Source organism: Prevotella pallens ATCC 700821 (genome assembly GCF_000220255.1).
Taxonomy (GTDB): Bacteria; Bacteroidota; Bacteroidia; order Bacteroidales; family Bacteroidaceae; genus Prevotella; species Prevotella pallens.
The window spans coordinates 1-57,671 of record NZ_GL982513.1 but is presented as its reverse complement, the minus strand read 5'-3'; the positions used below and the strand labels follow the sequence as shown (position 1 = coordinate 57,671).

Annotated in this window: 54 protein-coding genes, 1 tRNA gene and 1 pseudogene (1 of these 56 running past the window's edge); 37 read left to right on the top strand and 19 right to left on the bottom strand. The window is 40.0% G+C overall.

What is annotated here, in order from left to right; all coding sequences use genetic code 11:
- A protein-coding gene (locus HMPREF9144_RS00270; RefSeq protein WP_006043753.1) for a YqiA/YcfP family alpha/beta fold hydrolase crosses the window boundary here: on the bottom strand, nt 1–726 show its 5' portion. Its footprint begins 270 nt before the window's first position; only the first 726 of its 996 coding nucleotides appear in the window; it begins with the start codon at nt 724–726; the stop codon falls past the left edge of the window.
- A 12-nt stretch (nt 727–738) separates the two neighbouring features.
- On the bottom strand, nt 739–2,076 hold the full coding sequence (gene dgt, locus HMPREF9144_RS00265; protein ID WP_040595447.1) for a dGTP triphosphohydrolase: 1,338 nt from the start codon (nt 2,074–2,076) through the stop codon (nt 739–741).
- 125 nt (nt 2,077–2,201) lie between these two features.
- Here dgt and dut point away from each other — a divergent pair, with 125 nt between their 5' ends.
- Genes dut through HMPREF9144_RS00245 form a run of 4 tightly spaced genes read left to right on the top strand, consistent with a single transcriptional unit; the run spans nt 2,202 to nt 7,257 of the window.
- Nucleotides 2,202–2,639, top strand: coding sequence for a dUTP diphosphatase (gene dut / locus HMPREF9144_RS00260; protein ID WP_006043751.1), 438 nt, complete (start codon nt 2,202–2,204; stop codon nt 2,637–2,639).
- Nucleotides 2,640–2,695: 56 nt separating this feature from the next.
- Nucleotides 2,696–4,399, top strand: coding sequence for a tetratricopeptide repeat protein (locus HMPREF9144_RS00255; protein WP_006043750.1), 1,704 nt, complete (start codon nt 2,696–2,698; stop codon nt 4,397–4,399).
- Entirely contained in the window at nt 4,396–5,295 is a 900-nt protein-coding gene (gene lolB1, locus HMPREF9144_RS00250; RefSeq protein ID WP_006043749.1) for a lipoprotein insertase outer membrane protein LolB1, read from the top strand. Before HMPREF9144_RS00255 ends, lolB1 begins: the two co-directional genes overlap by 4 nt.
- Nucleotides 5,296–7,257, top strand: coding sequence for a peptidoglycan DD-metalloendopeptidase family protein (locus tag HMPREF9144_RS00245; RefSeq protein WP_006043748.1), 1,962 nt, complete (start codon nt 5,296–5,298; stop codon nt 7,255–7,257).
- 444 nt (nt 7,258–7,701) lie between these two features.
- Here HMPREF9144_RS00245 and HMPREF9144_RS00240 read toward each other — a convergent pair whose 3' ends face one another.
- The 5 genes from HMPREF9144_RS00240 to HMPREF9144_RS00220 form a co-directional block, all read right to left on the bottom strand.
- On the bottom strand, nt 7,702–8,763 hold the full coding sequence (locus HMPREF9144_RS00240) for a relaxase/mobilization nuclease domain-containing protein (RefSeq protein WP_006043746.1): 1,062 nt from the start codon (nt 8,761–8,763) through the stop codon (nt 7,702–7,704).
- The gene (locus HMPREF9144_RS00235) at nt 8,747–9,178 is read right to left on the bottom strand and encodes a plasmid mobilization protein (protein WP_006043745.1); all 432 of its coding nucleotides are present in this window, start codon (nt 9,176–9,178) and stop codon (nt 8,747–8,749) included. Before HMPREF9144_RS00235 ends, HMPREF9144_RS00240 begins: the two co-directional genes overlap by 17 nt.
- A gap of 381 nt (nt 9,179–9,559) precedes the next feature.
- Complete coding sequence (locus HMPREF9144_RS00230; RefSeq protein WP_006043744.1) at nt 9,560–9,994, bottom strand: DUF3408 domain-containing protein; 435 nt, start codon at nt 9,992–9,994, stop codon at nt 9,560–9,562.
- A 2-nt stretch (nt 9,995–9,996) separates the two neighbouring features.
- The gene (locus tag HMPREF9144_RS00225) at nt 9,997–10,971 is read right to left on the bottom strand and encodes a toprim domain-containing protein (protein ID WP_006043743.1); all 975 of its coding nucleotides are present in this window, start codon (nt 10,969–10,971) and stop codon (nt 9,997–9,999) included.
- 182 nt (nt 10,972–11,153) lie between these two features.
- Nucleotides 11,154–12,590, bottom strand: coding sequence for a virulence-associated E family protein (locus HMPREF9144_RS00220; RefSeq protein ID WP_006043742.1), 1,437 nt, complete (start codon nt 12,588–12,590; stop codon nt 11,154–11,156).
- A gap of 220 nt (nt 12,591–12,810) precedes the next feature.
- Here HMPREF9144_RS00220 and HMPREF9144_RS13175 point away from each other — a divergent pair, with 220 nt between their 5' ends.
- From HMPREF9144_RS13175 to HMPREF9144_RS00195, 6 genes are all read left to right on the top strand, one after another.
- Nucleotides 12,811–13,038: a hypothetical protein gene (locus HMPREF9144_RS13175; protein ID WP_146739262.1), complete on the top strand. Its 228-nt coding sequence runs from the start codon at nt 12,811–12,813 to the stop codon at nt 13,036–13,038.
- A gap of 27 nt (nt 13,039–13,065) precedes the next feature.
- On the top strand, nt 13,066–13,356 hold the full coding sequence (locus tag HMPREF9144_RS00215; RefSeq protein ID WP_007574579.1) for a helix-turn-helix domain-containing protein: 291 nt from the start codon (nt 13,066–13,068) through the stop codon (nt 13,354–13,356).
- On the top strand, nt 13,353–13,655 hold the full coding sequence (locus tag HMPREF9144_RS00210; RefSeq protein WP_006043739.1) for a helix-turn-helix domain-containing protein: 303 nt from the start codon (nt 13,353–13,355) through the stop codon (nt 13,653–13,655). Before HMPREF9144_RS00215 ends, HMPREF9144_RS00210 begins: the two co-directional genes overlap by 4 nt.
- 184 nt (nt 13,656–13,839) lie before the next feature.
- Complete coding sequence (locus tag HMPREF9144_RS00205) at nt 13,840–14,475, top strand: TetR/AcrR family transcriptional regulator (protein WP_006043738.1); 636 nt, start codon at nt 13,840–13,842, stop codon at nt 14,473–14,475.
- A gap of 4 nt (nt 14,476–14,479) precedes the next feature.
- Nucleotides 14,480–16,894: a TonB-dependent receptor gene (locus HMPREF9144_RS00200; protein WP_006043737.1), complete on the top strand. Its 2,415-nt coding sequence runs from the start codon at nt 14,480–14,482 to the stop codon at nt 16,892–16,894.
- 35 nt (nt 16,895–16,929) lie between these two features.
- Entirely contained in the window at nt 16,930–18,123 is a 1,194-nt protein-coding gene (locus tag HMPREF9144_RS00195) for a YncE family protein (protein WP_006043736.1), read from the top strand.
- A gap of 665 nt (nt 18,124–18,788) precedes the next feature.
- On the opposite strand, the gene HMPREF9144_RS12730 is transcribed toward HMPREF9144_RS00195, so the two are convergent.
- The 6 genes and pseudogenes from HMPREF9144_RS12730 to HMPREF9144_RS00165 all read right to left on the bottom strand — a co-directional run bounded on the left by HMPREF9144_RS12730 (nt 18,789) and on the right by HMPREF9144_RS00165 (nt 24,421).
- On the bottom strand, nt 18,789–19,664 hold the full coding sequence (locus HMPREF9144_RS12730) for an IS3 family transposase (protein ID WP_006043734.1): 876 nt from the start codon (nt 19,662–19,664) through the stop codon (nt 18,789–18,791).
- Between the two features lie 8 nt (nt 19,665–19,672).
- Nucleotides 19,673–19,876, bottom strand: a complete 204-nt coding sequence (locus tag HMPREF9144_RS13725; RefSeq protein WP_006255059.1) for a hypothetical protein — start codon at nt 19,874–19,876, stop codon at nt 19,673–19,675.
- A gap of 217 nt (nt 19,877–20,093) precedes the next feature.
- Nucleotides 20,094–20,426, bottom strand: a pseudogene (locus tag HMPREF9144_RS00180) (hypothetical protein); the annotation flags it as partial.
- Nucleotides 20,423–21,667 (bottom strand): site-specific integrase, encoded by a 1,245-nt coding sequence (locus HMPREF9144_RS00175; protein ID WP_006043731.1) that lies wholly within the window; start codon nt 21,665–21,667, stop codon nt 20,423–20,425. The pseudogene HMPREF9144_RS00180 and the gene HMPREF9144_RS00175, both read right to left, overlap by 4 nt.
- A 12-nt stretch (nt 21,668–21,679) precedes the next feature.
- Complete coding sequence (locus HMPREF9144_RS00170) at nt 21,680–22,909, bottom strand: site-specific integrase (RefSeq protein ID WP_006043730.1); 1,230 nt, start codon at nt 22,907–22,909, stop codon at nt 21,680–21,682.
- A 462-nt stretch (nt 22,910–23,371) separates the two neighbouring features.
- Nucleotides 23,372–24,421 (bottom strand): CDP-glycerol glycerophosphotransferase family protein, encoded by a 1,050-nt coding sequence (locus tag HMPREF9144_RS00165; protein ID WP_006043728.1) that lies wholly within the window; start codon nt 24,419–24,421, stop codon nt 23,372–23,374.
- A gap of 94 nt (nt 24,422–24,515) precedes the next feature.
- Between HMPREF9144_RS00165 and HMPREF9144_RS00160 the strand changes: the two genes are divergently transcribed.
- On the top strand, nt 24,516–25,595 hold the full coding sequence (locus HMPREF9144_RS00160; protein ID WP_174262600.1) for a pyridoxal-phosphate-dependent aminotransferase family protein: 1,080 nt from the start codon (nt 24,516–24,518) through the stop codon (nt 25,593–25,595).
- Nucleotides 25,596–25,601: 6 nt separating this feature from the next.
- Nucleotides 25,602–26,945, top strand: coding sequence for a Gfo/Idh/MocA family oxidoreductase (locus HMPREF9144_RS00155; protein WP_006043726.1), 1,344 nt, complete (start codon nt 25,602–25,604; stop codon nt 26,943–26,945).
- Nucleotides 26,946–27,410: 465 nt separating this feature from the next.
- On the opposite strand, the gene ribD is transcribed toward HMPREF9144_RS00155, so the two are convergent.
- Nucleotides 27,411–28,418: a bifunctional diaminohydroxyphosphoribosylaminopyrimidine deaminase/5-amino-6-(5-phosphoribosylamino)uracil reductase RibD gene (gene ribD, locus HMPREF9144_RS00150; RefSeq protein ID WP_006043724.1), complete on the bottom strand. Its 1,008-nt coding sequence runs from the start codon at nt 28,416–28,418 to the stop codon at nt 27,411–27,413.
- 21 nt (nt 28,419–28,439) lie between these two features.
- On the opposite strand from ribD, the gene prmC reads away from it, so the two are divergent.
- The 10 genes from prmC (at nt 28,440) to HMPREF9144_RS00105 (ending at nt 36,899) form a co-directional block, all read left to right on the top strand.
- On the top strand, nt 28,440–29,303 hold the full coding sequence (gene prmC / locus HMPREF9144_RS00145; protein ID WP_006043723.1) for a peptide chain release factor N(5)-glutamine methyltransferase: 864 nt from the start codon (nt 28,440–28,442) through the stop codon (nt 29,301–29,303).
- A complete protein-coding gene (locus tag HMPREF9144_RS00140; protein ID WP_006043722.1) occupies nt 29,300–29,803 on the top strand; it encodes a regulatory protein RecX in 504 nt (167 codons plus the stop codon). Before prmC ends, HMPREF9144_RS00140 begins: the two co-directional genes overlap by 4 nt.
- Nucleotides 29,790–30,494 (top strand): ComF family protein, encoded by a 705-nt coding sequence (locus tag HMPREF9144_RS00135; RefSeq protein WP_006043721.1) that lies wholly within the window; start codon nt 29,790–29,792, stop codon nt 30,492–30,494. Before HMPREF9144_RS00140 ends, HMPREF9144_RS00135 begins: the two co-directional genes overlap by 14 nt.
- A 316-nt stretch (nt 30,495–30,810) precedes the next feature.
- A complete protein-coding gene (gene metK / locus HMPREF9144_RS00130) occupies nt 30,811–32,103 on the top strand; it encodes a methionine adenosyltransferase (protein ID WP_006043720.1) in 1,293 nt (430 codons plus the stop codon).
- A 6-nt stretch (nt 32,104–32,109) separates the two neighbouring features.
- Complete coding sequence (locus HMPREF9144_RS00125) at nt 32,110–33,066, top strand: DUF4271 domain-containing protein (protein WP_006043719.1); 957 nt, start codon at nt 32,110–32,112, stop codon at nt 33,064–33,066.
- A 6-nt stretch (nt 33,067–33,072) separates the two neighbouring features.
- Complete coding sequence (locus HMPREF9144_RS00120) at nt 33,073–33,822, top strand: uroporphyrinogen-III synthase (RefSeq protein ID WP_006043718.1); 750 nt, start codon at nt 33,073–33,075, stop codon at nt 33,820–33,822.
- 61 nt (nt 33,823–33,883) lie between these two features.
- Nucleotides 33,884–34,348, top strand: a complete 465-nt coding sequence (locus HMPREF9144_RS00115) for a ribonuclease P protein component (protein WP_006043717.1) — start codon at nt 33,884–33,886, stop codon at nt 34,346–34,348.
- Complete coding sequence (yidD, locus tag HMPREF9144_RS12720) at nt 34,348–34,593, top strand: membrane protein insertion efficiency factor YidD (protein WP_006043716.1); 246 nt, start codon at nt 34,348–34,350, stop codon at nt 34,591–34,593. Before HMPREF9144_RS00115 ends, yidD begins: the two co-directional genes overlap by 1 nt.
- A 72-nt stretch (nt 34,594–34,665) precedes the next feature.
- A complete protein-coding gene (gene tyrS / locus HMPREF9144_RS00110) occupies nt 34,666–35,964 on the top strand; it encodes a tyrosine--tRNA ligase (RefSeq protein WP_006043715.1) in 1,299 nt (432 codons plus the stop codon).
- A 224-nt stretch (nt 35,965–36,188) separates the two neighbouring features.
- Nucleotides 36,189–36,899, top strand: coding sequence for a DUF4919 domain-containing protein (locus tag HMPREF9144_RS00105; RefSeq protein ID WP_006043714.1), 711 nt, complete (start codon nt 36,189–36,191; stop codon nt 36,897–36,899).
- Between the two features lie 1,339 nt (nt 36,900–38,238).
- Here HMPREF9144_RS00105 and HMPREF9144_RS00100 read toward each other — a convergent pair.
- Nucleotides 38,239–38,853 (bottom strand): glutathione peroxidase, encoded by a 615-nt coding sequence (locus HMPREF9144_RS00100; RefSeq protein WP_040595445.1) that lies wholly within the window; start codon nt 38,851–38,853, stop codon nt 38,239–38,241.
- A gap of 26 nt (nt 38,854–38,879) precedes the next feature.
- Entirely contained in the window at nt 38,880–39,572 is a 693-nt protein-coding gene (locus tag HMPREF9144_RS00095; RefSeq protein WP_040595329.1) for an SIR2 family NAD-dependent protein deacylase, read from the bottom strand.
- Between the two features lie 121 nt (nt 39,573–39,693).
- On the opposite strand from HMPREF9144_RS00095, the gene bamJ (HMPREF9144_RS00090) reads away from it, so the two are divergent.
- The 7 genes from bamJ (HMPREF9144_RS00090) (at nt 39,694) to HMPREF9144_RS00060 (ending at nt 46,989) form a co-directional block, all read left to right on the top strand.
- A complete protein-coding gene (bamJ, locus tag HMPREF9144_RS00090) occupies nt 39,694–40,299 on the top strand; it encodes a BamJ family beta-barrel-assembly machinery protein (protein WP_006043711.1) in 606 nt (201 codons plus the stop codon).
- A gap of 44 nt (nt 40,300–40,343) precedes the next feature.
- On the top strand, nt 40,344–41,240 hold the full coding sequence (locus HMPREF9144_RS00085) for an FKBP-type peptidyl-prolyl cis-trans isomerase (RefSeq protein WP_006043710.1): 897 nt from the start codon (nt 40,344–40,346) through the stop codon (nt 41,238–41,240).
- A gap of 145 nt (nt 41,241–41,385) precedes the next feature.
- Nucleotides 41,386–42,339, top strand: coding sequence for a BamJ family beta-barrel-assembly machinery protein (gene bamJ / locus HMPREF9144_RS00080; protein ID WP_040595443.1), 954 nt, complete (start codon nt 41,386–41,388; stop codon nt 42,337–42,339).
- A 144-nt stretch (nt 42,340–42,483) separates the two neighbouring features.
- On the top strand, nt 42,484–42,948 hold the full coding sequence (locus tag HMPREF9144_RS00075) for an Lrp/AsnC family transcriptional regulator (RefSeq protein ID WP_006043708.1): 465 nt from the start codon (nt 42,484–42,486) through the stop codon (nt 42,946–42,948).
- Between the two features lie 49 nt (nt 42,949–42,997).
- Entirely contained in the window at nt 42,998–44,863 is a 1,866-nt protein-coding gene (locus HMPREF9144_RS00070; protein ID WP_006043707.1) for a fused gamma-glutamyl-gamma-aminobutyrate hydrolase/peptidase, read from the top strand.
- An 11-nt stretch (nt 44,864–44,874) separates the two neighbouring features.
- On the top strand, nt 44,875–45,897 hold the full coding sequence (locus HMPREF9144_RS00065; protein WP_006043706.1) for a M28 family peptidase: 1,023 nt from the start codon (nt 44,875–44,877) through the stop codon (nt 45,895–45,897).
- A 45-nt stretch (nt 45,898–45,942) separates the two neighbouring features.
- Nucleotides 45,943–46,989, top strand: a complete 1,047-nt coding sequence (locus tag HMPREF9144_RS00060) for a C1 family peptidase (RefSeq protein ID WP_006043705.1) — start codon at nt 45,943–45,945, stop codon at nt 46,987–46,989.
- 4 nt (nt 46,990–46,993) lie between these two features.
- On the opposite strand, the gene HMPREF9144_RS00055 is transcribed toward HMPREF9144_RS00060, so the two are convergent.
- Entirely contained in the window at nt 46,994–47,698 is a 705-nt protein-coding gene (locus HMPREF9144_RS00055; protein WP_006043704.1) for a LytR/AlgR family response regulator transcription factor, read from the bottom strand.
- Nucleotides 47,699–47,707: 9 nt separating this feature from the next.
- Nucleotides 47,708–48,760, bottom strand: coding sequence for a sensor histidine kinase (locus tag HMPREF9144_RS00050; protein WP_006043703.1), 1,053 nt, complete (start codon nt 48,758–48,760; stop codon nt 47,708–47,710).
- Nucleotides 48,761–49,271: 511 nt separating this feature from the next.
- Here HMPREF9144_RS00050 and pyrE point away from each other — a divergent pair.
- Complete coding sequence (gene pyrE / locus HMPREF9144_RS00045) at nt 49,272–49,904, top strand: orotate phosphoribosyltransferase (protein ID WP_006043702.1); 633 nt, start codon at nt 49,272–49,274, stop codon at nt 49,902–49,904.
- A 2-nt stretch (nt 49,905–49,906) separates the two neighbouring features.
- Nucleotides 49,907–50,320: a polyketide cyclase gene (locus tag HMPREF9144_RS00040; RefSeq protein WP_006043701.1), complete on the top strand. Its 414-nt coding sequence runs from the start codon at nt 49,907–49,909 to the stop codon at nt 50,318–50,320.
- A gap of 780 nt (nt 50,321–51,100) precedes the next feature.
- On the opposite strand, the gene HMPREF9144_RS00035 is transcribed toward HMPREF9144_RS00040, so the two are convergent.
- Nucleotides 51,101–51,736, bottom strand: a complete 636-nt coding sequence (locus HMPREF9144_RS00035) for a DUF4294 domain-containing protein (protein ID WP_006043700.1) — start codon at nt 51,734–51,736, stop codon at nt 51,101–51,103.
- 123 nt (nt 51,737–51,859) lie between these two features.
- On the opposite strand from HMPREF9144_RS00035, the gene HMPREF9144_RS00030 reads away from it, so the two are divergent.
- The 6 genes from HMPREF9144_RS00030 to HMPREF9144_RS00005 form a co-directional block, all read left to right on the top strand.
- Complete coding sequence (locus HMPREF9144_RS00030) at nt 51,860–52,450, top strand: hypothetical protein (RefSeq protein ID WP_006043699.1); 591 nt, start codon at nt 51,860–51,862, stop codon at nt 52,448–52,450.
- A gap of 106 nt (nt 52,451–52,556) precedes the next feature.
- Nucleotides 52,557–52,642: transfer RNA gene (locus tag HMPREF9144_RS00025), tRNA-Leu, on the top strand.
- A gap of 102 nt (nt 52,643–52,744) precedes the next feature.
- Entirely contained in the window at nt 52,745–53,731 is a 987-nt protein-coding gene (locus tag HMPREF9144_RS00020; RefSeq protein ID WP_006043698.1) for a redoxin domain-containing protein, read from the top strand.
- 7 nt (nt 53,732–53,738) lie between these two features.
- Nucleotides 53,739–55,280, top strand: coding sequence for a YifB family Mg chelatase-like AAA ATPase (locus tag HMPREF9144_RS00015; RefSeq protein WP_006043697.1), 1,542 nt, complete (start codon nt 53,739–53,741; stop codon nt 55,278–55,280).
- Between the two features lie 64 nt (nt 55,281–55,344).
- Nucleotides 55,345–56,163: a pyridoxamine kinase gene (locus HMPREF9144_RS00010; protein ID WP_006043696.1), complete on the top strand. Its 819-nt coding sequence runs from the start codon at nt 55,345–55,347 to the stop codon at nt 56,161–56,163.
- A gap of 44 nt (nt 56,164–56,207) precedes the next feature.
- Nucleotides 56,208–57,671, top strand: a 1,464-nt coding sequence (locus HMPREF9144_RS00005; RefSeq protein WP_006043695.1) for a putative transporter, incomplete at its 3' end; no start/stop codon positions are given.

The following is a 57,671-nucleotide window of genomic DNA, read 5'->3' as shown; positions in this document are numbered from 1 at the left end:
GAGAAGAAACTCGTAAGCCTTGTGTAGCGATGATTTTGGTTTGCCATAATCATCGCTTAACGTATTCCAGTCTATGAATACTGTTTTACGTTCGCGCCTTTCTTGTTTATCGTCAATCCATCTAATGATAGGCATAACGTAGTGGAAAATGGCTTTCTCTATAAGACGATGCTCGCCGTGGAAATAGATAGCTTGCGGATAATGTTGATGAAATAAATCGAAAGTATGTACAATAGGGTCGGCGTCACCAAACAATCCATATACTCGTTCTTGCTCTTCTGGCGTTACAGAAGCAAAGCATTGTTCTGTTATTTCTTTATATTCCTTCTGCAAAGACTTAGTAACAATAACCTCTTGAATGCCATCTTTACGCGGATTTTGGTAAATTTGCTTGCCGAGCATATTGCTTTCGCTAATGGTAGAGCCCATTTGAAAAGCTGGATTTACGCAAATGCGGTCTGTGCCATAAAGCATTTCAGTGTACATTCCTCCCATTGACGTGCCAATAATAATATCAGGACGTTCGTCGGCTTGTATTTTTCGCAGCAATTCCATTGCCTCTTCTGGGTGAATTGGTAGATCGGGAGCAATAACAGTACATTGTGGCATATACTCTTGCAATATTTTAGCAGTGTGTGTAGCCCCTGACGACATAAAGCCATGTACGTAAACAAGTTTCTTGTTTACCATTAAGTCTGCGAATGTTTTCTTGTATTGATTTTCCATACCTTTCAAACGTTAGATGATAGGCAAGCTAATGCCATTTATTTTTTGGTAAATGTCGAGCGCATATATATCAGTCATACCGCTAATATAGTCGATTACAGCCATAATACGTTCTTCGAGATGTGGGTTTCGTATATCGTATTGACTTGAGAAACGCCGAATAAGCTGTCTACTATGAAATTTCTCTGGTTCAACAGCGGCACTGATAAGCGATTCCATTAGTGTTTCCATTATCTTATATCCCGACAATTCCACATCGAGAACAGTTCTGCTGCTATATATCTTCTCAATTGAAACCTTTGAACAATGTTTATAATTGTTGCGTGGAAGCATAGGAATATGGTCTATTAACGAACCTTCAAATGTACCATTAAGTATAGACTCTTCGTTTTCAACAAACACATCAACGCATAATGCCTCCAATAATCCAACGGCACAAGCACGAAAATATACCACTTGTTCGTTCTTATCGGTAACACCTTCTTCTATAATACGATTTCGAATACTTCTTTTTGTATCTTCATCAAAGAATCCTAACAACAATTCAGAGGTTTCTTCAAACGATAGAAGTTTGAGCTTGTGGGAGTCTTCAATATCCATTATCTCATAACAAATGTCGTCTGCAGCCTCAACTAAATATACTAATGGATAGCGTGCGTAGGCAACACCTTCACCCGAAGTCTGCCTTTTAATAATACCAAGTTCTTTTGCTATCTTCTTGAAAGTGTTTTCTTCTGATATAAAAAAGCCAAATTTCCCATGTTTTCCAGCTAGAGAAGAAGAGAACGGATACTTTACAACACTGGCTAATGTAGCATAAGTCATAACAAAACCACCTTCGCGTCTACCTAAAAACCTATGAGTGAGTAGACGAAAAGCATTCGCATTACCTTCAAAGTGTGTAATATCGTTCCAAAATCGAGAGCTAACTTTTTCTTTTAAATAAGTTCCTGCCCCTTCTGTGAAGAATGTTTGAATGGCCTTTTCACCACTGTGTCCAAATGGAGGGTTACCCATATCGTGTGCATAGCAGGCTGTTTGCACAATTGTGCCAATTTCTTCAAAAAGCGTTCCGTGTAATTCGGGGTGCTTCTTTATGAGTTTTCGTGCCACATCGTCGCCCAACGACTTACCCAATGATGCTACTTCTAGTGAATGAGTAAGTCGATTATGCACGAAAACGCTGCCAGGAAGTGGAAACACTTGTGTCTTGTTCTGTAGTCGTCTGAAAGGTGCCGAGTAGATAAGCCTATCGCTATCGCGTTTAAACTCCGACCTGTCATCGTGCCGTAAAGCGTGCCGGTTTTCCTGCCCGAGCCGTTTATTGGAGATAAGATTTTGCCAATTCATCATAAATACTAAAAAGATTAGCCTACGCAAAAGTACTTAAATTTGGCTAATTTCTACCTTTTTAGGTCTGAAAATTCATATATGTGCGTATAATTCATTATTTTTGCACATTATAATATAATGTTATGGTCCAAATAAAAGTTATTAATAAAGGTACACAACCTTTACCAACATACGCAACAACACAGAGCGCAGGTATGGATTTGCGTGCTAATATAGATAGTCCAATTACTTTAAAGCCAATGGAAAGGCGTTTAATTCCTACAGGATTGTATATTTCGCTCCCTCAAGGATATGAGGCACAGGTGCGTCCACGTAGTGGCTTGGCTTTAAAACATGGTATAACGGTGTTGAATACCCCTGGAACTATAGATGCCGACTATCGTGGCGAGATTATGGTGCTGCTGATAAACTTCTCTACTGAAGACTTTATTATAAACAATGGTGAGCGTATAGCACAAATGGTAATAGCTCGCCACGAACAAGCAACGTTTATAGAAGTAGATATTCTTGACGAAACTGAACGTGGCGCAGGTGGTTATGGACATACTGGGGTAAAGTAATAACAAGCCGATTTATACAGGAGGGATAATAATTGGTATATTTTTTTAAACAGTTTATGGTACGAGCAATGCTTATTGCTGTGCTTATCACAATAGGTTTGCAAGGAAACGCACAAACCGAAAGTAGGATAACACGTTACAATTACTTCTTTTTAGAGGCTATTCGACAGCAAGAAATGGGCAACTTAGCTGCTGCTTTCGATTTGCTAAATCATGCTCGTGATATTAATCCGAAGGCTCCTGAGGTATATTATGAGATAGCAGGATACTACGTTGCTATGCAAAATAGCAAAGCAGCACGCTACAATTTCGAGCAAGCAGCCAAACTTGCACCTGATAATTCTACTTATTTGGAAAAGTTAGGTCAGTTCTATATTTCGCAAAATAATTACGAAGACGCTTTAACCACATACGAACAGCTTTACACAAGCAATAAAACTCGAGAAGATGTTCTACAAATTCTTTATCAACTTTATGGGGCACAAAATAACTATAAGAAGATGATTGAGATGATAGAACGTATGGAATTGCTTTCAGGAGCTAGTGAACAGCTATCTCTAACAAAGATGCAAATCTATGAGCAAATGGGCGATAAACGAAAAGCGCAGGCAGAACTGCTTCGCTTAGTACAGAAAAACCCATTAGAATTGAACTATCGTGTAATGCTGGGCAACTGGCTTTTACAGAACAATAAGAAGAAAGAGGCTTATAACGAATATCAAACTGTGCTGAAAGAAGATCCAAATAATGCTGCAGCACAGCTCTCTTTGTTAGACTATTATAGGGACACAAAGAACGAAAAAATGGTAGATGAGCTTACCAGAAAGCTATTGGAATCGAAGAAAACAGAGAAAGAAACCAAAATGGCACTACTCCGTCAGGCTATTATGGACAATCAAGACGACAGTACAAAAGATAGTCTTGAGGTGATAAAACTGTTCAATCGTGTTCTTTCATACCCACAAGAAGATGCTGATATTGTGCTTATGAAAGCGGCTTATCTTAACTTAAAGCATGCACCAGAGGATAGTATAAATAGTGTTTACGAACAAGCTCTTGCCATTGAACCCGATAATTCACGCGCAAGAATAGCTTTAATTCAGAACATTTGGAATGATAAACAATACGATAAGGTTATTTCTATTTCTCGTTCGGCACAAGAATATAACCCAGAAGAAATGGTTTTCTATTACTTCGAAGGCTTTGCGCAATATATGAAGAAAGAAAACGAGGCTGCATTACAAACATTTAAGAAAGGAGTAGCACAGATAAAGCCAGACAGCGACCCTAATATTGTTTCCGATTTCTATGCTATTATGGGCGATATTCTGCACGAAAAGGGATTAGAAAAGCAGGCTTTCGAAGCTTATGACAGCTGTTTACATTGGCGTCCAGATAACCTTTCAGCACTGAATAACTATGCTTATTATCTCAGTTTAACGAAAAGTGATCTTAAAAAGGCAGAGTTAATGAGTTATAAGACAATAAAGAAGGAGCCAACAAATTCTACTTTCCTCGATACTTACGCTTGGATTCTCTTTTTACAAGGTAGATACGAAGAGGCTAATACCTATATAGAACAAGCTATAAAGAACGATTCTACTCCTAGTGGAACTCTGTTCGAGCATGCCGGAGATATATATTATCAGGCAGGAAAGCCAGAAGCTGCATTAGAAGCGTGGCAAAAAGCATTGCAATTGGGTAATAATAGTGCTACTCTTAGAAAGAAAATAAACTTAAAGAAATACATACCAGAATGAAAATAAAGAATATAGTTATAGCTGTGTCTGCCATTTTGCTTTTAGCAAACTGTGGCACACAGAAGTCTGTTATAAAGCCATCGGGTGCGATTGGCACCACCTCGTCTGGATCATCAACATCGCTTAAACAACAGCAAATACAGTTTATGCAACGTGTTTCTGATGGTGCACTCTATCAAAAAAATCTTGTTTCCGACCTCTCTTTTACAGTGAATACAGGTAATAAAGAAATTTCTGTGCCGGGTATCCTACACATGCGCAAAGACGAGGTTATCCGTTTGCAACTTCTCATTCCTATTATTCGTAGCGAAGTTGGACGCATAGAGTTTACGAAAGACTACGTATTGTTTATTGATAGAATACATAAACAATATGTGAAAGCTAAATATAATGATGTAGCTTTCTTGAAAAACAATGGTATAAATTTCTATTCTCTCCAAGCTTTATTTTGGAATCAGCTCTTCATTCCAGGACAACAACGTGTTGGAGAACACAACCTAACACAATTCAAAGTAGCTTTTAATGCATCGCAAAATGCCTCTCAGAAGGGTACCTCTATTATTCTGAACGATGGAAAAATGAATTATCAATGGATAGTAGAGCCTGTTACAAACTTTATTCGCGAAGCTGAAGCGAAGTATAGTAGTGCTGTTCACGGTGTTTCTACACTGAATTGGGATTATGGAAACTTTAAAAAAATCGGCTCAAAAATGTTTCCTTACTATCATAAGATAACAATAACAACACCCTTACCAAAGGGACAAAAGGTTGTTACAGCCACATTCGAACTTGATAAACTTGGCGATAATGCCGATTGGGAGAGTTTTACAACACCATCTACGAAGTACGAACAGGTGAGTGTAGAAGATATTTTGGGTAAATTAATGCAACTTTAAATGAAGCGGATTTTATTTATATTATTAATACTGAACACTTGCTTTCTAAGTTTATATGCGCAGAAGCATAAAAAGAAAACAGTTAAAAATGAACATACAGAACAGCAAATAAACCAGAATAAGGCTACAAAAAAAGAGGCTATTAAACTTGGTTCTTCAAAAAAACAGGCTGAAAAACACTTGTCTGATAGGAGTGAAGTTGCAGCTAAACATAGTAAGAAACAACCTGTAGATAAACAACACACAGCACCACTCCCTACCAAGCAGCAACAAACAACTAAGTCGGGTGCATTGCATAAAAAGGGTGTTGTACTTGCACAAAAGCGACAGCCAAAAGGAAAAAAACAGCAAATAAAATATGTTACAACCGAAGAAATAAAGGGTTTACAGCAGCAAAATAAACAGATACAGAAGGAAATAACAGAAAACGAACACGAACTTAAGGCAAAACAAAAGGATGTAGACAACCGTCTTCAGAAGATTTTAACGCTCGATACAGAGATAGGACATCAGCAAAAAACTATTAATAACATTTCAACAGATATAAAACATCTTGATGGAAATATCGGTATCTTAAAGGGACAGCTACGCTCTCTCGAAACACAATTGAGCGAGCGACGTTCTCGTTTCATTCGTTCTATGCGCTATATGGCACGCAACCGTAGCATTCAAGATAAGATTATGTTTATCTTTTCTGCCAAAACACTAACGCAAATGTATCGTCGTCTTCGTTTCGTTAGAGAGTATGCGGCTTACCAAAGAGCACAAGGCGAACTCTTAAAGCAGAAACAAGCCCAAGTAGATAATAAACATAATCAATTGGAACAAGTGCGTGGGCATAAGAGTAATTTACTTGTGAAAGGACGTAATGTCCATATTCAGATGGAGAATAAGAAGGTTGAGCAGCAAAAAGTGGTAGCTTCTTTGCAGAACGACCAAAAGGTTCTGCAGTCAGTTATATCTGATAGGCAGAAAAAACAACAAGCAATTAATGCACAGATTGACCGACTGATTGCTATAGAAATACGAAAAGCGCGTGAGCGTGCAATGGAAGAGGCACGTGCACAAGCCGCAGCTCGTGCTGCAGCAGCCAAGCAACGTGCTGAAGAATTGGCACGAAAACGAGAAGCTGCACGCCGTGCTGCCGAAGAAAATGCACGTCGAATAGCTGAAGCCAAGGCACGCGAAGCCAAGGCAAAAGCCGAAGCTGCTGCTAAAGCGGCACAGTTAGAGCGTGAGCGTAGAGCGGCACAAGAAAGGGCAGAACAGGCTCGTCGTGAAGCGGAACAGGCTCGTCGTGCAGCTGAGGCTGAGGCTTCTGCAAAGAGAGCTCGTGAGTTGAAACGTGCCGAAGAGCGAGCTGCTGCTGCTAAACGTGCTGAAGATCAAGCACGAGCAAAGGAGAATATGGAACGCGAACGTGCCAATCAGCAAGCTCGCGAGGCTGAAGCTAACCGTGTAGCAGCCGAACGTAAGGCTGTAGCAGATAGAGAACGGGCAGACAGAGAACAGGCTGCTGCTAACCGTGCAAACGAGAATAACTCGCTTCTATCATCGGCAGACCGTGCTATTACTGGTAGTTTTGCCAATAATAAGGGAAGATTGCCAATGCCAGTCTCAGGACCTATTGTGAAGCGTTTCGGTACTTACAACGTGGCAGGACTGTCGCATGTTAAGCTAAGTAGCAATGGAATAGCCATCAAAGCGTCGCCAGGTGCCCCTGTTCGCAGCGTTTTTAAAGGCGAAGTAACCAGTGTTTCGCACGTTGGCGGGTCTACTCTTGTAATGGTTCGCCACGGTGCTTACATCTCTGTTTACCTGAACTTGGGCAGCGTTAGTGTCAGCAGAGGTCAGCAAGTTGGTACAGGGCAGACACTCGGAACAGTAGACTCGGGCGGAATATTCCAGTTCCAACTTCACAAAGAGACTCAAAAGCTGGATCCGGAACAGTGGCTCCGATAAGCTGCACCTTAATTTATTATGTATATAAATCATAAAGCCAGACAACAATCTCAGTTGTTTGGCTTTATGGTTTACTGTTTTTTGCAACCTTTACTACCTATTCTAAAATCTCTATAATTTATACTTCTCTATAGAATAATCTCTCTTAATTTGTAAAAAAATATCCCCTTATAAGAGCAATGGTACTATTCTGCATTGTAAAAAGGTAGTTTTTACGAGCGGAGATAATTTCTAAAATGTATCTAATTGAAAATAAAAAAGTTACCTTGCTATACAAACTAAACAGGTAACGATTTGGAAACGAGCGAAGTGCCATTAACCGCAGGTTTCTGCATCAACAAAGAACGCTTGTTATTCCGTTTGCAAAGATAATACTTTGTTACCGAATAACAAGCGTTTTTGATGAGATATTCTTTATTCTGCACTTTTTGTATGCTGCTATGTTTATATTCCCCTTCCACGTTTCTTCTTTCTGTTGGCTTGGTTTCTGAGTTTGCGCTGCCATGCAGTTTCGGCATAGTCATCGCCTTGTGCGGATGGTGTAATCAAATCGCCCAAGCCTTCCATTAGTTCATCGGCTGCACTAACAATGGTGTCTGCCACTGCACCAATGGAGTTCTGCGCTCGTGGAGAGTCATTGTCTCGTGAGATAGAGGAACGGCTTGGAGGTACAAGTTGGTAACCAGTATCAGGTTGTTCTTTCCTTTCTGTCAGCTCTTGTATTGTTTGGTGTGGCATCTTTGATTCTTCCTTGTTGGTTGTTTCAAAGTTCTTCTGCAAGGAACGGTAGCCAAACTCCCTGCCGATCTCGGAAGCCTTGAACGTATGTTCCCCGTATGAGAACTTCAAACCATAGACGTTACCTTGCTTATTCTTCATACGCTCAATAATAATACCGTTTTTGTTCAACTCGTAAAGGAACATGGAGTGTCCCGTGATACCTGTTCCTTTGTACTTGTCAAGCAGGGCATAACAAACATTCTGTACTTGATGCTTTGTTTGTTCTCTTGTCGTGTTAGATTTTTCCTTTTGGTATTTCCTTTCCGCCTTGACCTCCTTTGCGATGGTCAAGCCTTTCTCTCTGCTTATTTCTTCCGCCACCTTTGCAGCCCTGTTGCTCACAAAAGTGGTGTCATAGACCTCTCCGTACAGGCTGATACGATTGGCGATGATGTGGATGTGTCTGTTGTCGGTGTCCTTGTGCGTTACCGCCACCCATTGGTGGTTGTCAAGTCCCATTCGTTTGGCAAACAAATGGGTTATTCCCATAAGCTCGGATACAGGCAGTCTTTTCTCATCCTGCGGTGCTATACCGATTTCGATACGGAGAAACTTGTTCCTACAACGGCTGTTATAGTCGCTGACCATTTTCATTTCCTCGTAGATAGTCTTTGGCTCCCTGCTGCAAAGATTGTGGAAGGCAAGCCGATAGCCGAGCTTGCCCTCTCTGAAAATATAGTCCAGAGCCGTACTGCCGTGCGCTATCGCCTTACATTTTCCTATCATCTCTTCTCATATTTAAGACCTTATATATCTCATCATCCACACGAAAATGAGGGTCGTAAAACCGCTTAAATGCCTCTTTGGCACATAGGGAAAGGTTCTTAGTGATATGTACCCACCTCTCATCCTTAACCTTGATGAGGTTAGAAATCTGCCCATAGAACCTTCCAGTATGCTGGAGAATGGCAATGGCTTCCCTTTCATTGTCGGTCATCTTAAGAACGGCTGCCACCTCTCCATTTAGGAGTATCTCACGGCAGTAATCGGAGAACTTACGCCCCGCACTTTCCGCCTTTGACTTGATACGCTGCTTTTCCTCTAAGGTGCATCTTACCTTGATGAATTCTGTCTTATTCATCTTCTGCTCTTCCTTATTCTGTTGCTGCCATCGGGCAGTCTTTTTATTATATCTGTTCATATAAGCTTCTTTGAAAGTTAATCATTATAGATGATTCATTGTCTCTTAATTCTTGAATACTGACCGATGAGAACGGAGTGATTACGGTCTAATCTCCCCGATAGTCTGACGAGGGGAGCAAGAGCAGTTTGTGGGTACAAACTGACGTCTTGCAATGCTACCGAACAAACCATTTACGCTTAAAACGTTTTATAGTCTAAAAACGAATGCCGTGCATTCTATGACTAACTGCATTCGTGGTATTCTCACAGAGAACAAAGCCGAAGAAGAAAGGGTAGACCCTTTTAGCAAAAAAGGTAGACCTATTTGCTCGAAAAGGTAGACCTATTTTGAAGAAAGAGTAGACCTTTTTCCTGAAAACCGTCTACCTTTTCTTACGGCTTACAGTCTTCTCCATTTCTCTATGTCTTCACCATATTCCTCCAGATGCTGACGAATGATGTTCTCCACAAAGCTTGAAAGGTTGCTGCCCCTGTCGCCTAACCTACGCACAATGAAGTCGGCACGCTCCTGTGTCTCCCTACTCAGATAGACTGCCTTACGGTTGTTTAACTTGGTCGGCACAAGATAGGCTTGCTTGTAGGCTTTGAGTGTTTTCTTTCTCATCTTGGCACTGATACGTCTTTGAACAGTTGCACTCTCAGTGTTCCGTGCAGGCTCGGAGTGCATGGTATTCTCTGTGTCCTGCTTGTTTGTTGGACTTTCTCTTTCAGGAACCGCAGTCGCTTCTTGTGAAGTAGATTCGTTCTCTGTTTCATCTTCCACACCCAAGAACCATGAAAGGTCTTTGTCGCTCATCATAGTTTCCTTTTCCATTTCTATTTCATTTTAAGTTTGACCTGTTTTGATTTCTTGTTTTGTCCTGTAATTGATATGTGTGTCTGTTCCTGCGCTTTCCGTTTCTGCTGTTCACGGGCACAGCTGACATGATATTCGTTGAGATCCTTGAAGTCTTGGAAATGTATGTTCATGTCCTCAACATGGAAGCCTGCCTTTATGAAATCTTGAACAGCCCTCCGTCCTGCTTCATCATTGTCAAGGAAGGTACGGATATGGGTGAGGTGTCGGTCATTCAAATAACGGATAGTCCTTGCCACGTTGCTCACGGAGTTCATCACAAGGTAGTGGTTGGTAACCTCTTCTTTCATCGAAAGGAAGGAGAGGAAGTCCATGAAGCCTTCAAAGATGCATACAGGCTCCGCTCTATCCGTGAATATCGGAGTAATGTCCTTCGGGGCTATCGTTCCCTTGAACGTCTTGTCGTCCCGAAGCTCATAGCCGCCAGAGAGATTGGCAAAGCCGATGGCTTGATAGTGCCTGCCTCTTACCTCATAGCTGATACATTTGAGGAAAGGCATAGCCTTTTCCAAATCAATACAGCGTTCCTTCGTAAGATAATCCTGTAAATGTGGCGGCAGGGTGTCTGATATTTCTATCAGTCTCCTTGCTCCATTTACAACCATCGCAGGCTGGGGGTTATTTGGCACGAAGTCATTAAGAAAATTATATGTGCCATTATCGGGAGCGTTCTGCCCCAAACGACGGATGGCTTCAGATAGCGTGCATCCCTCCATACGCATACAGAGGTCGATTATGCTTCCGCCCCTACCTTCGCCATAATCTATCCAAAGGTTCTTTTCCGTGTCCACTTTGAAACTCGGATGCGTTTCCTCCCTGAGCGGTGAACGGTACATGACATAGGTAGGTGTTTTGCGGACAGGTTTGATACCTTTCCTTTCGAGATACTCCACAATGGGGTATCGCTTGATACGTGATAAATCTTCTTCTTTCATTGTTTTGATACTTTAATGGGTTGAATGATAATTATTTATGTTTGTCTGTTTTTATGGTTTTACATTTTCCAAAGTTTTTCCCCTCCAAACTTTTTCATCTTTCTTCTTACTACATACTATTCTGTGATAAGTGATTGATAATCAGTATTACTTTGTAGTATAAGACGATACTACACATACTACTACATTTGGCTACTACAAGTTTGAAGGAGCGGGCAGGGTAGGATTTTCCTAATCTTGTAGACATAGATGGGGCTACCACCATTTCTTCGTTTGCTCACCTTTATGTATCCTGCTTTCTTCAAGGCTTCGCCCATCCGCTTGGCAACAAGTGGCTGGTGAGTATAAATACCCAAATAGGTGAGTATCTCCGTAGTGGTCATTAACGAATAACTTTCATCCCCCGTTGGCTTTTCAAAACAACGCAACAAAAGCTCCATCTCTGCAGTTTGTACTTGAAAGTCCTCACTCTCTCTGTATAGTTCGGCAATCTCATCATCATCAAACCAATAGCGAAAACCTGACTTTAACAGGGCTTTGGCTTCCGCATAGACATTGTCCATCGAGATAGCTTTTGCTCTCTCAATATCTATGGAAAGCACTTCAAAGGGCAGGAAGCGTCTGCTGCCCGTAGGGTCTGTAAGAAAATCATTGCCGTTCACCGATGCCACGAAACTTGCCAAGTGGGGATGTTCCTCCACATACTTGTCGTAGGGCATACGGTATTTGACCATCGGGCAGGTAATGAGGTTCTTCAGCTCATTCTCATCACGTTTATTTAGAGCTTTGAGTTGATCGTCGATGTTTACTATGAGGTTCTGTCCTATATAGGTGAGCGTGTCCTTCTCCTGTGGATATATCTTACCCGTATAGCTGTAACTGTGCAGGGCTGGCGGACAGAACAAATCCAAGAATGTAGTTTTGAACTTGCCCTGCTCGCCCGTCAGCACGAGGCAGGTGTGGTTACGGCACTCACGGTCGTCCATTGCGTTGGCAACCACTGCCACGAGCCATTTGGTGAGGTACGGCAGCCATTTGTCGGAGTTACGAACAACCACGCAACTTGCCAAGTCGGGAATGGCTTTCAGTGAAAGATAAGGTACATTACTATCCCTGAAACTTTCACCATCACAGCTACTGCTATCACCTATATCAATCAGTGGCAATGCTTTGAAATATTCCTGCACGGGATTGATACGGGGAGAGAAGCTGCTTTCAATGATGGAATAGAGGTTGTCAGGAGATGTAATAATCCCCACATCGTTATCAAGTTCCCTGCGGAGCGTATTGATTTCATAACGACCGACTTTTGTATATATGCCGCTGTTCCTACTTCGGTATTCGGTTCTTCCCAATACTGTATTGTATCTGAACTCGTAGTGTGTGGAGAGGTAGTTTTCTATCTCTGCGTTCTTGGATGAGCTACCCCTGCGATGAGGATTTCTTCTGTTATCTATATTGCCTGCATCTGCGTTCTTTTTCATTATTTCCTTGAATTGGTTTCCAAGAGTGAAGTTAGGGTGAGAATGCGTAACTTCCAAGCATTCAAAGCCTTCTTGCATAATGTTGCATCTGTCTGCTGCAAAATTCTTAGGGAAACAGGCTGTTAAAAAGAGCATTTATCGCCTCATTAAGCAAAAAACGGATGACAGGAAAGATAGGTTAGTAGAAATACGGATGTCGTTGTTTGCTTTCAGATGCACTCTTTTGCTTTGATTACCTTATTAACCTCATTTGTGCAGTGGCAAGAACATCAATCTGTCTCTTTTGTCCTTGTCATAGCGCCACAACTGCCACTTGAATGAAAAGTGATGGAATAAGAAATATCCAATATTAATTTTGCATAAGACAAGCTACGCTCGACAAAGGATAAGTGAACTTTCCTCTGCAATCGCTTGGATTGTCTTTACAATGAAAGAAGAAGATGGGGCAGGAAAGCGTAAATGCGAACAGATGATGCGGATTGCCCTTTTCCCTATTCTTCCCGATACTTCCCTGCTGTTCCCCACGGCTTTGAGAGGCGTACGTACGCCATTACCTTTGCCAGCAGAAACAGGAAAGACCTGAGACAACAAACAATAACAAAATATGATTATGAACTATTACGTCATTACGGAAACCAATTGGGCAAAGCTTCGAGATGAAATCTTGAGCCTTGCGGAATGCTGCCACAAGGCATTCGGAGAGAAAAGCAAGCACACGGACTGGCTGCACAACGGTGATGTGTGCCGGCTGCTGAACATCAGCAAGCGCACCTTGCAGCATTATCGTGATACGGGCGTGCTGCCGTTTACGCAAATCGGACACAAGTGCTATTACAAGCGCGAGGATGTGGAAGCATTGCTTCTTACGAAATTGAACAAACCTAAAAACAGACAGATATGATGGAAACAGCAAGAGACTTGAACATGGAGACGGACGAGATGCAGCTGGTTGTCTCAGCGTTGAGAGGTGTAGGAAAACGGATTGTGGAAGTGGCACAGACACACAAGCCACTCTTTGCAGGCGAACTTTTCCTCACAGGAAAGGAAGTGTGCGAGCGGCTGTATATCAGTCCCCGCACCTTGCAGGACTACCGAGACAGGAAGATTATACCCTACACGCAGTTTGCAGGGAAGATACTCTACAAGGCTTCGGACTTGGAAAGGATGTTGGAGGAGAATTACTATTTTAAGTCCATTTGAATTTAGTATTATAATTCGATTAAAAATACCTATTAATAAGTATTGCCAGTATAGAATTCTTCCCATACCTTTGTATCCAAAATTGAATTAATGATGAAAATATCACACAGCCGCATAAAGGCAACAATAAAAGGAGCGTACTGTTTTTTAACAGTACGCTTTTTTTTATGAACAAAACTGAACGATGTCCGTTAATAAAATAGTAATGAAAATATTAAAAGAAGATATAAGAAACAAGATTGTCGCAGCAGCTCGCAATGAATTTATTAAAAATGGCTTTAGAAAAACTTCGATGCGAACAATTTCGGCAAAATCGGGAGTTACCTTAGGTAATATATACAATTATTTTAAGACAAAGGATGATATTTTTTATACTGTCCTTAGACCTTTACTTATAGTCTTGGATGAAAGGATGTCCTCCTATCGCATAGAACATAACAAAACAGATAAACTTCACTTCTCTATACAAAATCAAAAAGATTTGCTAAGAGAAACGCTTAAAATAATTTTCTTATATAAAGAAGAATTAAAGTTATTACTCTTTGAATCAAAAGGTACTTCTGTAGAGTTTTTCCGTGAAAATTTTATCGAAGAACAAGTTGCAATAAGTAAAGAATATATTGATCAAATGCAAAAAGTCTATCCACAAATACAAACAAAAGTTTCGTCACTATTCTTTCGGATTTCCTCTTCCACATGGGTAACGATCATCGGAGAGATTGTCTCAAGCACAGAAATCTGCAAGGAAGAGGTAAAACAGGTCTTATCTGAATACATACGCTATAATACGGCAGGATGGCGAGAACTCATTAATCCATAAAATTATGAACAGATTATTCATCGTAACGATACTGTGTTTGTGTACAACAGTTTTGTCTGCCCAAAATATATTACGTGGGAAAATCATAGATAAAGAAACAGGACTTCCCATATCTGGGGCATACATATCAATCAAAAACACAAAACAGAAAACAGTTTCTGACAAAACAGGCAATTATCAAATTGACATTCTCTCAAATGGAACATGTATCGTTGAGGTTTCATTTGTTGGATATAAACGAGTAAGGCAAGTCATTGTGTTAAACGGCAATATCACAAAAGACTTTTTCTTAGAATCATCAGCGAACGTCCTTAACGAAGTTGTAGTGAGGGGATCTTCCCAGCAGGCGGAAATAAACCGCATTCGGCAGAGTCCTATGGCTGTAACCGTAGTGGACGGATCCAAGTTGAGGGGACGTTCAAGCGGTATAGAAGAAATTCTCACAAGAACGTCTGGCATCAAGGTGAGAAAGTCAGGCGGATTAGGAAGTGCCTCTCGCATATCTGTACATGGGCTGGAGGGTAAGCGAGTCGCTGTCTACATCAATGGATTTCCTTTAAATAGCCCTGACGGTTCCTTTGATATTAACGATATTCCGATTGATGTAATTAAGTACATAGAGGTGTACAAAGGAATCGTTCCTGCAGAATATGGCGGTGATGGACTTGGTGGTGCTATCAACATAGTGACACGAGAGGATGAATGTGACCTAGTAGGTTTTACGCAGGAATTGGCATCATTCGGGACATTCAAGACACTTGCAAGTGCCCAGAAACTTTTTGCAAAATCTGGAATATTATTCAATATTGCTTTCTTCAGGAACAAATCCAAGAACAATTATATGATGTCATGGCCAGTGTTTGAGACGAATCTACCTGCTTCTGAATACAGAAAGGTGAGACGAAACAATGACTATTATGACGCAGAATTCTATCATGTGGGCATAGGTTTTAGAAAGCAATACTTCGACAAACTGGATTTGGAATGTGCTTTTTACAGGAATAAGAAAGGCATACAGTCTCTCAACTTTGACTCTCGATATGCCTATACAAAAAGTCTTAATATTATGCCTACTTTGAATATGGAGAAGAAAAATTTCATTTTCAAAGATTTGGAGCTGAAAAACACACTTGTTGTTCCCATCATACGTTCTAACATGACGGATACGGCAACTACAAGAACGCAATGGAATGGGACGGTCACGCCAGCTAATGGGGAGACAGAGGATAATCTTTTCAACGAGTCCCATGACCGGCAATTTGAGTTGCGAAATAAATTTAACTTGAAATATACACTTGGACGACATACTTTCAATCTGAATGATCAATTCGTATTCTCGGACTATAGACCTAAGGACGATCGTATGAATGAATACCTTGGCTTCGCCCCCAGTTCATTTCCCAGCAAAATGACTTCAAACAACATCGGACTAAGTTATTTGTTTGCTTCTTCTAATAATCGCTTTCAGAATTCCTTGACAATAAGCATCTATTATCTGAAGTCAAAAATCTATAGAACAAGCGATGCTTTGTCAAAAGACAAGACAGAAAGCGTATTCGCTCCCCAACAGACCAACGTGAACAAAACGTATTATGGCTTTAGCGAAGGGCTTAGCTATGAATTGTGGAAAGGTGTGAGGGGAAAAATCTCGTTTTCACACAATGTAAGAATTCCTGATACGGGAGAATTGTTCGGAAACGGAATGAGTATCAAACCTTCTGTAAATCTTCAGCCAGAAGTTGGAGATAATTTGAACATTGGGGTCATCATGGACAAGAGAAATCTATTGGGGCTTACTCGTGTGCAATGGGAAACAAATTTTTATTATATGTATATGAAGAATATGATAAGACTTTTCCCCGCTGACATCCGTTCCATATACATAAACTTAGGAAAGACAAGTACGCTTGGTTTCGATACTGACTTAAAGGTAGATATAACCCCAAACGTCTATGCATACTTTAATCTTACATTGCAGGACATTCGAGACCGTCAAAAATGGTTAAACGATGAGAAAGGTTCGGATAATCCTACGTATGACAAGCATGTTCCCAACATACCTTCATTCTATTACAACTATGGCATGGAATATCACGTTGAAGGTTTGTTGGGAAAGAAAGAGTTGTCCAGAGTTTATGTTGATGTTTCTCATGTCGGAGAATTCGATTGGGGCTGGCAAATGAGCACACTGCCCGACCAACGAAAGAAATGGATCATTCCTTCCAACGATGTGTTTACCATAGGGCTTCAACAGTCATTTTGGCATAACAATGTTTCTCTGAGTTTCGAGGTCGAAAATATTTTTGACAAAGAGAACTACATGGAATTCAAAATGCCACTGCAAGGCAGAACCTTTAAGGCTAAATTGCGTTTTAATCTGTTCCGAGACAAAGTCTCAGGAGGAGCTATGAGTATGTAAATTCTTATTATTCATTTCAAAAATTTATAGTCAAAATGAAACATTATTTCTTAGTCGCAGCCACGGCGCTGCTTGTGTTATCAGGTCTTTCCTCATGTAGTAAAGACACTCCAGATGTTCCTCCAACACCACCAGCAAAGTCCGAGGCAGGATTTGTGCATAGCGTGAATATTGGAGAGAACACATATGTCAGTCTGTTCAAAGACTTGACAGCTGGTTCGCTCAATACGGACAATGCTTTGGTGTTTGCCAAGGGTGCATTTTCATTTGTGCATGGTGGCAAGGTATATGTGACTGACACGGAACACCTCTACAAATATGCACCAAAAGATGGCAAGCTCGTCCAAGAGGGCACGACTATGGTATTTCCAAGTGGTGCTAAGGCAACGTACATCACGTTCGCATCCAATAAGAAGGCATATGTTTCTTGCCTTGGTATTGGAAAGGTGTGGATTATTGACCCATCCTCAATGACGAAGACAGGAGAAATAGACTTATCCGACTATTCCTTGGGAAAGTCCTCTGGTGACAATAATCCTGAACCGTGTGCCTCTGTTATCAGAGATGGAATTTTATATGTGTCTCTGAATCAAATGAAGTCTGCTTATTCTTGCGAAACTGGAGCCTATGTTGCATTAATTGACACGAAAACAGACAAGCCAATAAAACTTATTAGTGACAGTCGCGTCACGATGTCGTCCAGTGGAACACCTGCTGGTGATCCGTTTGTGGACGAGAAGGGTGATATTTATTTCTATTGCGTAGGAATGTTCGGTTATCAGAAGGGGGCAAAGGAAGGCTTCTTGCGCATTAAGAAGGGAGAACAGGAGTTTGACAAGTCTTATTGCTTTACCCTTGCAGATGTAAATCTGGATGGTGTAAAAGGAGGTAAAACTTCATATGCCTATAATAAGGTATATGGTGGAAACGGAAAGGTTTATGGATACCTAAATATTCCTGGGGCAGCAAGCAACCCACCTGATTACGTTCATGATAAATCGTTCCAGCCTTTTGAGATTAATCTCTATGATAAGACTTGCAAGAAGATGAACTTCTCAGGAACTACAGGCTGGGCGGCATCCATTTGCAAGTCGGGCAATGACATCATCTTCGGCATGTCAACAGACCAAGGTACGGGTTATTTTGTCTATCACATGAAAGATGGAAGCTATGAAAAATTGAAGGTAAAGGTTTCCGGAGCACCCTATATGTTGCATGAGCTTAAATAGTTGTAATAGAATATTACTTATGATATTTATTGGGACATAACCCCAACATCTAAAAGAATGTGAACTTCTTGATTAGAAACTTTAACCTCCTCAAAACAAGGAAAAGAGCTGTATCGTTACTCATTATAGGGTTTGATACGGCTCTTTTAGTTTATGTGTTATAAACTATAAATTCTCATGGTTGTGCTTTTAGTTTTTATACACTGTCAATTCAGTTTTAATAAAAATCTTTTTTTGTAGTAGCGTAGTAAATAATCGAAAGAATATTCGTATATCAATAAAAATTTTTAATCCTTTTTCTTTCAACGTATTATACCTTATTGTAGTTATGTAGTAAGATATAATCAATGAAAGAAAAAGAAAATATAATCATCAGGTATCCGTCTTTCCTATTAAGAATATCGGTGTTATTATGGATGTAGGTTTCTGCAATCTCTGACATACATTGTAATGTCCTAGAATTAGTTGACAACTTTGGTTTCTTAATTTCATTTTTCTTTGACAAGTTTATTTGCTAAGTTCAGCAAGGCTTGTCGTGTTCTTTTCTTAACTACATAGTTAGTTGACAGTTGTCTTCCAATTGCAAAATTAATCTTTATTTTCTAGTTGTGGTTGTTTCTACCTCCTTCTTTTATTGTTTGACTTAATAATGTGTGCCGATGAAGTTATGCCGTCAACCTTGCGACTTCTTCCAAGGGCGTTCTCATCTGCAGACTCTGATGCGGTCTGAACGTGTTGTACAGGTCGATGGCTTTCTTTGTAAGGCGCCTGACCTGCTGCAGACTTTTGTCTTCTGTACTGAAGAGCCATCCGTTCTTGAGCGTATTGTTCATCCTCTCGGCCAGGGCGTTGTGCAATGGGTCTCCGGTTTGCGTCATACTTATTTGTATTCCAAGAGATTTGAGTTTGTCGACGTACTCATTGCAGCAGTATTGCACGCCGCGGTCGGAGTGGTGTATGAGTTGTGAGAGTTCGACATTATACTTTCTGTAGAAATCGATGGCCATAGAGAGGGCTTTCATCGGACCTTGTCTCTCAAGGGTCGGATGCAGGCACCAGCCCACTATCAGACGTGAAGCGGCATCGGTTACCAAAGAGAGATAGGCCCAACCTGAAGAGGTTGCCACGTAGGTGATATCCGTAACGCACAGCTCACCGAAGCGGGCGGGATGTAGCTTGGGCGTTGTATTGAGAAGGTCTTCATAGATGTGGTAGTGGTGATTGGAGTTGGTCGTCCTTGGGCGTTTGCGACGGCGAAGGCACAGACCATTAGAGCGGAAGAGCTCATAGCATTGGTCGCGCCCGATGGTAAACTTATCTGCATACTTGCGACGGCATAGCTCGTAAAGGATGCGTATGCCGGCCTTGGGTAAAGAGGTGCGGAGCTCCTGCGCATAGAATACGATGCTGCTGCGCAGGACGTCTAACTCCAAAGAACGATCCACATGGCGGTAATATCCTTGTCTGCTTATGCCAAGATAACCGCAGAGTAAACTGACAGGATGAGTTACCAGCTCCTGTCTTTCTTTTCCCTGCGACAAGGTCTTGATTACTTGGCAGCGGAGTTTTTTCGTATACGGATGTTGTATTTCTTCTCGGCAAGATCGATCATCGTCTTGTTGGCCAAACCATAAAGTTTTTCAACGGCCAATTCTTTTTCAAGACGTTTAATCTCTTTTTCATGAGCCTTGCGCTCGCGTAATAGCTGCGCTTGGAGCTCTTCGAGCTGAACGGGGATATCTTCTTTTTTCATAAGATATGCTACTGACGAGACGTCGGGTGAGCCATATTCGGTATAAATACGATGGAAAGTACTTAAAGGGATACCATGACGAGAAGAGAACTCATGCAAGGTTAAGCCACTTGTTACATACTGATGTAATAACAGTATTTTCTCTGATTCATTGTACTGAGACATAAATTTTTACTCCTTTTTTGATTGGGAAGGTGTCAACTTATTCAGTACACTACACATGTTTCCTGAAGAAGTGTGCTTCCGTACTGTCCAATTGATAAGACAAGGCGATGATGATTGTGAGTGGATAAAGCGGAGCATAACCTCGCAGTCGTCCGTTCACGTAGACTTCCTGCTCCCCTGTATCCCTTTCGTCGGGTTGCAGGGGAGAGACTTTTAGTAGAAGTTGCAGACGATGGTTGAGCTTCCTCCATGTTACACCGAAGAAATCTACCAGTTCGCTCTCTGTCATGGCGATTTTACCTTTGCCTTTGCGAATGATTTGCATATTGTCGCCCCACTCGAAATAGCTACGGTCTTTTTTAGTTTGATAGTGATAGGTATTCATACGGCTTCCTCCTTCGTTTCCTTTGTCTGATGTTTCCTTATCAACCTATCCATATCCTCAGAAATCTTATTGTCCGTCACCTGTGCATAGATTTGGGTGCTTGATATGGAGGCGTGCCCCATCATCTTGGCAATGCTCTCGATGGGTATCCCTGCACTTAAACTCATTGTACCGAAAGTGTGCCTTGCCATATGATAGGACAACCGTTCTCTGATACCGCAAGCCTTTCCCACGATGCTCAGCTTTGCACTCATCACGCTACGGCTACAAGCACAGTGAAAGATAAAGTCGTCACCTTTTTCTTTCACTGTCTGCATTTCTTTCATGCTGGGTAGTTCTTCCTTACATTGATCGATGATGGCCTCCGCTATCGGGTGCAGGGGCACAACAAACTCCACCTTTGTCTTCTGCCGTTCTTTTCGGATATATTTCTGTCCGTCGGCTGCCGTTTGAATGTGTCCAAATTGCAAATGTTCCATATCAGCAATAGCCAAGCCCGTAAAGCATGAGAAGATAAATATCCGCCTTGCTTGTTCTGCTTCCTTATCAATTACTCTCAATGCCATGAGTTTGGCAACATCGCTCTTTTGCAGAAAGCGTATCTTCTGTTCCGCTTTCTCATACTTGGCATTCTCAAAAGGATTGCAACGAATGAGCCTATGGCTGACCGCACGATACATCAGCCTACTCAGCCAACAAAGATAACGATTCATGGTTGCTGATGCCAAGCCTCGTCTTTTCAGATAGAAACGGTATTCTTCAAACAAGTCTTCCGTTATAGTGGCTATGACTATATCCGTCATTCCCTTATCCTTTACAAATTCCGTAAGTAACTTATCTGAATAGAGAAGATTCTGATAGGTTCCCTCAACTCTCGATTTGCCCACGCACTCTTTAACGGATTGCAGTTCTGCTTTGCTCATGGCAAGAAGTGTTGTCGGCATGGTGGCTATCCTCTGCAAACGGTTTTTAAGCAGTTCCACACTTACCACTCCGTCCTTTATCAATATCTCCTGATAGGTCTTTTCTACAAGTTCTTTGAACTCGCCGATTCTTTGATTGGTTTTCTTGTCGGTTGTCAGTCCCTGTCGGCTATTCCACTCGGAGGATTTGCACTGCTCGCCTGTGGTAATGGCGATGCTTTTTCCGTCTATGGTGATACGGCAGAGAATGGCGGTCTTGCCGTCTGCCTTTATTTTCTGTCTGTTGATATAGAACAGTATCTTAAATGTACTTCTCATAAAAAATCTTGGTTAAATGGTTAAACGCAAATCTTCGGTGAAAGAAAGGAAACGGTTAAACTCCTCAAAGAGTTTCTGCGGTGTTACTTTTGCATAACGTTCGGTCATACTTACGTTCGTATGTCCGAGCATCTTGCTCACCGTTTCAATAGGTACGCCCTGCTCCAATGTGATAAGTGTGGCAAAGGTATGCCTTGCAGTGTGCGTAGTAAAGGGAAAAGAAATGTCTGACCGTAATCGCAAGGCTTTGAGACAGGACTGATAAGTGGAATATTTGAAGTAAGGGATCAGTGTTTCCCTTTCATCGCTGTGCATTTTCTGTATTAATTGAACTGCTTCGGGCAATAGCTTGATACGACAAAGCACACCTGTCTTCTGTCGGTTGAACTTTAACCAAAGACAATCCTCATCGTCACGGATAAGATGCTTCTTGCTTAGTTCTATCAAATCACAATAGGCTGCACCGGTATAACAGGCGAAGAGAAACACATCACGAGCGGTTTCCATTTCTTCTTCCAATTCATCAAAACGGAGTGCCTTCAACTTGTCCAATGCTTCTTGGTCGAGAGTCTTGGGCGCTTTCTTGTCTCCCCGTTCTATATGGACTTTGTCAAACAGAAGCGTATCAGCCAACCCCTCACGATAAGCTAGCCTGCAGACGGTCTTCAAATCTGCTGCAACTCTGAAAAATGTGCTTTGCTGATGACCGAGATCACCGAGACAGAACGCCTGCAACTCATAGATAAAGCTTTCTGTAAGCTGCGAGAAAGCCAAATCCGAAACATGATACCTCCTCTGAATGAACTCCTGTAATCGTTTCCGAGTGGAATGATAGGCGTACATAGACCCTTCCTTGATGTCTATACCGATATGGCTTTCCTTCTCCTTGATGAGCATATCCAGCCTCTCGATAAGCATACATCTTGCCTGTACACTGCCTTGAAACAGTTCCTTTACATCAGTTGCATCAAATGGCTGTCCTTTGGCAATTAGCGACTGATAGGCAGATTGAATGGAAAGCAACAGATTCTCCAATCTCCCATTAATTTCTACCGCCTCACGGCTCTTGCCATCCATTCTGCTCTCACGTGAATTCCATAAGTCAGGATTGCAGGAGAGTTTACAACTGAACTGGGCAATGGAACGCCCAATGGTAATACGTCCCATAATCGGAGCTTTCCCCGATTTGTCAAGCCCGCTCTTTTTAAGGTAGAGCAACACCTTCATTTTCTCTGTTTTCATACGCTTTAATATTTGTGGGCAAAATTACCCGAATTAAAGCGTTCCTCACATACGCAGAAAACTGCTGACCAAAGCAACAGCCACACTAGCGAAAATAATTCAGTTACCGAATGCTATACCATCGTTACCTACATCAAAACAAGGTAACGCTCTGGTAACTGAACTTCTGCCTAAATCTGCATATTCCTGCCCTTTACAAACAGAGCAGTATTATGCAAATCATTTCGTTTCTCTCTCATTATCAGTTAGTTTACATCAGCTTCGATATCTCTTCTTTTTCATTAATTAGTTACAACACAAAAACCTATATTTTGCATTGCAAAAAGGTGGTTTTTACAATGCAAAACAATGGTTTTTACTTTGCGTTGATAATGAGATAGTTACAAGATAATTATTGCTTGAAGAATATTTACGCTTTTTTACGTCTCGTTTACGCTATATTTTTGTGTACTATTGCAACGTTTATCGCTTTATTTTTCCAAAGGTTTTAATGCTGGTATACTTACGCCAGAGATTCAGTTTACGTTGTTTTGGCACTCCATATTGGGCTATATAGTTGCGTGCAGCGTCTAGCATGCGCTGTGCACACCGCCCATCTAAGTAAGGATCGTAGTTGTTTATCACCCATTTGCGTAGGTTGGCAATTTCTTTATTCGTAAATATATCGTCGTAAGCATCGCACAGTTGCGAAGCATCGGTAATGTTTTTCCAATACAAATCTTTCGATATGGCATTTAGAGTTATAACTGGTTTATCCATCAAGAGAGCCTCGTAGATAGCAGACGAGGTATCGCTCACCACTACATCAGCCATCAAAAGATATTTTGTAAGGGCAAATTCGCCTACCATTATAATGTTTTTATGACTATCGGCAAGTGCCCGACAGGCTTCCACCCATTCTGTTTTGGTCAGTGGATGTAGTTTCATGATAATCAGAACACGGCGTGTGTCGGCAAGCTTACGCAGGTCGTTGAGGATAAACGGAATGGAAGTTAGTTTTGGAGAGAATGTTGGTGCATAAACCACAATGCGTTCGCAGGCGTGCTCTTGTAGTAGTTCTGTTCGCTCGTTATCGAAGTTATGGCGATGTGCAAATATGTAGTCTTGGCGTGTCCAGCCTGTTTCTACCACAGAGAAGTCGCCATATTTTTTTGCCAAAGCCTTGAAATGACTTGTAAAGTAGGGTCCTTGCGTGCAATAAATGTCGAAATAACGGCGTATCACCCAGTGGTCTTTCTTCTCTGCAGCATAGCCGTGGAATATTTGAATCTTTACCCCAGGCAGATAATAAGGTACAATGTTGCCTGGTACATATATGGCTTCTGGACTGAAATCGAAACTTTCCTGTATGCTGTTAGTCCATTTCACGCAGTCTTTTAATGGAAAATCTGGTATCTTTTCTTGGTGTACATACCACAGCACATCGTTGTTTCCTTCTTTGTTAGCCTCTGTTTGGATAGGCTGTAGAATATCCACAGCATATTTGTTTTCACAGAACAATAAAATGCGCATTATACTTGTATTTTTCTGCAAAGATAGTTTAATTAGCCGACAAAGCGAAAAAAAAGCAGTAACTTTGCACACATTATATAATAATAATATAGTTATGAGTATGCTAAACTTCACAATAGGGCCCGTAATGTCGGCTGACAAAGTAAGAGAAATAGGTGCAGAACAAGTGCCTTACTTTCGTACTTCAGAATTCTCTGCCACTATGAAAGAGAACGAAAAACTAATGAAAGAGTTTGCAAAAGCAGACGATGATGCTCGTGTGGTATTCATAACAGGTTCAGGAACAGCCTCTATGGAAGCATCAGTAATGAATATTCTAACTCCAGCCGATAAGGTTTTGGTGGTAAACGGAGGTAGTTTCGGACAACGTTTTGTTGATTTGTGCGAATTGTATGCCATTCCCCACACTGTTATAAAGATGAAAATAGGCGAGCAAATCACTGCCGAGATGCTCGAGCAGTACGATGGTCAGGGCTACACAGCCTTTCTTGTGAATGTTGGCGAGACCTCTACGGGCGTGCATTACGACATTGATTTAATCAGCAAATTCTGCCGTCGCAACCATCTTTTCCTGCTTGTCGATGCCATAAGTTCGTTTCTTGCCGACGAGTTTGATATGAAACAATTGGGTGCCGACGTTATGATTACAGGTTCGCAGAAGGCTTTAGCTTGTCCTCCAGGTATTTCAATTATAGTGCTTTCGCCACGAGCTATCGAACGTATCGAACGCAATAATGTTCGCTGTATGTATTTAAATTTAAAAGATGCACTACGTAATGGCGAACGAGGACAAACACCTTTCACTCCAGCTGTGGGTATATTGCGACAAATTAACTACCGATTGAAAGAGATAGAACGTACTGGCGGAGTTGCAGCAGAGATAGAACGAACACGCAATTTGGCTATGGATTTCCGACAGAAAATAGCCCATTTGCCTTTGGAACTTATCACAAAATCGCCTTCGAACGCAGTAACGGCACTGCACCCACTAAACAATTCGGCTTTCAGTATATTCGAAACACTTAAAGACGAGTATAGTATCTGGATTTGTCCGAACGGTGGTGATATGCGCGATACTATCTTTCGAGTAGGCCATATTGGTGCACTGACACCCGAAAATAACTCTACACTTGTAGCAGCATTCAACGAATTACACAACATTGGCAAACTTTAAACAACGATGAAAAAAGTCATTACCTACGGAACTTACGACTTATTGCACAAAGGGCACGTGCGTTTGTTAGAACGGGCAAAGGCATTAGGCGACTACTTAATAGTGGGTGTAACAGCCGATACCTTCGATCGCGAACGAGGAAAGATAAACGTTCAGCAATCACTTGTGGAGCGAATAGAGAACGTAAGGTCCACTGGTTTGGCTGACGAAATAGTGATTGAAGAGTACGAAGGGCAGAAAATAGACGACATAAAGCGTATGAATGTCGATATTTTTACCGTAGGTTCAGACTGGCGGGGTAAGTTTGACTACCTATCAGAGTATTGTAAGGTAGTCTATCTCGAGCGAACGAAAGGTATTTCCAGTACAGAATTGCGCTCAGACCTATGCGAAATACGTATCGGACTGGTGGGCGAGTCGTCTATTATAACCAAGTTTGCACGCGAAAGTAAGTTTGTTAATGGTATAAATATTAGTGGTGTGTATGCAGAAAGCAACCAGAATCTGGGTAATTTACACGAAACAGTGCCTTTCTTTGCCGACAATTACGCTGCATTACTCGAGGTTTCAGATGCCGTTTACATTATTTCGCACCCCGAAAAACATTATACACACATCAAAGAAGCCTTGTTACAGGGGAAGCACGTGCTATGCGAATCGCCCATTTCACTAAATAACGAGGAGTGGAAAGAACTTAACAGCATTGCAGACGAGCAAGGAGTAATCTTGATGGACTCTATAAAAACGGCTTATTCTATGGCATACGATCGCCTTTGCCTGCTTGCAAAGAGTGGGAAAATAGGTAAGATATATTCCATTGATGCCACTTGCACGAGTCTTTCGCACTACAATACAGAGAATAAAGAAGTACTACAATTCACTTGGAACAGTTTTTGCGCATGGGCACCTACGGCTCTTCTCCCAATTTTACAGCTGTTAGGAACCGACTATACCCGTAAAACCATCTGCACACACCTTATTGACGATGCGCCAAACTTCGATACATTCACTAAAATATCGTTCATTTATCCCCACGCAGTGGCATCGTTGAAGGTCGGACAAGGCATAAAATCGGAAGGCGAACTTGTTATTTCTGGTACCGAAGGCTACATTTACGTGCCTGCTCCGTGGTGGAAAACCGATTATTTTGAGGTGCGTAGAGAGAATCCAAGCGACAATAAGCGCTACTTCTATCAACTCGATGGCGAAGGTATTCGCTACGAACTGCTTACTTTTATCAAGTCTATTCAAGGTCAACGCAACCTTTCTTATGTTAGCAAAGAAGTGTCAGAAGCCATCGCTAACATCACTTCCGACTTCTATAAACGCAAAGATACGGTGCTGATATAACGCTCGTTTATTGTAAAACGATAGGTAAAGTATGCACAACACAAGTGTAAAGGTTTCTCATAAGTATATCTATTGTGTTACAGTTTTATTATCAGTGTATTGTAAAACCTATTGTTTTACACTGTAAAAGTGTAGATTTTGCGCCACAAAAGAGTTGCCTTCGCATCGTTAAAGTGCAGTTATTATTTTTTAGGGGGATTATCTTTATAAAACCACGACTACTCTTTGTAAAACAACCATATATATACAACGAAGGGGCGGACGAGTTGTAAAGGCGTGATTTATCACGTTCTTCTTATCTGCGATTGTTCTTTTTCGGTGTCAGAAATGCGGTAACTCACACCATTACACGTACAATCCGCTCTTCTTCTGTGTATCTTAGCACCTGCCATAAGCGACAAAACAAAGTTCGTTTCCCTAAGAATGAAACTCTGCTGACCCTCTTTGCTTCTTAAAAAAACTTGTTTACAAACGCTTATAAGTAACGATAGTGTTACCATAAAACTCTTTTTTCACAATGTCAATATTATTTGGAAGATGTGGAGCGGCAATACCATTGCTTATAGTAAAGGGGGCTGTCTCTATACGAATTTCGTCCCACAAGCCTGCATCTATAAACGATTGAAGTGTGTGTGCGCCACCTTCTACGATGAGTGAACATATTTTTTGTTCTGTATTATTGCGTTGGTTGATTGTATCAATAAGCTGCTGCAGACTATTAACATATAGAACATCATCTACAAAACCATTATTTTTATAAGTAGACGACAGTACTATTTTCTGTGGATTCTTGCCATTCCACTCTCTTACCGTAAGACGTGGGTGTTCCAATTCCTCTGTATTGCGCCCTACAAGAATAGCATCGTACTCGGCACGGAGCTTATGAACGAGCATCTTTGTAACGGCATTAGATATCTGCAGAGTGGCTTTTCTATCGCTCGTAACCTGCGAATACCCTATGAAACCATTAGCAGTTTGTGCCCATTTTAGCAATATGTAGGGTCTATTTTCTGTGTTTCGCACTATAAATTCACGGTTCAGCATTAGGCATTCGTGCTCCAACACGCCCACAGTAACATCTATTCCTGCCTTACGAATGTGCTCAATACCTCTTCCTTGCACTGCTGAAAAGGGGTCTACACAGCCACAAACCATTCTGCGAATACCCTTTCGAACAATTAAATCGGCACAAGGTGGAGTCTTTCCATAATGCGAACAGGGTTCAAGACTTACGTATATAGTGGCTTCGCATAGTAGATTTTCATCTTTTGGGCGTACCGATCGAAAGGCATTAACCTCTGCATGACCTTCTCCGTATCGCACATGGTAGCCTTCTCCTATAATATTTCCCTCGCTACTTACTATTACCGCACCCACCATAGGGTTGGGTTTTGCTAATAATCTGCCGTTCTTTGCCAACTGCAAACAGCGGCGCATATACATTTCATCTATATCTTTTTGTTTCATTTCCATTTATTTTCTACCTTTGCAAATATGTATACAAACTATCAAAATCTGTATAAACAGCTTATGAATGTCTATCCGTTAGACGAAGCGAAAGCCATTGTCAGAATGGTTTTAGAGGAACGTTACGGACTGACACTTCCCGAAATATATACCGACAAAGTTACGCAATTATCAGCAGACGATGCTAACGATCTCGAAAAAATAATGTCTCGCTTGGCAAAAGGCGAACCAGTGCAGTATGTTCTTGGCTCTACTACATTTTGTGGACGACAATTCTGTGTGGCTCCAGGTGTACTAATACCTCGTCCAGAGACAGAAATGTTGTGCGAATGGGTTATAAATGTTCATAATAACTCATTCTGTGCACTACAGCCACCTACTCCTTTGCGTATATTAGACGTTGGGACGGGGAGCGGTTGCATAGCTATCACTCTCTCGTTGGATATGTCTAATACAGTAGTGTCTGCCTACGATATTTCGTCAGAGGCGCTTTTAATAGCCCGCGACAATGCTATCAGGTTGGGAGCTACAGTTAATTTTCAAATGAAAGATGCATTACAACTCGTGCCAACCTCAGAGATGTTCGATGTTATCGTAAGTAATCCACCTTATATTTGTGAGAATGAACGTGTAGATATGCTTCCAAACGTGCTGAATTACGAACCTTCTATAGCTCTTTTCGTACCTAATAACGATCCGTTGCGCTTCTATCGTGCCATAGCAGAATATGGAATGATAGCCCTTTCGCACAATGGTGAACTCTATTTTGAAATCAACTACCGCTTTGTAGATGAAGTTTCGGCAATGCTAAACGCTTTGGGCTATGTTGGAATAGAGGTGCGAAACGACCAATTTGCTAAGCAGCGATTTGTAAAAGCTATACGTTTATGATGCAAAAAAAACAAATAACCGAAGAAGAAGCTTTACGAAAGCTTGGCGACCTTTGTGCCCGTGGCGAGCATTGCTCGGGCGAGATGGTAGAGAAATTACGTAAATGGGGCATTGCAGCCGATGCACAGGAACGCATTATTGACAAGCTCATAGACTATAAATATATTGATGACGAAAGATTTACACGATCGTTTGTATGCGATAAAATAGTATTCAACAAATGGGGGCGGCGAAAGATAGAACAAGCACTGTGGCAAAAACATATTCCACAAAGCATTTCTCAACCTATTCTTGACGAAATAGAACCGCAAGAGTATCTGAATGTGTTGCGCCCACTACTGAAAAGTAAGTATCTAACCATAAAAGCGGAAACCGATTATGAACGTTCTATGAAACTTATAAAATACGCAATGGGAAGAGGTTTTACACTCGATATAATTCGGTTGTGTATAGACGATGTAACAATAGTAGACGATATTGATGACAATGACGAAGATTAGCTTCTTCTCTAGGGTGCTTGATCTTATTGCACCTCGTGCTTGTGCAGTTTGTGGACGTAGACTTAGTATAACAGAGGAACCACTTTGTGCGACTTGTAACATAGCTTTACCACGCACAAACTGTCATTTTCAGCCTTTGGATAACGAAGTTGCACAACTTTTTTGGGGTAGAATTCCTATAGAAAAATGTGCAGCTTATTTCTTTTATAAGCCCAACTCTGCTTCCAGTTACCTTATATATAAGTTGAAATACTTTGATCGTCCAGATATAGGTGAGCAATTTGGACGCCTTATTGCTGCCGAATATGCAACCCAAAACTTCTTTGATGGTATAACAGCTTTACTACCAGTGCCACTCACTAAACGACGTACCATTCAGCGAGGTTATAATCAAAGTCTTGAAATAGCCCACGGAGTAAGTGCTGTAACGGGGATAACCATTTTGAAAGATACAATTAAACGTACATCGTTTGTAGATAGTCAGACACAAAAAGATATGTGGGAACGTACCAAAAATGTGGAAAACGCCTTTAAACTATGTGTACCCGAAAAGATAAATAATCAGCATATACTTTTAATTGATGATATTATAACCACTGGGGCGACACTTACAGCGGTAGGAAAAGAACTAATGAAAGCCTCAAATGTTAAGATTAGTATTTTAGCCTTAGGGGTTGCGAGTGATAAATAGATTGTAATATTAGGTTTTAATAAAATCTAAATCTTTTCAGTTTTATTTTGTTTTCTGAATATGTTACTGTAACTTTGCAATCTTATAGGTGGTTCCTAAAAGATACTTATGTAGTTTTTTTGCCTTTTATATGAGCTGTTTTTGTATTCTTTTTAGAAGGTATAGGCGGACTATACAATGGGAATAAAGATGAAATATACCACATAAAAGCAAGAGACCACAACGAAAAAATGTAGTTATGACAATAAACTTCTTCTACATATAATCCATAGGACGTATCTATAATAATAGGTAAACATAAATAAAAATATAACAGATGGCATATTTATTCTCTTCTGAATCAGTATCAGAAGGACACCCAGACAAGGTCGCAGACCAAATTAGCGATGCTCTTCTTGACCAATTTCTTGCTTATGATAATAGTTCTCGTTGTGCAATAGAAACTTTTAATACAACAGGACAGGTTATTATTATGGGCGAAGTACGCTCAAAAGAATATATAGACATTCCTGCAATCACTCGCAAAACAATCAATAACATTGGCTATACGAAGGCAGAATATCAATTTGATGGTAATAGTTGTGGTATTCTTTCAGCCATTCACGAGCAAAGTTCCGATATAAATCGGGGTGTAGATAGGGCTGATGAGGATAATCAAGGAGCAGGAGATCAAGGTATGATGTTCGGTTATGCCTGCAACGAAACTGCAAACTATATGCCTGTAACGCTCGACTTGGCTCACTTATTAATGACTACTTTGGCAGATATACGTAAAGAAGGAAAGGTAATGACCTATCTTCGACCAGATTCAAAGAGCCAGGTTACGGTAGAATACAGTGATGACAATATTCCACAACGCATTGATACAATTGTAGTTTCTACCCAACATGATGACTTTATTAAACCTGCTAACGATTCGGTAGAGGCACAACTGAAAGCTGATGAAGCTATGCTGGCAAAGATTAGAGAGGACGTTTTGAATATACTAATACCTCGAGTGAAAGCACAGATAGACTCTGATAAAGTATTAGCACTATTCAATGATGGTATAAAATATTTCGTAAATCCAACGGGAAAGTTTGTTATTGGTGGTCCTCATGGCGATACCGGTCTGACAGGTCGTAAGATTATTGTTGATACCTACGGTGGAAAAGGTGCACATGGGGGAGGGGCTTTTTCAGGAAAAGACTCATCTAAGGTAGACCGCTCTGCCGCATACGCAACCCGCTACATAGCAAAAAATATGGTGGCAGCAGGTGTAAGCGACGAAATTCTAGTGCAATTGGCTTATGCTATCGGTATTGCCGAACCTGTTAGTGTTTATGTTAATACCTACGGACGCGCTCATGTGAACTTAACAGACGGTGAAATAGCAGAACGAATAAAGAAAATGTTCGACCTTCGCCCTAAAGCAATAGAACGAATGTTAAAGTTGCGTCAGCCAATGTATCTAGAAACAGCAGCTTATGGACACATGGGACGTAAGAACGAAATGGTAAAGAAGACCTTTACAAGTTTGTATCATGATAAGAAAGAGCTTGAAGTGGAACTCTTTACTTGGGAGAAACTCGATAAAGTGGCAGAGATTAAAAAGGTATTTGGATTGTAAACCAATATGCTGACAGCCGATTCTACAACCCAGTCGAAACTATTAAAACAATTGCGCACCTCACCTCAACCTTCTAAACATACAACTATGGTTGAGCGTGAGGCTAACAGCGATTGGCAAGTAGATACCGTAAAGGTAGCAAAAACAAAGAATATTTTATACTGGAAGGCTCCTAAACCTCTCAATTTACGAACTATTAAGTTTGCTGAAGAAGGCTATTTTAAAGGAAATAAGTACTTCCGTCCAGAATTAGTAAAGGCACATGATGGGGTGTTGGGCGACCCCGCTCCATACAATGTAGGCAACGATAATGTTGTTGCAGGTACACTTATTGTATGTTTTGCATTGGCAATGATAGCCTCGTCTATGTCGCGCAACTTTATTGCAAGGCAGATAAAAAACCTTTTTCATCGTCCTAGTCGTAGTACAAATATCGTTGAAACCGGACACGAAGTACGCTTTCAAGCATTCTTAGTAGTGCAAACAGCATTACTTTTAAGTATTACTTATTATCTCTTTACACGGACAACGAATAGTGGAAACGATATTTGCGATTCTCCAATATTAGCCGTAGGTATCTTCTTTGGTATCTTTTTAAGTTATTTCCTACTTAAAAATCTTCTATATACAATTGTAAATTGGGTGTATTTTGACCGAAGAAGTAACCAGCAATGGTCGCAACTAACTTTGTTCCTCGTATCTGCTGAAGGTGTTATCATTTATCCTGCAGTCTTGTTAATGATATATTTTGGACTTTCAGCGCAGTATACGCTTATTTATGCTGCAACTATTGTAAGTTTAATTAAATTGCTTCTATTTTATCAAGGATACATTATCTTTTTCAAAAGAACGGCTGTCAGTATGCAAATAATTTTGTACTTTTGCACCCTAGAACTGATGCCGTTGATGGCATTAGTAGGAATTTTGGTATATACCAATAACTATTTGACTATAATATTTTAGGACACGATGATTAAAAAGATACTTGTATCACAGCCTAAGCCAGGGAGCGATAAGTCGCCTTATTATGAAATAGCCAAGGATTTGGGTGTTGAGATGGTCTTTCGCCCATTCTTTAAGGTGGAAGGTCTTTCGTCTAAAGAGTTCAGACAGCAGAAAATAAACTTACTCGATTATACTGCTGTGGTATTTACATCTCGCCATGCGATTGACAATTACTTCAAGCTGGCTCAAGAAATGCGTATTACAATACCTGAAACAATGAAGTATTTTTGCGTAATAGAAACTATCGCACTTTATATTCAGAAGTATACGCAATATAGAAAACGTAAGATATTTTTTGGCAATTCTGGTAAAATAGATAACTTAATTCCTACTATGGTTAAGCATAAGGACGAGAAATACCTTGTGCCATTAAGTTCTGTGCATACCGATTCTATATCAACAATGCTTACCGACAATAAGTTGAGACACAAAGAATGTGTGATGTATCGTACTGTTAGTAATGATTTGACCGAAGAAGAAAAAGCATCATTCGACTACGATATGCTTGTATTCTTTAGTCCTACTGGCGTTCGTGCATTGAAAGAAAATCTTCCCGACTTTGTACAAGGCGACATCAAGATTGCTGCTTTCGGCCCAGCAACAGCCAAAGAGGTGAAAGACCAAGGCTTACGACTCGACTTAGAAGCACCATCAGCACAGCATCCTTCTATGACAGGGGCATTACGTGCCTACTTAGAAGAGCAAAAGAAATAAAGAAACAAGAGAAAGATTTGCTTAAATATGCTTCTTTGAACACAAAAAAGGTATACAGTTAATGCCTATATCCCATAAATTTACATTACGTAAAGAAGAACGGTTATGTAGCAAACTGCTCATAAACGAACTATTTAATGGTGGGAATAGTAGCTCAATGGTTGCTTTCCCTTTACGTGCAGTGTTTCTTATACGCAACCGTAACAATGGTTCGGCTAACTGTAAAAGTGCTGTAGCCAATGCTTCATCACAAGTAAAGATACTAGTTAGTATACCCAAAAAGTGCTTTAAACATGCTGTAAAACGTAACAGGGCTAAGCGGCAAGTGAGAGAAGCATATAGAAAGAACAAGTATATCTTGCTCGATGAATTGCAAGCAAGGTCTAACCAAGAAATATTACTTGCCTTTATATGGCTCGATAATATACTCCACACAACTGTAGATGTAGAAAACAAAGTCTGTAACCTGCTCCAACGAATTAAAGAGAGATTAGAGACAAACAAAACAGACGACATTCTAGAATAATGATAAAGAAGGTTTTGCACATAGTTTCGCAACTACTATCGTGGTTTCTCATAATTCCTATACTGTTTTATCAACGGTTTATTACTCCATTTACTCCTCCCTCATGCAGATTTACTCCCACTTGTTCCGAATACGCAAAGCAAGCTTTAAAGAAGCACGGACCTATAAAAGGGCTCGCATTGGCTATTTGGCGAATATTGAGATGTAACCCTTGGGGAGGAAGTGGATATGACCCCGTACCATAAATGGTGTTTACGAATATTCTATAGTACATTATATTATAATACAGCTCATACGAGCTTAAAATACAATAAGTGATGAAAAACTTTGTTGAAGAACTAAGATGGCGCGGTATGTTGGCGCAAATTATGCCAGGAACAGAAGAGTTTCTGCAAAAGGGTATGGTGTCGGCGTATCTTGGAACCGACCCTACTGCCGACTCTCTACATATTGGACACCTATGCGGTATAATGATGTTGCGCCATTTACAGCTATGTGGACACAAGCCTTATTTGCTCATTGGCGGGGCAACAGGTATGATTGGCGACCCATCAGGCAAAAGTCAAGAGCGTAATTTGCTCGACTCTGAAACTCTTTATCATAACCAAGAAGCTATTAAACGACAAGTTAGCAAGTTCCTCGATTTCGATGGCGATGCGCAAAATAAGGCGGAAATGGTTAATAACTACGATTGGATGAAGCAATTCAGCTTCCTCGACTTTGCAAGAACTGTAGGTAAGCACATCACCGTGAATTATATGATGGCAAAAGACAGTGTGAAACGTCGCTTAAATGGTGAAGCTAGCGATGGACTTTCGTTCACAGAGTTCACATATCAACTGTTGCAAGGATACGATTTCTTATATCAATACGAACATTATGGTGTGAAGCTACAGCTTGGAGGCAACGACCAGTGGGGCAATATGACCACTGGAACAGAACTTATTCGCCGTACGCTCGGGCAAGAGGCTGAGGCTTATTGCTTAACTTGCCCACTTATAACTAAGGCTGACGGTAAGAAGTTTGGTAAAACAGAAAGTGGTAACATCTGGCTCGACCGTAATCGTACCACTCCATACGTATTCTATCAGTTCTGGCTAAATGTTAGCGACGACGACGCAGAAAAGTATATAAAGATTTTTACATCGTTAGACAAACCAACAATTGATGCTCTTATAGACGAACACAGGCAAGACCCTGGACGTAGAACGCTACAACGCCGATTAGCAGAAGAGGTTACACGTATGGTTCACTCACAGGCTGACCTCGATATGGCTATAGCTGCATCGAATATTCTCTTTGGTAAGGCTACAAAAGAGAATCTTCTGCAACTCGACGAACAGACTTTCAACGATGTATTCAAAGACGTTCCACATTACGAGGTTTCTAAAGAACTTCTAGGACAACCAGCAGTAGACATTTTTAATCAGGAGGGTATGCAGATATTCCCAAGCAAAAGCGAAATGCGCAAACTTGTAAAAGGTGGTGGCGTGTCGCTTAACAAAGAGAAGCTGCAAGCTTTCGACCAAATAATTACGGCTGATGACCTTATTGACGGTAAGTATTTATTACTGCAAAGAGGTAAGAAAAACTACTTCCTTGTAATTGTGAAGTAACTTTATAAGGTAAAAACTATATGCAAAAAGGCAATGATGGAAGGGTTTAATTAAGCCACACCACCATTGCCTTTTTTGTTTGTCGTGCTATTTTGGCTTTCTTTCCTCGCCCAGCATTAACCTATTGTTCTGCTAAAACAATAGAAAAACTATGCAATACATTTATAATATTACTCAAAAAAGACGTATATTTGTCGCAAAGTTCAATTAAAACTCTCAACAATATGAAAAAAAACATAGTATTAATCTTACTTCTTGTGCTTTCTCTTCATGTTTTGGCACAGAATAAAAACCACATTATTCGTGTAGACTGGAAAGCGATAGAAAAAACTGTAAAAACTCGTCCAGACAGTGTAAAGGCTCTTGTTGCTCGTTTTGTTCAACCACAAATAGATACAACTCTTACGTTGCCAGAACGCATTCTTGCCTATTACGGTCAGTCGTATATAAGTGACGGAAGCGAAACGCTAGACGTAATGCAGATGGAAGATTCGCTGAAAGCTAAATCGGCTGCAGCACTTAGATTAGCCGAAAAGGCACTTACAAAGAATCCGCTGAATGCCGATGCGCTCATTGGAAAGGCTTCTATTCTGTTGAAACGTCTTGAAACCAATCCTGACGATTCTGCTAAAGTCGCATCAGAAGCACGCTATTGTTTGCGCATTATGATGCAAATATACGATGTTATTGGCTCTACAGGCGATGGAACTGCCGAAAACCCATTTAGTGTAACCAGCGTAAGCGACGAATACAACTTCTTGCATTATTATCTCGAAATATGGAAAGTAACAGGACAGGCACTCATTATGTCGGGTAAAAACAAAGTGGCGTGCGATGTATTACACTTAGGCGAAAAGAGCAACTATTGGGATAAGCCCGACATTTATTTCGATGTAACACGTGTGCTCCTATTGGAAGAGGGAACTTTTAAATAAAAGTAATAACTTATTCGTAAACTTCGCAAACGCTAATTTAGAAGAAAATACAGTTGAAACACACTTCGTTATTATGCAATGTGGTTTTCATTCTGCTATAAATAAGCGTTTAACGAAATTCATAACCCATTAAATTCTATCCTAAAAGAGTCTGTTTCCTAATGCGAAACAGGCTCTTTTGCTATGTACTGAAATGCGGAGAAATATATCTCTATTCAGTAGCTTATAATAACATTCTGTCAAAATATGTCGTTATATTTTGTGCATATTTTTGTTTAATGGTTGCGCTTATAGCCTGTTTAGTTATTGAAAATGTAGCAAACTACGTCAAGAGAATAAGGCAAACAAAATGCCCACAAGCAACCGAAAAATGAATGGAAAACCAGCACTATAACATTGCCCCATAAAGGTTATTGTTTTTTGTGATATCTAAAACGAAACTGACAGATATCTAAAACAATCGTTACAGATGTCTAAAACGATCGTTACAGACGTCTATAATAAAAGTAGCTAATATTTGTCTGGCTTTTCCAGGAAATTAGAGGTGTTCCATCGCACTTGTGTGTACCAATAGCCACAGCTTGTAGTTTCTTCTGCTATTTTCTACTGAGCCAAATTTATATTGTTAGCGTATTATAAATAAGTCATATTCTTTTGCATATATCCTAACGCTTTTGCTTACTTTTGGCAACATTATTTTGTTAATGGATAGAACTAAGCACTATGAATATTGCAACCATCATTACACAGTTTTTTTCTTCTAAGCAAAATAATAGAGAACGAATAAATATCCACAGCGTGTATTCCGTGATATGCGGGCACGATAAATCGGATCCCTACAGTTGGTGCATGTGGGTGTAAACGTTGGTGTACGTGAATAATCCGCAGCATACATTCCGTAGGCGTAGGAGCCGATTCATCGCTCCCGTCCGCATCGAAATGTATAAATGCACCCACGTATCGCAATGGGTGTACGTGGGTAAATAAATAACTATATTGTGGAATTGCAATTTTAGATTCTGACGCAAGTAGGACTTGTAAGCCACGGTAGTAGAACCCGTGGGGCACGGCAGTAGGACTCGTGGGGCACGGCAGTACATTTCGTTAATATTAACAATTGTGTCTGTCCGGCTTCTTTTTCAGACTAATGAACTCTGCTGTGCTTTCATCAGAAGGTTAATTAATCTGTTCGCAATAAAATAGAATCAGTCAAGATGCTAATACCTATTACGATAAAAGCGATTGTTACGCACAACATAACAATCGCTTTATTTTATCTTTGCTTTAGAAGAGTAGTTATAACTACTTTACAAGTATATTCTGTTGTTCTCTCTCCCTTTTACTTTATTTTCAGCACTGCACGAATACCCGCTTCAACATCTTTCATATCGGCTGTAGGCTCAAAACGGTCTACAACGTGTCCTTCACGGTCTATTAAGAATTTTGTGAAGTTCCACTTAATACTGGGGTCTTTCGCATAATTAGGATTCTGCTTACTGAACTTTTCGTCGAGATACTTACCAATTTGGTTATTAGTATCGAATCCTTTAAACCCCTGTTGTGCTTTTAAATAGGTGTAGAGAGGTAGCTCTTTATTGCCGTTCACATCTATTTTTTCGAATTGTGGGAAGGTAATGCCATAGTTTCCCGTGCAAAATGCTCTGATTTCGCTCATAGTACCAGGTGCTTGTGCGCCGAATTGGTTACATGGAAAGTCGAGAATAACCAATCCTTGTGCCTTATAAGTATCGTATAGTTTTTGTAAAGCCTCGTATTGCGGTGTAAAACCACACTTTGTAGCAGTGTTTACAATAAGCAAAACCTTTCCTTTATACTCTTTTAGTTTAACTACACGTCCATTGGCATCTTTCGCCTTAAATCCATACACATTTTTTTGTGCAACTGCAGAAATCATAAACAATACACCTATAAGTGCTAATATAAATCTTTTCATCATCTAATTATTTTGTTGTTGTTTATCTATAATTCTTTTATTAACTCACGCATACCTTCACTCGCACCTTTTCGAATAACCGTAATATTCGTGTCATATTTTGAGTCTACATCATTTGGATCTATTAAATAGACAGGTACCTCTGTACGAACATAATGAATTAAACTTGCAGCAGGATAAACATTGAGCGATGTCCCGATAATAACAAAGATATCAGCTTCGGATACCTCTTTAATTGCAGGTTCTATCATAGGAACACTCTCTCCGAAGAAAACAATGAATGGGCGGAGCAAACTTCCATCGCCAGTTTTTTCGCCAGGCATCACGTTAGGAGCATCTTCTGTAAGTTCTTTTCTATATTTCGGATTGTATGCATCGGCACTCGAACAAACCTTCTTCAACTCTCCATGCAAATGGATAACGTTAGTAGAACCAGCCATTTCGTGCAAATCGTCTACATTTTGTGTAATTACAGTAACCTTATATTTATCTTCCAGTTGTTTTATGAGTAGGTGTCCATCGTTAGGTTTTGCAGTAAAAAGTTTCTTTCTCAAACCATTATAGAAGTTGTTTATAAACTCTGGGTTATCTTCCCAAGCCTCGTGTGTAGCCACTTTCTCTACCGGATAATTCTCCCATAGTCCATCGTTGCCTCGAAAAGTCTTGAAACCACTTTCCACCGACATACCTGCTCCTGTTAAAAATACTATTTTCTTCATATCGACATTTTTGCTTATTGATTTCACAAATTTAGTAATTTTAATTAGATATATGCTATACTATCCTTTAAAAAATAGTATCTTTGCACATTAATAATATTTAAATAAGAAAAGAAAATCAATGGACAAATTAAGCTACGCCTTAGGTATCGGCATAGGTACACAGCTCAGCGGAATGGGAGCAAGCAATTTAAACATCGACGATTTTGCTCAAGCAATCAAAGATGTAATAGCTGGCAACGAATTGAAAGTAGACAATAAAGAGGCACAAACCCTCGTAAACAATTTTTTTGCAGAGCAACAAGCAAAGCAAGAGGCTGCAGCTGAAGAAGCTGGTAAGGTTGCTAAGGCTGTAGGAGAAGACTTTTTGGCAGAGAATGCAAAGAAAGAAAATATAGTAGTATTACCTTCTGGACTTCAATATGAGGTTATTAAAGAAGGAAATGGCAAGAAGCCAAGTGCAACAAGCCAAGTAAAATGCCATTACGAAGGCACTCTCATTGATGGAACTAAGTTTGATAGCTCGTACGACCGTGGTGAGCCTGCAACATTCGGACTGAACCAAGTGATTGCAGGTTGGACTGAAGGTGTGCAACTTATGAGTGAAGGAGCTAAATATCGCTTCTTTATACCTTATAACTTAGGCTATGGCGCACGTGGTGCAGGTGCATCTATCCCTCCATATTCAGCATTGGTATTTGTAGTAGAGCTTATAGAGGTGCTCTAAATAAGTGAGATATAAAGTAGAAAACAATAATATAATAAAGAGAAATGAAGAAACTTACAATTGTAGCCGCATTGGCTATCGCCGCAGCAAGCTTTACAGCATGTGGCAATCAGGCTCCAAAAGAGGATCTAAAGTCTGATGTTGATTCTTTAAGCTATGCCTTTGGTGTAGATCAGGGTCAGGGTGTTAAACAGTATTTGAAGCAGATGAATATCGATACAGCTTACATCAACGAGTTCATTAAAGGTTTGAACGATGGTGCAACAAGTATGGACGATAAGAAGAAAGCTGCTTACAATGCTGGTGTTGGTGTTGGTATGAATATGAATATGGTTATTAAAAACCAAATCAACAAGAGCATCTTTGGTGAAGATTCTACTCAATCAATATCGCTAAGCAACTTCCTTGCAGGTTTCGCAGCAAGCGCAAAGGGCGACAATAAGAGTATGAGTTTGGAGAAGGCACGCCAGATAGAGCAAAGAGTTCCACAAGCCATACAAGCTAAAACAGCCGAGAAAAAGTATGGAGAGAACAAGAAAAAGAACGATGCTTTTATGGCTAAAATAGCAAAAGAACCAGGTATGAAGGCTCTGAAGCAAGGTGTTTACTATAAAGAATTAAAGGCAGGAACAGGTGCAAAGCCAACAGCATCGCAAGTAGTAAAAATTAACTACGAAGGTAAAACTATCGATGGCAAGGTGTTCGATAAGAACGAAAATATGCCAATGCAGATAGGACAAGCTGTTCCAGGCTTCAATGAAGCATTACTAAATATGCCTATTGGTTCTAAATGGGTGGTTTATATTCCTTACGCAGCAGGTTATGGAGCACAACAACCTAGCCCCGATATCAAACCATTCTCAACATTGATATTTACTATAGAGTTATTATCTGTTGAAAAGCCAGCAGCTGAAGCTACAGCAGCAAAACCAGTTAAATAACCTGAAATAGTTATTTGTACAATATTATATAATAAGGTGGGTTGGGAAATGATTAGCCCAATCCACTTTTTCATTACGATATTATTTCATGGGAAACAACACAGGAATGCTCGCTGTCAGTATTCCTATTTAAATGAAAAAGACAATGAAGAAAATAGCAATTATGGCATTGCTCGTTGTGGCAAGTGCAGGCTTTAGTACGGCAAACGCACAGAGCAAGAAAGAGAAGAAACAGAAAAAGCAAGAGCAAATAGAATCAATAGCAATCACAACACCTGTCAGCGATGAGCCCGCAATAGATATAACGAAGTTCGATTCGTTAAGTTACGCAGCGGGAATGAATGCAACACGCGGGTTGGAAGAGTATATTTCAAGTCAGTTAGGAGTATCAAAAGAACAGCTTCCCGACTTTATACGTGGACTGAAAGAAGGTATTTCAAAACGTAAAGACACCTCTTTCTCTGCTTACACAGCAGGTCTGCAAATTGCAGCACAGGTAGAACGGAGCATGCTTCCCAATATACAAAAGCAGTTTAAAGGTACATCTGCCGACATAGATGAAGACCTGTTCTTTAAAGGTTTTGTAGATGCGCTAAAGCAAGATACAAGATTTATGAAGCCCGAAGCTGCCCAAACATACTTTGCGAAGAAACAACAGCAGTTGGTAGAACAACGTAACGAGGCTGTGAAAGTTGCAGGTGAGAAGTTCCTCGCAGCCAATAAAAAGAAGCCGGGAGTAGTTACTTTGCCAAGCGGATTGCAGTATAAGATACTCGTTAAGGGCAATGGTGCAAAGCCAGGTAAGGACGATCAGGTTAAAGTTGTATACGAAGGACGTACCATAGATGGCAAAGTGTTTGATTCGACAGCTCGTCATGGGACAGAGAGCGATACCTTTGGAGTTGGAAGACTAATAAAAGGGTGGACGGAAGCTCTTCTGTTAATGCCTGTAGGTTCTAAGTGGGAAATCTATATTCCACAAGAATTGGCATACGGTGCACGAGGTGCAGGTAACGATATCGCACCTTATTCTCCGCTCATATTCACTCTTGAATTACAAGGAATAGTACCAACTGCAGTGGGAGCTCAAAGCAAATAACTTTAGAAAAAATAACAAAGTGTGCACAGTGGCACACTTTTTTTATGCTTTTCTATTGCCTGTTTCATTTAAAATGTCTACTTTTGCTTTCAAATTGTAAACTAACTTACTTGTTGTAATAAGCAAGTCAGAAACAGTATTGATATGGATAAGATAGACAAATTAGACAGAAAAATTCTCGGTATCCTTTCGCTGAATGCTCGAATACCGTTTAAAGACGTAGCAGCAGAATGTGGAGTATCACGTGCTGCAATCCATCAAAGAGTGCAACACCTTATTGAAAATGGTGTAATTGTGGGCAGTGGCTTCCACGTAAATCCCAAAAGTCTTGGTTACACGACCTGTACTTATGTTGGTTTAAATCTTGAGCGCGGATCTATGTATCGCGAAGTAGTAGAACGTATTAGTTCTATTCCTGAAGTAATAGAGTGTCATTTCACCACAGGTTCATACACTATGCTCGTTAAACTCTTTGCAAAAGACAACGAACAACTTATGGATTTGCTTAACAATAAAATACAAAGCATACCTGGAGTAGTTTCTACTGAGACGCTGATCTCGCTTGAACAGAGCATAAAACGTGAAATACCAATTAGCGAAAATCTCTAAACTGTACAACTTGTGCGTTGCTTCTATCGTCTATTAAAATAAAATTACAATGCAAAATTATGATTTAGATGCCCATTTAGCAGAACTTTATGACCATTATCCCGAAGGAACTAGCAGACCAGTCATTGGTATTGTTACCAATTTTGCAGACCAAGACGTTACCATTCGTGAAGTTTTCCATAAACAAGTGATAGACGCAGGAGGTACGCCACTACTTATTCCCCCCACAACAGATACACAAGTAATTGTTAATATACTTAATCGTATAGATGGACTTCTACTTACTGGTGGGGCAGATGTGAACCCTTTGTGGGAAGGAGAGGAACCTATTCGCAATATGGGTAGTATAAACAATAAACGTGATCTTTCCGAATTGCTCACAACACGCTTAGCTTACAATAGGCAGATACCTATTTTTGCAGTTTGTCGAGGCTTGCAAGTATTAGCTATAGCGTTGGGTGGGAAGGTACAACAGCATATTTACGACCCCTATATTGTTGAAGAGACCGAAGAAAAGAAGCTCGCACGTATGAAAAGTGTTACCACTTTGCGTCCTGCAAAGCTCAAACACGACCAGAGCGCATCTTTCAACGAACCTACACATAGCATAAAGATAGCTCCCGATTCTGTGCTTTATTCCATATATAAGCAAGAGAAAATATTTGTAAATTCATTCCATCATCAAGCAGTTTCTATGCCTGGTAAACGATTTAAAGTTACAGCATACGCTCCAGATGGTGTAATAGAATGTATGGAAAGTGCAGAATTTAAACCTATAATGGGTGTCCAGTGGCACCCAGAGTGGTTAGAAGAAGATGGTCAGAAACTATTTAAATGGTTCGTAAATGAGGCTGATAGCTTCCGAACAGCTAAGCAATTGCATACAAGGATACTTACTCTCGACACTCATTGCGACACTCCAATGTTCTTTCCACAGGGTGTAGACTTTGCTAAACGCGATCCACGTATACTCTATGATCTACATAAGATGACGGAAGGACACCAAGATGCTGTTACAATGGCAGCTTATTTACCACAGCCACGTATAGGAGAAACGTTCTCATCAAAGATAGACGTAGAAGGATTAAAGCGATTTAATCCTGAATTGACTGATGTCTTGAATAACCTTACACCTACATCTTATGCTGATTTAATCTTCAATAAAATAGAGAAAATAGTAAAAGATAACAACCGTTACCTTAGTATTGCTCGTACACCGTCCGACCTTTATGAGGACAAACGTAAAGGACGAAAGAGCATTATGTTTGCTATTGAAAATGGTCTGGCATTAGAGGGCGACCTTGCTAATGTGAAATATTTTGCACAACGAGGGGTTACATATATCACTTTGTGTCATAATGGAGATAACGATATCTGCGATTCGGCACGAGGAAGTAATCTTCATGGTGGGGTTAGTAAGTTTGGTGCTGCTGTGATACGCGAAATGAATCGCAATGGTATTATGGTCGATCTCAGTCATGGTGCAGAAAAAAGCTTTTACGATGCTCTTGAGATTAGTAACCAACCCATTGTGTGTAGCCATTCTAACAGCAAAGCTCTCTGTAATGTACCCCGAAATCTTACCGATGACCAACTACGAGCGTTAGCTAAGAAAGGCGGTGTTGCACACATTACACTCTATCATGGTTTCTTACGTAAAGAGGGGACAGCCTCTGTTCTCGATGCTATTGCCCATTTAGAGCATGCTATCAGCATAATGGGGATAGACTATGTAGGCATTGGAACTGATTTTGATGGTGATGGAACTGTGTGTGGAATGGCAGATGCAAGTGAAATGATTAACTTTACTCGCCATCTGCTTGCACGTAAATATAGTGAGCGCGATATAGAAAAAATATGGGGAGGTAACTGGTTGCGAGTTATGGCACAAGTACAAGCAGCTAAACAGAAATAAAAGAAACGAAAATGAACGGGAATATAAAGTTTTTTTGTAGTGGTATAGCAGTGTTTTTATTTGCAGTTTTTACATTTAGCTGTAAGGGTAAAGCCACTAATAACAATGCAGGAGATAGCGATACGGTAGCTGTTGCAAAACCTATTGGACCTAAGTTTAATCCTGATTCAGCTTTTGCTTATACGGAAGCACAGTGCAATTTTGGTCCCCGTACTATGAATTCGTCGGCTCATGACAAGTGCGAACAGTGGATTATAGCTAAATTTAAGCAATATGGCTGTGAAGTTCAGACACAAAAAGCAGACCTGAAAGCTTATGATGGAACGGTATTAAAGTCTACAAACATTATCGCTCGTACCAACCCAAAGGCACAACAACGTGTTTTAGTGTGTGCACATTGGGATAGTAGACCATGGGCAGATAACGATCCAGACTCAACAAATCATAAAAAAACTGTTATGGCAGCTAATGATGGCGCCTCTGGTGTTGCCGTTATGATAGAGCTGGCACGCCAGATACAAGCAGATAGTGTGCCTAATGTGGGAATCGATTTTGTTTGTTTCGATGCCGAAGATTGGGGAGTACCACAGTGGGAGACTCGATATCAAGATCAGTCTGGAGACAGTTGGGCTTTGGGCTCTAATTATTTTGCAAAGAACTTACCTCTTGCTATCCGTCCTAAGTTTGGTATTCTGCTTGATATGGTTGGAGGCGAAGGTGCTCAGTTCTATAAGGAAGGAATGTCTCTACAATATGCTCCTGATGTGGTAGACCGTGTATGGAGAGCTGCAAAAAATGCTGGCTTTGAGTCGTATTTTCCAGAAACAACAGGTGGAATGGTTACTGATGACCACGAACCTCTCAATAAAATAGCTGGCATTCCTACCATTGATGTTATTCCATATTATCCTGATTGTACCCAAAGTTCGTTCGGACCAACATGGCATACTGTAAGCGATACAATGGAGCACATAGACCGTACAACATTGCAGGCAGTAGGACAAACGCTCATTCAGCTAATTTATAGTATATAAAAAAGGTATTCAATAAGAGTATTATCTTATTGAATATAAACAAAAATGAAGAGAATAGTTCCTATAATAGGTGTTTTGCTACTTTTCGTAGGGTGCACAAAACAGTCAGAACAACAGATTTCTACTCACCATTTTACCAATGAGGTGAGGCTACAAACTACCCCTGTAAAGAATCAGGGACAGAGCTCGTTGTGCTGGGTATATGCTATGCTAGCAACAATAGAAACTGAACACTTAATGCAAGGCGACTCTGTAAATCTTAGTCCCGACTATGTTGCACGTATGTATCTTGCAGAACAAGCTCGAAGACTACTGCTAACACGTACCAGAAATGCTTGTTTACCCAATCAAAGCACCACTATTACTACTCGTGGAATGAGTAGTATGTTGATAGACCTTATTGCAACATACGGTTTATACCATTTTGATGCTTATCATAAGCACGAAGGCGCACCTTATAAAGTACTAGAACGTAAACTTAGTCAAGCAGTTTTAGCACCTAAAACTGGAGATATTACCGAACAGATGAACTATATTAATGGAATTTTAGACGATGAGATAGGTGCTATTCCACGACAAGTATTTCTTTACCGTGCCTCTTACACCCCACAAGAGTTCGCCCATAGTGTATGTAGAAACAACGAATATCTAGCATTAACAAGTTTTACACATCACCCCTTTGGTACTTACTTTCCTTTGGAAGTGCCCGATAACTATTTTCACGATACTTTTTTTAATGTGCCTATCGATACTTTGATGTATCGTATAGAACAGTCTGTGCGTGCAGGACACCCTGTTTGTTGGGAAGGTGATATTTCGGAAGATGGTTTTTCGTTTGCTAACGGTGTTGCAGAATTAGACAATGACGCCCAGCAACCTACACAGGTACAACGTCAGGAAGCTTTTGAGACCTATCAAACTACCGACGACCATTGTATGGAAATTATAGGGATTGCTCACAATGAGAAGGGTTACAAATACTTTATTTGTAAGAATAGTTGGGGCAAAAACAATCCATTTGGTGGCTTTATGTATCTAAGCTATAATTATGTTCGACTGAAAACCATTGCTGCTTATATGGTGAGAGTTTGAAAAACTATGGTTTTCGTTCTTCCAAATATTGCTTGAAAGTTACAAGAAAAGCATCGGTTACATGTATAATCTCGTTACCTATGTAAATACAATCATTTCTATCAACTTTTCTTATTTTATCTAATGCAACGATGTACGAACGGTTTACACGCATAAAATTGTTGGTTGGCAACAACTCTTCTGCCGTTTTCATAGTCATGTGTGTAACCAATCGGCGATTGGAAAGGTGGAAAATAACGTAATCCTTCATTCCTTCCACATACACAACATCGTCCAACTGCACTTGCTGTAGTTCTCCGTCTACCTTCAGAAATACCGTTGTGTGCTGGTTGTTTTGCGGTTGCAATGCCATCTCAAACCATTTTTTAGCCTTTTCGGCTGCTGCAAGAAACTTGTTATAGCGTATTGGCTTCAGCAGAAAGTCGAGCGCATTCACTTCGTAACTGTCGAAAGCATATTCCTTAAAGGCGGTTGTAAATATAATGCGGGTATGCGATGGTACCATGTGCGAAAGCTCCATACCATTCATGTCAGGCATTTGAATATCGAGAAACAGCACATCTGCACTATCGTTTGTTATGGATTGCATAGCAGCAACCGAGTCGGTAAACGAAGCTTTGAGTGTCAGAAATGGTGTGCGTTCTATGAAATTCTCCAATAAGCGGATAGCCAGCGGTTCGTCATCGACGATGATACACGATAAATTCATAGGCAGGTATTAACTCTTTACATTTATTTTTATACTCAACTTGTAAACTCCTTGTTCCACCGTTTGGTGCATTTCGTAGCATTTAGCATACATCAGCTCCAAACGTTTACGCATATTTTCTGTACCGATGCCGCTACCGCTACGGTTGCAATTGCCTTTTGGGTGGTTACTGTTCTGGCACGAAAACAACAGAAAACCATTATTTTTGGTTAGCGAAATATCTATAAACGATGGTATTCCGCTACTTACACCGTGCTTAAAAGCGTTCTCAATAGGCGATAAGAATAACAGGGGAGCAATGGTTTGTGTTGTATCGGGAACATCAAAATGCGTTGTTATCTTCACGTTTTTGTCGCAACGCAGTGCCATAAGAGAGATGTAGTTCTTCATAAAATCAATTTCTCCACTCAATGGAACCTCTTTTTGTTGCGTTTCGTAGAGTGCATAACGCAGCAAATCGGATAGTTCGCCAATGGAGTTTTGCGCCTCATCGGCATCAATCTGTGTTAAAGAAGAGATGTTATTTAGTGTGTTAAACAGGAAGTGCGGGTTCAGTTGATTCTTTAGCCAAGCCAATTCGGCTTCTGTATTGCGCTGTTTTTCTTCTAAAAGTTGTTTCTGAAGATTGTTCTGTCGTATGAAGTAGCGTACAGATATAGCGGCAATCGCCACGACATAGTTAAGAACCAGCCAGATGATAGCGAACTGATAGTGGTACAAATGTACCACCACACCATGGTCTGTATTGCTGCGTGGGAAGAACAAGTCGTAGTTCAGTAAAAATACCAAGGCAAATTCTACCAACCAAAACAACCATCGGCGCAGCTTACTTTTATCTTCGTAGAGATACGGAACAAGCACATAGAAGTTTGCCATAAAGACCATGAGGAGCAGAAAGAACATAACAGCGTTGGTGCGCACCGAAGCCGTTGCCACCCATGGGTTGCGTTCGGTGATATATACCACCACGCACCACGTTGCTGTAAGCATAAAGTAAATGCCTATCTGTGCAAGAAATATAAGTACATTGCGCTTCTTTAACCACGCTTTTATTGTCTGCATAATATTTTTATTGTTGCAAATGTTGTTTCAAACCACCACAAAGGTAACCTTATTATGCTGTATCTACAAATTAATTTCGACGAACTACCACAGTTCTTCGACGATTTTGCATCTCTAATTTCCTTGAATACGCACACTATGGAAGTGTAAACACTTTTACAAACTTAAAAGCTCGTATAATAGAATTACAATCAACACTGCATAAAAGCATTTGTTTTGCCCTATAAAACAAATGCTTTTGGAACTTTAAGTTGTATAATTGACAATATAAAACTAAAACTATTGCTCCCAACTAAAATAATATTCATAAAATAAGTATCTGAGAATTGCAGTATCTCTATATTCTTAGTGTTCTTATAAATATAAGAAATAATGATAGTTTAGAGCAATATTGCTGGTTGATAGATTTGCATTTTTATTGTGTTACAACTAAAATACATTACTGTTAGTTTTGCACATCATTGTTAAATAGTTATCTTTGCAGCATAAACAGAAGCATATTACACAATTTATGGAAGATTTAAAGAAAACATTTGCAGGCAAACTGCTCAACATTAAAGCAATTAAGCTCCAACCCAACGATCCATTTACATGGGCAAGTGGGTGGAAATCTCCTTTTTATTGCGACAATCGTAAAACTCTATCTTACCACGATGTGCGCTCGTTTGTAAAGTTAGAGCTGGTGCACGCTATACTGTCGCACTTTCCCACTGCTACTGCTGTTGCTGGAGTTGCCACTGGTGCCATTGCACAAGGTGCATTAGTAGCCGAGGAACTAGCCCTACCGTATGCATACGTGCGTCCGAAGCCAAAAGATCATGGTATGAAGAACCAGATAGAAGGACAATTGCCAGAAGGTGCAAAGGTTGTTGTGGTAGAAGATTTGATATCTACTGGTGGCTCCTCTCTTAAGGCAGTGGCTGCATTGCGCGAAGCGGGCTTTGAGGTTGTAGGTATGGTGGCTTCTTACACCTATGGATTTCCAGTAGCCGAAGCGGCTTTTAAGGAAGCAAATGTGCAGTTGGTAACACTCACCAACTATCAAAGCGTAGTGGAAAAGGCTTTGGAAACGGGATATATTAAGAAAGAAGACGTACCAATGTTAGACGAATGGCGTCGCGACCCAGCTAATTGGAGGAAGTAAGTATGAGCAAATTTGAAAGTAGTATAAAGCAAATTGCCTATCCTCAGCAAAGTGTTTACAATATGCTGAGCGACCTCACGAACATTGAACGTGTGAAAGATAAAGTGCCCGAAGATAAGTTAAAGGACCTAACCTTCGATAAAGATACCATCTCTATTAGTGTTTCTCCAGTGGGACAAATTTCTATGCGCATAGTAGAACGCGACGAGCCAAAGACCATTAAGTTTGCAAGCGAAAACTCGCCTATGTCATTCAACTTCTGGATTCAAATACTTCCAGTAAGCGATACTGCATCTAAAATGAAACTCACTATAGATGCTGATATTCCATTTTTCGCAAAAGGAATGGTATCTGGTCCGCTGAAAGAGGGCATAGAGAAGATTGCCGAGGCATTGGCAACGATTCCTTACGAATAGGAGAAAGGCTTAATAGAAAAGCGGTAGAGAATATTTAAGGAAAACGGTTGATAGTAGCGAACTCTACTCTAATATATTTAAGGCTATAACAACATATTGTTGATCAGGCGTATATACTGAAGTTTAAATTGAAATATTGCAGAATAGAACGGAGTACATTCCCCATAGGAATAAATATCTTTCGGCTATTATAACATAGCATTACAAAGGGGGCTAATTTGCTATGATATCTAAAACGCAACAGACAGATATCTAAAACGAACGTGACAGATATCTGAGACGAATGTGACAGATATCTGAGACGAACGTGACAGATATCTGCGATAAAAGTAGCCAACAGCAGGCAGAATTGTCTAAGCATTTACGATATTCTGTTTTACAGTCGAAAGCCAGTAGATACGGCTAATAATAGCCCTATTTATTTTCTACCCGATATAAAAAGACACAAAACTATAGTTAAGCTCAAATAGGTCATTAGACCACAATATGTATAGTGCTAATTACTATGGTATTGTTTTCTAACATCTTTTATATTCTTATCGGCATCTTGTCTGTCTTTGTAATCTGACGTAGCTCGCTACGCCTACGTTGCAACGACAGACAATTTGCTCGATAATAAAACAAAATATATTTAAGCTCTAACTACCAGTTTGGCTTAAAAGGGTGTGATAAATTGCACACCTTTTATAAAGTATCGTGTTTAAAATGAGTATTATTCGCCTTATAAGAAATTAAAAATATGTTGGGGAATGCAGTATAAAAGTATGTAGAAACATACCTTTACAACTGTCCAGCCTCTATTTGCAATACAATTCGTTCTGTAAGTCGGTCAACACCTTTAGGGTCGTATCGCTTCTTAAGGCTAGCACCAAACATCCAGGCAAAGGCCTGATAGAATCCAGCACGTATTGGACCGAGAAAGGCTTGTATGAGTTCATAGCCCGTAGAGTGAGTTTCGCGATCGATAAGTTTTATAAGAAGCTTGCCTTGCGAATAGGTTAGTTTCTTAATGCGTGGTGTATATACTTGTTTCAGTTCCTTTTCTACAGCTTTTGTATGTGCATCGCGTTCTTTCTTTGTAGGAATAGTTTGCAAATACGCTCCTGTTTCTAATATAATTTGGTTACATTCTTTAGCCAATGGCAATACCTTCTTTATATTATACACCAACCGATTGTACGCCTGACGCTGTTTATCGTTTTTAAACTCCATAGGAGGGTAAATATAAATAGTGTTGGTACGAACATATTGAACACTATCTTGTCCTACCTTTGCCTTTCCAATGTGCACCATAGGAACGAAAGTAGGCGAATTTAAATCAACCACACGATCTTCTGGATTGATATGCTCTTGAGCAGAAACAGCCAGAACTACAAACAAGAGCACAAGTGTAAGTATAATATGATAACCTTTCATAACAGAGGCAAAAGTAACTATAATTTTGTAATTGAGTGCTCTTTTATACTATTTTATGGTATTGACATCTAATAAATACAACTTTTCAACGTTATAGTAAGCAAAATAAAATAAAAGAGATAAATGAATTTAAAGAAGAAAATAGGTGAGAGGATAATAATACTTTCGGCATTGTTTATGCTAATTGCTTGTAAAGACGTAATAGATTACGAGTATAGTAACTATCATTGCAACCTTACCATAGACAACAGTGTGCACCTCGATGCAACGCTTGCTAGCTCGATGAATGCTCTCTCTCCAGGTGTTTTTACCACCATAAAGCCACTTTACAGAGACGGTGTGTATTATTTTCACTTTAGAAACAATCAAGGATTAGAGTCGAAAAAACAATTTAATGCTATTGACGAACGTCTACAAAGCAATTTGCGAGTGGGTATGAGCAATGGATTAATTGTAGGCTTTGGTAACCTCGATACACCAGCACACTTCTATGCCTACGACCTACAATGCCCTAATTGTTTTGATATAGATGCTCTGCCACAACGTAACTACGAACTTACGGTTACAGGAACAGGCATAGCTACTTGTAAAACATGTCATAGAAGCTACAATCTTAATACAGGAGGAAATATTGTAAGTGGAGAGAGAGGTAAAACAATGACACGCTACAGAGCAAGTACAACAGGTCCCAACGGGGTGTTACACGTATATTAATATGGTGTGTTAGTATATGAAATAGCAAAGAATAAAACTAAATGAATAAAAAAACAACAATTATCTTGTGAGTTCCAATAATTAGTATTATCTTTGCACTCGGTTTGCCGCAATGGTGGAATTGGTAGACACGAGGGACTTAAAATCCCTTGGCCAGTAATGGCTGTGCGGGTTCAAGTCCCGCTCGCGGCACTTTTAAAATACAATTCCGTATATCTTAAGATAAAAAGCATAATGAGAGTTTACTCTATTTAGCTTTTTATTTTTATTAAACCTATAAAAACATCATCTTACATGAAGCGAATAGTTTATTTTTTGTTATTATCTTTACTATTGGTTTCTTGTGGAAAACATAGCGGATACTTTAAAATAGATGGTAGATTGCTGCATATCAATCAGGGAGAGCTATTTGTTTATAGCCCAGAAGGCGTTATTGCAGGACTTGACACGATACAAATAAAAGGTGGAAGATTTACTTACGAAATACCATGTGAATTTAATGGTACACTTATTTTAGTATTCCCGAACTACTCTACGCACGCAATATTTGCCGAGCCAGGCGAAGCTGTGGAAATAAAAGCAGATGCCTCGCATTTAAAAGAAATGGAAGTAAAGGGTACTGACGATAATGAACTGATGGGAAAGTTTAGAGAGGAAACCGCCGTAGCCTCTCCACCAGAAATTGTGAAAGATGCCATTAAGTTTGTAAAGGAACATCTCGACTCTCCAGTTAGTGTCTATCTGACAGAACGTTATCTTATTAATGATAAGAAAGCAAACTATAAACAGATAGCCGAACTTATAGAGGAAATGGAAAACGAACAGCCAAAGAATGGAGCTTTAGCGCGTTTAAAACAATATCTACAAAGCTTGCAGAAAGGAAGTATAGGACAGTCGTTACCTAAATTCACTGCAAAAGACCTTAATGGAAATATTATTACCAATTCTAATTTAATAGGTAAGAATACTATTATATGCACATGGGCTTCATGGAACGACGAAAGCAAAGAAGTTTTACTAACACTTAACGATGCTGCTAAAAGAAATGAAGCCAAAGTAATAGGTATTTGTTTAGACCCATCACCTAAAAGTGTACGACAATATATTAAGGAGAATGATATAGTATTCCCCAATATCTGCGATGGAGAGATGATGGAGAGTAAACTAATAAAGACACTTGGGCTGACATATATTCCCGACAATATCATCTTAAACAATGGGAAGATAACAGAACGTAGGGTAGATGTGAATACGCTCAGAAATAGAATGATAAAGTTATAGACCTTAAATGCTTGTAAAAACTTATTGTGCTGCTGTAAACGGAATGGAGGTTACGACGGTTACAGTGGAGGTTAGCATAACAAGAGGGGTGATGTATCATCTCACTGGATTGGCTGACGTTGCTGTAAAAGAGAGTCACGACCGTATTGCAGCGGCATTATTGAATAATGGCTATCAATTTCCTGTTGCCGATATTACAGCTAATCTTGCTCCTGCCGACTTGCGTAAAGAAGGCTCAAGTTTCGATTTACCACTCGCTATTGCTATTCTTGGTGCAACCGAAAAAATTAGTTCTAACCATCTTAAAGAATATATGCTGGTGGGGGAATTAAGTCTTGATGGTACATTACAACCTATTAAAGGAGCTTTGCCGATAGCTATTAAGGCGCGAGCTGAAAAGTTTAAAGGACTAATTGTGCCGAAAGCAAACGAGCATGAAGCAGCTGTAGTAGATACGCTCGAAGTATATGGAATGGAAAACATAGGCGAAGTAATTAGCTTTCTAAACGATGCTTGTACAAAAACACCATATAAAGTAGATACTCGCAAAGAATTTTATGAAAATCAGTATACAAGTGATTTGGATTTTGCCGATGTTCGTGGACAAGAAAACGTAAAACGAGCATTAGAAGTGGCTGCTGCAGGCTCACATAATGTAATAATGATAGGTCCACCAGGTAGCGGAAAGAGTATGATGGCGAAACGATTACCTTCTATACTGCCCCCATTGGCACTTACAGAAAGCTTAGAAACAACACAAATCCACTCTATTGCTGGTAAATTAAAAAAGAATACAGGACTTATAACGCAACGACCATTTCGTAGCCCACACCATACTATTTCTGAAATAGCTTTAGTTGGTGGCGGAGCAAATCCAATGCCAGGAGAGATAACCTTAGCACATAATGGTGTTCTGTTTTGCGATGAATTACCTGAATTTAGTAAACATACACTCGAAGTATTGCGACAACCCTTAGAAGACCGCTCTATTACAATATCAAGAGCTAAATATACTGTTACTTATCCTTGTAGTTTTATGTTTGTAGCTAGTATGAATCCTTGCCCTTGTGGCTATTATGGCGATGTTACACATCATTGTGTGTGTACACCAGGACAAATACAACGATACCTTTCGAAGATATCTGGTCCGCTACTCGACCGTATTGATATACAATGTGAAATATCTCCACTCCCTTTCAGAGACCTATCAAAAGCAGAACAGGGCGAATCGAGCACTGATATACGAGAACGAGTTTTGAGAGCTCGACGTATTCAGACAGAAAGGTTTAAGAACTATCCAAATATTCATTGTAATGCGCAAATGTCTGAACGCATGATCCATGAATTTATTGAACCCGATGATCAGTCGCTCGAAATACTTCGTAAAGCAATGGAAAATCTTAAACTGTCGGCACGCGCTTATAATCGTATTCTAAAAGTAGCACGAACAATTGCCGATCTCGAAGCTTCACCAAAGGTACAGGTGCATCATATAGCAGAGGCAATTGGCTATAGAAGTCTAGATCGAGGAGATTGGGGTGAAAGATAATGTTTATTTTATTTTGCTATTCTTATAGTTTGCCGTACCTTTGCATTCTAAAGAATAACATAGAATGCGTAAGAAACAAATTCTTCTCATTAACGATATTGCTGGATATGGAAAGGTTGCTACAGCTGCAATGCTCCCTATTCTGTCTTATTTTGGGTACCCAGTGTATAACTTACCGACAGCATTGGTGTCTAATACTTTAGATTATGGTAAATTTCGTATTCTCGAAACTACCGACTATATAAAAGATGTATTTCCTATTTGGAAGGAATTAGGCTTTCATTACGATTCAATCGCTACAGGATTTATTGCTTCAGAGCGTCAAGCAAAGCTTATTTCTGCTTATTGTCGCGAACAAGCAGCTAATGGAACAATGATTTTTGTAGACCCTATAATGGGAGATAGTGGTGAATTATATAATGGTGTAACACCATCAACAATCAATTCGATGCGTGAAATGCTTAGTGTTGCAGACCTTTGTTTCCCTAATTATACAGAAGCTTGTTATCTTACAGATTCTGAATATAAAGTAGACGGGGTTACAAGGGAAGAAGGTATAGAACTTCTTAAAAAGTTAAGAACTATTGGAACGAAGTCTGCGCTTATTACATCAATATCTATTGATGGACAATCATCGGTAATTGGATACAGTAATAGTAGTGGAGAATATTTTTGTTTACCATACAACGAAATACCAATACATTTCCCAGGTACTGGTGATATTTTCTCAGCAATACTTATTGGACACCTACTTGATAATGAATCGCTAACAAATAGCACTCAGAAAGCTATAGATGGGGTTTATAGACTCATAGATTTAAATAAGGAGAATGAGGATAAAAATAGAGGAATCCCACTCGAACAATATTTAGATATACTATAATGGTAATGTATTAACCGCTAAAGATAACTTAAAAAAGTATTAAGATGGATTGGATAAACGGACTTATTAATATTCATTCAGCATTACAAGGGGTTATTATAGTTTCGCTTGTGTGTGCTGCTGGACTCGCTTTAGGTAAGATAAGGTTTGCTGGAGTTTCTTTAGGTGTAGCATTTGTGTTCTTCGTTGGTATTGCCGTGGGTAACTTTGGTCTCAATATAGATGCTCAAATGCTAAACTATTGTGAGACATTTGGTCTAGTATTGTTTGTTTATACATTGGGTCTACATGTTGGTCCTAACTTCTTTAGCTCTTTGTTACACGAAGGTAAAGCACAGAATATGTGGTCCTTAGCAATAATTTTACTTGGAACGGTTATGGCTGTGGCTCTGACATACACACTAAATATACCAATGAGCGATATGGTAGGTATTCTTAGTGGTGCAACAACAAACACACCTGCTCTTGGTGCAGCGCAACAAGCATTAGAACACATAGGAATAAACAGTGGTAGGGCAGCCCTCGCAACAGCCGTAACTTATCCACTTGGTGTTGTTGGTGTCATTTTCGCTATGATTTTGTTGCGAAAATTCTTTGTGAAGTCTAGCGATTTAGAACTCAAAGGTACCGAAGAGGAAGACCATACCTACGTCGGACAATACGTGGTAGTCAATCCTGCAATCATAGGCAAAACTATTGCAGAAGTTTCGCAAGGTTCTCATATCAAATTTATTATCTCGCGAATTTGGCGCGACGAAGAAGTAATACTTCCACAGGGGGCTACAGTGTTAGAAAATCACGATAATCTACTTGTTATAGCCAATAAAGACGACGTTACGAGTATAGAAATACTATTTGGACAAACAGTTCGCCGCGATTGGAATAAAGAACAAATTGATTGGAATAAGATAGATTCGAATGTCGAAAGTCGTACCATAGTCCTAACAAAAAATAATCTTAACGGTAAACTACTTGGACAATTGCGTTTACGAGATATGTATAATGTAAACGTTAGTAGGGTTGTGCGTGGCGACATTAAATTGCTTGCCACAGAAGATTTGCGCTTACGCTATGGAGACCATCTTACACTGGTAGGTACCCCACAAGATATTGACCACGCTGAATACTTCCTTGGCAATTCAGTAAAGACACTTAACGAACCTAACTTAGGTAATATTTTTCTTGGTATGATACTTGGCTTAGCTATTGGAACCATTCCTATCAACCTTCCAGGTATGGAATCTCCTATTCGGTTGGGTATTGCTGGAGGACCAATTATTATGGGAATATTGGTCGGAACATTTGCTCCGCGTTTTCACATGGTGTCCTATACCACTCGTAGCGCATCGCTCATGTTACGCAAATTAGGACTATCACTCTATCTAGCTTGTATCGGTTTAGATGCAGGTAAAGGCTTTTTAGACACCGTTTTTCGTCCCGAAGGTTTACTGTGGGTAGGTTTAGGTTTTCTGCTTACAGTGTTGCCCGTATTTATAGTAGCTCTTATA

Excerpts from the sequence above, each read along its gene's own strand:
- dgt (WP_040595447.1), bottom strand. The coding sequence starts at position 2,076 with ATGAATTGGCAAAATCTTATCTCCAATAAACGGCTCGGGCAGGAAAAC.
- dut (WP_006043751.1), top strand. The coding sequence starts at position 2,202 with ATGGTCCAAATAAAAGTTATTAATAAAGGTACACAACCTTTACCAACA.
- HMPREF9144_RS00255 (WP_006043750.1), top strand. The coding sequence starts at position 2,696 with ATGGTACGAGCAATGCTTATTGCTGTGCTTATCACAATAGGTTTGCAA.
- lolB1 (WP_006043749.1), top strand. The coding sequence starts at position 4,396 with ATGAAAATAAAGAATATAGTTATAGCTGTGTCTGCCATTTTGCTTTTA.
- HMPREF9144_RS00245 (WP_006043748.1), top strand. The coding sequence starts at position 5,296 with ATGAAGCGGATTTTATTTATATTATTAATACTGAACACTTGCTTTCTA.
- HMPREF9144_RS00240 (WP_006043746.1), bottom strand. The coding sequence starts at position 8,763 with ATGATAGGAAAATGTAAGGCGATAGCGCACGGCAGTACGGCTCTGGAC.
- HMPREF9144_RS00235 (WP_006043745.1), bottom strand. The coding sequence starts at position 9,178 with ATGAACAGATATAATAAAAAGACTGCCCGATGGCAGCAACAGAATAAG.
- HMPREF9144_RS00230 (WP_006043744.1), bottom strand. The coding sequence starts at position 9,994 with ATGGAAAAGGAAACTATGATGAGCGACAAAGACCTTTCATGGTTCTTG.
- HMPREF9144_RS00225 (WP_006043743.1), bottom strand. The coding sequence starts at position 10,971 with ATGAAAGAAGAAGATTTATCACGTATCAAGCGATACCCCATTGTGGAG.
- HMPREF9144_RS00220 (WP_006043742.1), bottom strand. The coding sequence starts at position 12,590 with ATGCTCTTTTTAACAGCCTGTTTCCCTAAGAATTTTGCAGCAGACAGA.
- HMPREF9144_RS00215 (WP_007574579.1), top strand. The coding sequence starts at position 13,066 with ATGAACTATTACGTCATTACGGAAACCAATTGGGCAAAGCTTCGAGAT.
- HMPREF9144_RS00210 (WP_006043739.1), top strand. The coding sequence starts at position 13,353 with ATGATGGAAACAGCAAGAGACTTGAACATGGAGACGGACGAGATGCAG.
- HMPREF9144_RS00205 (WP_006043738.1), top strand. The coding sequence starts at position 13,840 with ATGTCCGTTAATAAAATAGTAATGAAAATATTAAAAGAAGATATAAGA.
- HMPREF9144_RS00200 (WP_006043737.1), top strand. The coding sequence starts at position 14,480 with ATGAACAGATTATTCATCGTAACGATACTGTGTTTGTGTACAACAGTT.
- HMPREF9144_RS00195 (WP_006043736.1), top strand. The coding sequence starts at position 16,930 with ATGAAACATTATTTCTTAGTCGCAGCCACGGCGCTGCTTGTGTTATCA.
- HMPREF9144_RS13725 (WP_006255059.1), bottom strand. The coding sequence starts at position 19,876 with ATGAAAAAAGAAGATATCCCCGTTCAGCTCGAAGAGCTCCAAGCGCAG.
- HMPREF9144_RS00175 (WP_006043731.1), bottom strand. The coding sequence starts at position 21,667 with ATGAGAAGTACATTTAAGATACTGTTCTATATCAACAGACAGAAAATA.
- HMPREF9144_RS00170 (WP_006043730.1), bottom strand. The coding sequence starts at position 22,909 with ATGAAAACAGAGAAAATGAAGGTGTTGCTCTACCTTAAAAAGAGCGGG.
- HMPREF9144_RS00165 (WP_006043728.1), bottom strand. The coding sequence starts at position 24,421 with ATGCGCATTTTATTGTTCTGTGAAAACAAATATGCTGTGGATATTCTA.
- HMPREF9144_RS00160 (WP_174262600.1), top strand. The coding sequence starts at position 24,516 with ATGAGTATGCTAAACTTCACAATAGGGCCCGTAATGTCGGCTGACAAA.
- HMPREF9144_RS00155 (WP_006043726.1), top strand. The coding sequence starts at position 25,602 with ATGAAAAAAGTCATTACCTACGGAACTTACGACTTATTGCACAAAGGG.
- ribD (WP_006043724.1), bottom strand. The coding sequence starts at position 28,418 with ATGGAAATGAAACAAAAAGATATAGATGAAATGTATATGCGCCGCTGT.
- prmC (WP_006043723.1), top strand. The coding sequence starts at position 28,440 with ATGTATACAAACTATCAAAATCTGTATAAACAGCTTATGAATGTCTAT.
- HMPREF9144_RS00140 (WP_006043722.1), top strand. The coding sequence starts at position 29,300 with ATGATGCAAAAAAAACAAATAACCGAAGAAGAAGCTTTACGAAAGCTT.
- HMPREF9144_RS00135 (WP_006043721.1), top strand. The coding sequence starts at position 29,790 with ATGACGAAGATTAGCTTCTTCTCTAGGGTGCTTGATCTTATTGCACCT.
- metK (WP_006043720.1), top strand. The coding sequence starts at position 30,811 with ATGGCATATTTATTCTCTTCTGAATCAGTATCAGAAGGACACCCAGAC.
- HMPREF9144_RS00125 (WP_006043719.1), top strand. The coding sequence starts at position 32,110 with ATGCTGACAGCCGATTCTACAACCCAGTCGAAACTATTAAAACAATTG.
- HMPREF9144_RS00120 (WP_006043718.1), top strand. The coding sequence starts at position 33,073 with ATGATTAAAAAGATACTTGTATCACAGCCTAAGCCAGGGAGCGATAAG.
- HMPREF9144_RS00115 (WP_006043717.1), top strand. The coding sequence starts at position 33,884 with ATGCCTATATCCCATAAATTTACATTACGTAAAGAAGAACGGTTATGT.
- yidD (WP_006043716.1), top strand. The coding sequence starts at position 34,348 with ATGATAAAGAAGGTTTTGCACATAGTTTCGCAACTACTATCGTGGTTT.
- tyrS (WP_006043715.1), top strand. The coding sequence starts at position 34,666 with ATGAAAAACTTTGTTGAAGAACTAAGATGGCGCGGTATGTTGGCGCAA.
- HMPREF9144_RS00105 (WP_006043714.1), top strand. The coding sequence starts at position 36,189 with ATGAAAAAAAACATAGTATTAATCTTACTTCTTGTGCTTTCTCTTCAT.
- HMPREF9144_RS00100 (WP_040595445.1), bottom strand. The coding sequence starts at position 38,853 with ATGAAAAGATTTATATTAGCACTTATAGGTGTATTGTTTATGATTTCT.
- HMPREF9144_RS00095 (WP_040595329.1), bottom strand. The coding sequence starts at position 39,572 with ATGAAGAAAATAGTATTTTTAACAGGAGCAGGTATGTCGGTGGAAAGT.
- bamJ (WP_006043711.1), top strand. The coding sequence starts at position 39,694 with ATGGACAAATTAAGCTACGCCTTAGGTATCGGCATAGGTACACAGCTC.
- HMPREF9144_RS00085 (WP_006043710.1), top strand. The coding sequence starts at position 40,344 with ATGAAGAAACTTACAATTGTAGCCGCATTGGCTATCGCCGCAGCAAGC.
- bamJ (WP_040595443.1), top strand. The coding sequence starts at position 41,386 with ATGAAGAAAATAGCAATTATGGCATTGCTCGTTGTGGCAAGTGCAGGC.
- HMPREF9144_RS00075 (WP_006043708.1), top strand. The coding sequence starts at position 42,484 with ATGGATAAGATAGACAAATTAGACAGAAAAATTCTCGGTATCCTTTCG.
- HMPREF9144_RS00070 (WP_006043707.1), top strand. The coding sequence starts at position 42,998 with ATGCAAAATTATGATTTAGATGCCCATTTAGCAGAACTTTATGACCAT.
- HMPREF9144_RS00065 (WP_006043706.1), top strand. The coding sequence starts at position 44,875 with ATGAACGGGAATATAAAGTTTTTTTGTAGTGGTATAGCAGTGTTTTTA.
- HMPREF9144_RS00060 (WP_006043705.1), top strand. The coding sequence starts at position 45,943 with ATGAAGAGAATAGTTCCTATAATAGGTGTTTTGCTACTTTTCGTAGGG.
- HMPREF9144_RS00055 (WP_006043704.1), bottom strand. The coding sequence starts at position 47,698 with ATGAATTTATCGTGTATCATCGTCGATGACGAACCGCTGGCTATCCGC.
- HMPREF9144_RS00050 (WP_006043703.1), bottom strand. The coding sequence starts at position 48,760 with ATGCAGACAATAAAAGCGTGGTTAAAGAAGCGCAATGTACTTATATTT.
- pyrE (WP_006043702.1), top strand. The coding sequence starts at position 49,272 with ATGGAAGATTTAAAGAAAACATTTGCAGGCAAACTGCTCAACATTAAA.
- HMPREF9144_RS00040 (WP_006043701.1), top strand. The coding sequence starts at position 49,907 with ATGAGCAAATTTGAAAGTAGTATAAAGCAAATTGCCTATCCTCAGCAA.
- HMPREF9144_RS00035 (WP_006043700.1), bottom strand. The coding sequence starts at position 51,736 with ATGAAAGGTTATCATATTATACTTACACTTGTGCTCTTGTTTGTAGTT.
- HMPREF9144_RS00030 (WP_006043699.1), top strand. The coding sequence starts at position 51,860 with ATGAATTTAAAGAAGAAAATAGGTGAGAGGATAATAATACTTTCGGCA.
- HMPREF9144_RS00020 (WP_006043698.1), top strand. The coding sequence starts at position 52,745 with ATGAAGCGAATAGTTTATTTTTTGTTATTATCTTTACTATTGGTTTCT.
- HMPREF9144_RS00015 (WP_006043697.1), top strand. The coding sequence starts at position 53,739 with ATGCTTGTAAAAACTTATTGTGCTGCTGTAAACGGAATGGAGGTTACG.
- HMPREF9144_RS00010 (WP_006043696.1), top strand. The coding sequence starts at position 55,345 with ATGCGTAAGAAACAAATTCTTCTCATTAACGATATTGCTGGATATGGA.